At 29.7% G+C, this 48,818-nt stretch carries 51 protein-coding genes, 1 other RNA gene and 1 pseudogene (1 of these 53 only partly in view); 21 read left to right on the top strand and 32 right to left on the bottom strand.

The genetic code is table 11. The features are described from left to right. The first annotated feature begins 106 nt into the window (after positions 1-106). Positions 107-1,183: a flagellar biosynthesis protein FlhB gene (gene flhB, locus CAMP5118_RS04955; protein ID WP_263727667.1), complete on the top strand. Its 1,077-nt coding sequence runs from the start codon at positions 107-109 to the stop codon at positions 1,181-1,183. Here the strand turns inward: flhB and CAMP5118_RS04950 are convergent. Continuing rightward, on the bottom strand, positions 1,175-1,954 hold the full coding sequence (locus tag CAMP5118_RS04950) for a sulfite exporter TauE/SafE family protein (RefSeq protein ID WP_337216759.1): 780 nt from the start codon (positions 1,952-1,954) through the stop codon (positions 1,175-1,177). The two genes, flhB and CAMP5118_RS04950, sit on opposite strands and share 9 nt — an antisense overlap. Positions 1,955-2,064: 110 nt before the next feature. Between CAMP5118_RS04950 and pseA the strand changes: the two genes are divergently transcribed. The 3 genes from pseA to CAMP5118_RS04935 are packed head-to-tail and all read left to right on the top strand — an operon-like array spanning position 2,065 to position 4,548. Continuing rightward, on the top strand, positions 2,065-3,201 hold the full coding sequence (pseA, locus tag CAMP5118_RS04945) for a pseudaminic acid biosynthesis protein PseA (RefSeq protein ID WP_337216758.1): 1,137 nt from the start codon (positions 2,065-2,067) through the stop codon (positions 3,199-3,201). Next, positions 3,198-3,809 (top strand): imidazole glycerol phosphate synthase subunit HisH, encoded by a 612-nt coding sequence (gene hisH, locus CAMP5118_RS04940; RefSeq protein ID WP_337216757.1) that lies wholly within the window; start codon positions 3,198-3,200, stop codon positions 3,807-3,809. The genes pseA and hisH overlap by 4 nt, the downstream gene beginning before the upstream one ends. 1 nt (position 3,810) lies before the next feature. Continuing rightward, positions 3,811-4,548, top strand: a complete 738-nt coding sequence (locus CAMP5118_RS04935) for a HisA/HisF-related TIM barrel protein (RefSeq protein WP_337216756.1) — start codon at positions 3,811-3,813, stop codon at positions 4,546-4,548. On the opposite strand, the gene pseH is transcribed toward CAMP5118_RS04935, so the two are convergent. Genes pseH through pseF form a run of 6 tightly spaced genes read right to left on the bottom strand, consistent with a single transcriptional unit; the run spans position 4,516 to position 8,562 of the window. Beyond that, on the bottom strand, positions 4,516-4,980 hold the full coding sequence (gene pseH / locus CAMP5118_RS04930) for a UDP-4-amino-4,6-dideoxy-N-acetyl-beta-L-altrosamine N-acetyltransferase (protein WP_263679056.1): 465 nt from the start codon (positions 4,978-4,980) through the stop codon (positions 4,516-4,518). The genes CAMP5118_RS04935 and pseH overlap by 33 nt on opposite strands. Continuing rightward, positions 4,977-5,801 carry a UDP-2,4-diacetamido-2,4,6-trideoxy-beta-L-altropyranose hydrolase gene (gene pseG / locus CAMP5118_RS04925; RefSeq protein ID WP_337216755.1) on the bottom strand — a complete coding sequence of 275 codons (825 nt, stop codon included), beginning with the start codon at positions 5,799-5,801 and terminating at the stop codon, positions 4,977-4,979. The genes pseH and pseG overlap by 4 nt, the downstream gene beginning before the upstream one ends. After that, positions 5,785-6,510 carry a WbqC family protein gene (locus CAMP5118_RS04920; protein WP_263679058.1) on the bottom strand — a complete coding sequence of 242 codons (726 nt, stop codon included), beginning with the start codon at positions 6,508-6,510 and terminating at the stop codon, positions 5,785-5,787. Before CAMP5118_RS04920 ends, pseG begins: the two co-directional genes overlap by 17 nt. Continuing rightward, positions 6,507-7,181: a class I SAM-dependent methyltransferase gene (locus CAMP5118_RS04915; protein ID WP_263679059.1), complete on the bottom strand. Its 675-nt coding sequence runs from the start codon at positions 7,179-7,181 to the stop codon at positions 6,507-6,509. The genes CAMP5118_RS04920 and CAMP5118_RS04915 overlap by 4 nt, the downstream gene beginning before the upstream one ends. Before the next feature lie 2 nt (positions 7,182-7,183). Continuing rightward, positions 7,184-7,870, bottom strand: coding sequence for a class I SAM-dependent methyltransferase (locus tag CAMP5118_RS04910; protein WP_263679060.1), 687 nt, complete (start codon positions 7,868-7,870; stop codon positions 7,184-7,186). Continuing rightward, positions 7,861-8,562: a pseudaminic acid cytidylyltransferase gene (gene pseF / locus CAMP5118_RS04905; RefSeq protein ID WP_263679061.1), complete on the bottom strand. Its 702-nt coding sequence runs from the start codon at positions 8,560-8,562 to the stop codon at positions 7,861-7,863. Before pseF ends, CAMP5118_RS04910 begins: the two co-directional genes overlap by 10 nt. 61 nt (positions 8,563-8,623) lie before the next feature. Between pseF and CAMP5118_RS04900 the strand changes: the two are divergent. Next, positions 8,624-9,863, top strand: a pseudogene (locus CAMP5118_RS04900) (DUF2920 family protein). Positions 9,864-9,876: 13 nt separating this feature from the next. Here CAMP5118_RS04900 and CAMP5118_RS04895 read toward each other — a convergent pair. Genes CAMP5118_RS04895 through CAMP5118_RS04875 form a run of 5 tightly spaced genes read right to left on the bottom strand, consistent with a single transcriptional unit; the run spans position 9,877 to position 13,785 of the window. Continuing rightward, on the bottom strand, positions 9,877-10,095 hold the full coding sequence (locus tag CAMP5118_RS04895) for an acyl carrier protein (protein ID WP_173787023.1): 219 nt from the start codon (positions 10,093-10,095) through the stop codon (positions 9,877-9,879). Further along, complete coding sequence (locus CAMP5118_RS04890; protein WP_337215152.1) at positions 10,088-11,155, bottom strand: beta-ketoacyl-ACP synthase III; 1,068 nt, start codon at positions 11,153-11,155, stop codon at positions 10,088-10,090. The genes CAMP5118_RS04895 and CAMP5118_RS04890 overlap by 8 nt, the downstream gene beginning before the upstream one ends. Next, a complete protein-coding gene (locus CAMP5118_RS04885) occupies positions 11,145-12,668 on the bottom strand; it encodes an HAD-IIIC family phosphatase (protein ID WP_337216754.1) in 1,524 nt (507 codons plus the stop codon). The genes CAMP5118_RS04890 and CAMP5118_RS04885 overlap by 11 nt, the downstream gene beginning before the upstream one ends. Then, positions 12,665-13,567, bottom strand: a complete 903-nt coding sequence (locus CAMP5118_RS04880) for a class I SAM-dependent methyltransferase (RefSeq protein WP_173787020.1) — start codon at positions 13,565-13,567, stop codon at positions 12,665-12,667. Before CAMP5118_RS04880 ends, CAMP5118_RS04885 begins: the two co-directional genes overlap by 4 nt. After that, on the bottom strand, positions 13,561-13,785 hold the full coding sequence (locus CAMP5118_RS04875; protein WP_039664483.1) for an acyl carrier protein: 225 nt from the start codon (positions 13,783-13,785) through the stop codon (positions 13,561-13,563). Before CAMP5118_RS04875 ends, CAMP5118_RS04880 begins: the two co-directional genes overlap by 7 nt. A gap of 83 nt (positions 13,786-13,868) precedes the next feature. Here CAMP5118_RS04875 and CAMP5118_RS04870 point away from each other — a divergent pair, with 83 nt between their 5' ends. Beyond that, complete coding sequence (locus CAMP5118_RS04870) at positions 13,869-14,090, top strand: acyl carrier protein (RefSeq protein WP_337216753.1); 222 nt, start codon at positions 13,869-13,871, stop codon at positions 14,088-14,090. Further along, positions 14,090-15,136, top strand: coding sequence for a ketoacyl-ACP synthase III (locus tag CAMP5118_RS04865; protein ID WP_337216752.1), 1,047 nt, complete (start codon positions 14,090-14,092; stop codon positions 15,134-15,136). Before CAMP5118_RS04870 ends, CAMP5118_RS04865 begins: the two co-directional genes overlap by 1 nt. 7 nt (positions 15,137-15,143) lie before the next feature. Here the strand turns inward: CAMP5118_RS04865 and CAMP5118_RS04860 are convergent, their stop codons facing one another. Genes CAMP5118_RS04860 through dcd form a run of 5 tightly spaced genes read right to left on the bottom strand, consistent with a single transcriptional unit; the run spans position 15,144 to position 19,920 of the window. Continuing rightward, positions 15,144-15,911, bottom strand: a complete 768-nt coding sequence (locus CAMP5118_RS04860) for an AAC(3) family N-acetyltransferase (RefSeq protein WP_337216751.1) — start codon at positions 15,909-15,911, stop codon at positions 15,144-15,146. Beyond that, the gene (locus CAMP5118_RS04855; protein WP_337216761.1) at positions 15,908-17,170 is read right to left on the bottom strand and encodes a DUF4910 domain-containing protein; all 1,263 of its coding nucleotides are present in this window, start codon (positions 17,168-17,170) and stop codon (positions 15,908-15,910) included. The genes CAMP5118_RS04860 and CAMP5118_RS04855 overlap by 4 nt, the downstream gene beginning before the upstream one ends. A 4-nt stretch (positions 17,171-17,174) precedes the next feature. Continuing rightward, positions 17,175-18,305, bottom strand: a complete 1,131-nt coding sequence (gene pseC, locus CAMP5118_RS04850; RefSeq protein WP_337216750.1) for a UDP-4-amino-4,6-dideoxy-N-acetyl-beta-L-altrosamine transaminase — start codon at positions 18,303-18,305, stop codon at positions 17,175-17,177. Continuing rightward, entirely contained in the window at positions 18,302-19,309 is a 1,008-nt protein-coding gene (gene pseB, locus CAMP5118_RS04845; protein WP_337216749.1) for a UDP-N-acetylglucosamine 4,6-dehydratase (inverting), read from the bottom strand. Before pseB ends, pseC begins: the two co-directional genes overlap by 4 nt. Before the next feature lie 50 nt (positions 19,310-19,359). Continuing rightward, positions 19,360-19,920 (bottom strand): dCTP deaminase, encoded by a 561-nt coding sequence (gene dcd, locus CAMP5118_RS04840; RefSeq protein ID WP_012661997.1) that lies wholly within the window; start codon positions 19,918-19,920, stop codon positions 19,360-19,362. 131 nt (positions 19,921-20,051) lie between these two features. Between dcd and accB the strand changes: the two genes are divergently transcribed. Together accB and CAMP5118_RS04830 are read left to right on the top strand one after the other, a co-directional pair. After that, positions 20,052-20,501, top strand: coding sequence for an acetyl-CoA carboxylase biotin carboxyl carrier protein (accB, locus tag CAMP5118_RS04835; RefSeq protein WP_173787016.1), 450 nt, complete (start codon positions 20,052-20,054; stop codon positions 20,499-20,501). Position 20,502: 1 nt separating this feature from the next. Next, positions 20,503-21,834: an acetyl-CoA carboxylase biotin carboxylase subunit gene (locus tag CAMP5118_RS04830; protein ID WP_087685488.1), complete on the top strand. Its 1,332-nt coding sequence runs from the start codon at positions 20,503-20,505 to the stop codon at positions 21,832-21,834. A gap of 20 nt (positions 21,835-21,854) precedes the next feature. Here CAMP5118_RS04830 and CAMP5118_RS04825 read toward each other — a convergent pair whose 3' ends face one another. Further along, entirely contained in the window at positions 21,855-22,682 is an 828-nt protein-coding gene (locus CAMP5118_RS04825) for a peptidylprolyl isomerase (RefSeq protein WP_173787015.1), read from the bottom strand. A gap of 64 nt (positions 22,683-22,746) precedes the next feature. On the opposite strand from CAMP5118_RS04825, the gene gltX reads away from it, so the two are divergent. The 4 genes from gltX (at position 22,747) to gdhA (ending at position 27,667) form a co-directional block, all read left to right on the top strand. After that, positions 22,747-24,138 (top strand): glutamate--tRNA ligase, encoded by a 1,392-nt coding sequence (gene gltX, locus CAMP5118_RS04820; protein ID WP_337216748.1) that lies wholly within the window; start codon positions 22,747-22,749, stop codon positions 24,136-24,138. Then, positions 24,138-25,373 (top strand): malic enzyme-like NAD(P)-binding protein, encoded by a 1,236-nt coding sequence (locus CAMP5118_RS04815; RefSeq protein WP_337216747.1) that lies wholly within the window; start codon positions 24,138-24,140, stop codon positions 25,371-25,373. Before gltX ends, CAMP5118_RS04815 begins: the two co-directional genes overlap by 1 nt. Positions 25,374-25,621: 248 nt before the next feature. Further along, positions 25,622-26,287: an MqnA/MqnD/SBP family protein gene (locus tag CAMP5118_RS04810; protein WP_263663404.1), complete on the top strand. Its 666-nt coding sequence runs from the start codon at positions 25,622-25,624 to the stop codon at positions 26,285-26,287. A gap of 12 nt (positions 26,288-26,299) precedes the next feature. Continuing rightward, positions 26,300-27,667 (top strand): NADP-specific glutamate dehydrogenase, encoded by a 1,368-nt coding sequence (gene gdhA / locus CAMP5118_RS04805; protein ID WP_337216746.1) that lies wholly within the window; start codon positions 26,300-26,302, stop codon positions 27,665-27,667. 22 nt (positions 27,668-27,689) lie between these two features. Here the strand turns inward: gdhA and CAMP5118_RS04800 are convergent, their stop codons facing one another. The 4 genes from CAMP5118_RS04800 to selA are packed head-to-tail and all read right to left on the bottom strand — an operon-like array spanning position 27,690 to position 32,098. Beyond that, positions 27,690-28,217: a hypothetical protein gene (locus tag CAMP5118_RS04800; protein ID WP_263679074.1), complete on the bottom strand. Its 528-nt coding sequence runs from the start codon at positions 28,215-28,217 to the stop codon at positions 27,690-27,692. Then, on the bottom strand, positions 28,204-28,917 hold the full coding sequence (locus tag CAMP5118_RS04795) for a thioredoxin fold domain-containing protein (RefSeq protein WP_039642184.1): 714 nt from the start codon (positions 28,915-28,917) through the stop codon (positions 28,204-28,206). Before CAMP5118_RS04795 ends, CAMP5118_RS04800 begins: the two co-directional genes overlap by 14 nt. Positions 28,918-28,968: 51 nt before the next feature. Further along, positions 28,969-30,774, bottom strand: a complete 1,806-nt coding sequence (gene selB, locus CAMP5118_RS04790; RefSeq protein WP_337216745.1) for a selenocysteine-specific translation elongation factor — start codon at positions 30,772-30,774, stop codon at positions 28,969-28,971. Further along, on the bottom strand, positions 30,767-32,098 hold the full coding sequence (gene selA, locus CAMP5118_RS04785) for an L-seryl-tRNA(Sec) selenium transferase (protein WP_337216744.1): 1,332 nt from the start codon (positions 32,096-32,098) through the stop codon (positions 30,767-30,769). The genes selB and selA overlap by 8 nt, the downstream gene beginning before the upstream one ends. 89 nt (positions 32,099-32,187) lie before the next feature. On the opposite strand from selA, the gene CAMP5118_RS04780 reads away from it, so the two are divergent. Then, positions 32,188-33,840, top strand: coding sequence for a 4Fe-4S dicluster domain-containing protein (locus CAMP5118_RS04780; protein WP_337216743.1), 1,653 nt, complete (start codon positions 32,188-32,190; stop codon positions 33,838-33,840). A 10-nt stretch (positions 33,841-33,850) separates the two neighbouring features. Here the strand turns inward: CAMP5118_RS04780 and CAMP5118_RS04775 are convergent, their stop codons facing one another. The 4 genes from CAMP5118_RS04775 to modA all read right to left on the bottom strand — a co-directional run bounded on the left by CAMP5118_RS04775 (position 33,851) and on the right by modA (position 36,338). Continuing rightward, the gene (locus tag CAMP5118_RS04775; RefSeq protein WP_263663411.1) at positions 33,851-34,165 is read right to left on the bottom strand and encodes a DMT family transporter; all 315 of its coding nucleotides are present in this window, start codon (positions 34,163-34,165) and stop codon (positions 33,851-33,853) included. A 192-nt stretch (positions 34,166-34,357) separates the two neighbouring features. Beyond that, entirely contained in the window at positions 34,358-35,212 is an 855-nt protein-coding gene (locus CAMP5118_RS04770) for a sulfate/molybdate ABC transporter ATP-binding protein (RefSeq protein WP_263679078.1), read from the bottom strand. Then, a complete protein-coding gene (locus CAMP5118_RS04765; RefSeq protein WP_263679079.1) occupies positions 35,206-35,595 on the bottom strand; it encodes a hypothetical protein in 390 nt (129 codons plus the stop codon). Before CAMP5118_RS04765 ends, CAMP5118_RS04770 begins: the two co-directional genes overlap by 7 nt. Continuing rightward, positions 35,592-36,338: a molybdate ABC transporter substrate-binding protein gene (gene modA / locus CAMP5118_RS04760; protein ID WP_263679080.1), complete on the bottom strand. Its 747-nt coding sequence runs from the start codon at positions 36,336-36,338 to the stop codon at positions 35,592-35,594. The genes CAMP5118_RS04765 and modA overlap by 4 nt, the downstream gene beginning before the upstream one ends. 220 nt (positions 36,339-36,558) lie before the next feature. Between modA and CAMP5118_RS04755 the strand changes: the two genes are divergently transcribed. From CAMP5118_RS04755 to CAMP5118_RS04745, 3 genes are read left to right on the top strand one after another with little or no spacing between them, the layout of a single operon-like run. Continuing rightward, on the top strand, positions 36,559-37,245 hold the full coding sequence (locus CAMP5118_RS04755; RefSeq protein WP_263702254.1) for an MlaA family lipoprotein: 687 nt from the start codon (positions 36,559-36,561) through the stop codon (positions 37,243-37,245). Between the two features lie 9 nt (positions 37,246-37,254). Further along, on the top strand, positions 37,255-37,824 hold the full coding sequence (locus CAMP5118_RS04750) for a Tgt2/MlaC family protein (RefSeq protein ID WP_263679082.1): 570 nt from the start codon (positions 37,255-37,257) through the stop codon (positions 37,822-37,824). Beyond that, positions 37,824-40,289, top strand: coding sequence for an efflux RND transporter permease subunit (locus CAMP5118_RS04745; protein ID WP_337216742.1), 2,466 nt, complete (start codon positions 37,824-37,826; stop codon positions 40,287-40,289). Before CAMP5118_RS04750 ends, CAMP5118_RS04745 begins: the two co-directional genes overlap by 1 nt. A gap of 24 nt (positions 40,290-40,313) precedes the next feature. Here the strand turns inward: CAMP5118_RS04745 and rdgB are convergent, their stop codons facing one another. Next, positions 40,314-40,931 carry an RdgB/HAM1 family non-canonical purine NTP pyrophosphatase gene (gene rdgB, locus CAMP5118_RS04740; RefSeq protein ID WP_263669292.1) on the bottom strand — a complete coding sequence of 206 codons (618 nt, stop codon included), beginning with the start codon at positions 40,929-40,931 and terminating at the stop codon, positions 40,314-40,316. Between the two features lie 76 nt (positions 40,932-41,007). On the opposite strand from rdgB, the gene CAMP5118_RS04735 reads away from it, so the two are divergent. Next, entirely contained in the window at positions 41,008-42,309 is a 1,302-nt protein-coding gene (locus tag CAMP5118_RS04735; RefSeq protein WP_263679084.1) for an MFS transporter, read from the top strand. Positions 42,310-42,315: 6 nt separating this feature from the next. On the opposite strand, the gene CAMP5118_RS04730 is transcribed toward CAMP5118_RS04735, so the two are convergent. Both CAMP5118_RS04730 and ruvB read right to left on the bottom strand, forming a co-directional pair. Continuing rightward, the gene (locus CAMP5118_RS04730; RefSeq protein WP_263679085.1) at positions 42,316-43,359 is read right to left on the bottom strand and encodes an AI-2E family transporter; all 1,044 of its coding nucleotides are present in this window, start codon (positions 43,357-43,359) and stop codon (positions 42,316-42,318) included. Next, complete coding sequence (gene ruvB, locus CAMP5118_RS04725; protein WP_263679086.1) at positions 43,349-44,359, bottom strand: Holliday junction branch migration DNA helicase RuvB; 1,011 nt, start codon at positions 44,357-44,359, stop codon at positions 43,349-43,351. Before ruvB ends, CAMP5118_RS04730 begins: the two co-directional genes overlap by 11 nt. An 87-nt stretch (positions 44,360-44,446) precedes the next feature. Between ruvB and CAMP5118_RS04720 the strand changes: the two genes are divergently transcribed. Together CAMP5118_RS04720 and ssrA are read left to right on the top strand one after the other, a co-directional pair. After that, positions 44,447-44,857 carry a hypothetical protein gene (locus tag CAMP5118_RS04720; RefSeq protein ID WP_039619086.1) on the top strand — a complete coding sequence of 137 codons (411 nt, stop codon included), beginning with the start codon at positions 44,447-44,449 and terminating at the stop codon, positions 44,855-44,857. Between the two features lies 1 nt (position 44,858). Further along, positions 44,859-45,217, top strand: a transfer-messenger RNA (tmRNA) gene (ssrA, locus tag CAMP5118_RS04715). Between the two features lie 5 nt (positions 45,218-45,222). Here ssrA and CAMP5118_RS04710 read toward each other — a convergent pair. The 3 genes from CAMP5118_RS04710 to CAMP5118_RS04700 all read right to left on the bottom strand — a co-directional run bounded on the left by CAMP5118_RS04710 (position 45,223) and on the right by CAMP5118_RS04700 (position 46,963). Next, positions 45,223-45,444: a hypothetical protein gene (locus CAMP5118_RS04710; RefSeq protein ID WP_214135152.1), complete on the bottom strand. Its 222-nt coding sequence runs from the start codon at positions 45,442-45,444 to the stop codon at positions 45,223-45,225. Between the two features lie 120 nt (positions 45,445-45,564). Continuing rightward, the gene (locus tag CAMP5118_RS04705; RefSeq protein WP_039619082.1) at positions 45,565-46,494 is read right to left on the bottom strand and encodes a ribose-phosphate pyrophosphokinase; all 930 of its coding nucleotides are present in this window, start codon (positions 46,492-46,494) and stop codon (positions 45,565-45,567) included. A gap of 64 nt (positions 46,495-46,558) precedes the next feature. Continuing rightward, positions 46,559-46,963: an acyl-CoA thioesterase gene (locus CAMP5118_RS04700; protein ID WP_039619080.1), complete on the bottom strand. Its 405-nt coding sequence runs from the start codon at positions 46,961-46,963 to the stop codon at positions 46,559-46,561. A gap of 64 nt (positions 46,964-47,027) precedes the next feature. Between CAMP5118_RS04700 and ciaB the strand changes: the two genes are divergently transcribed. After that, positions 47,028-48,818, top strand: partial view of an invasion protein CiaB gene (gene ciaB, locus CAMP5118_RS04695; protein WP_263679087.1) — the 5' portion only. 45 nt of this gene lie beyond the right edge of the window; only the first 1,791 of its 1,836 coding nucleotides appear in the window; the start codon lies at positions 47,028-47,030; its stop codon lies beyond the right edge, outside the window.

Below are 48,818 nucleotides of genomic sequence, written 5' to 3'. Positions count from 1 at the left end.
GAAAGAAAAAGTTTTAGTGGCTGGGATAACCTAAATCCAAGTAGTCAAATTTGTTGATACTTGGATTAAATGCTATAATTTTGCTTTAAAAATTTAAAGGTTTTTTATGGCTGCTGATGATCAAGAAAAAACAGAAGAACCCACGTCCAAGAAAATAGAAGATGCTCGTAAAGAGGGCAATGTCCCAAAAAGCCAAGACGCATCTGCTGTGGCTGTGCTTGTTATAGCTGTGGTTGTGGTGTTGTTTATGTTGCCTTTTATAGGTGAGAGAATTAGTGGTTTATATAGGTTTTATCAAAGCTTTATAGGTATAGAACTTGATTTAAAAATCTTGCAAAAAATTATTATAAAAACCATGATAGAAATGTTTATTATGGTTTTACCTATTACTTTAACGATTATGGTTGCAGGTGTGCTTGGAAATTTAATGCAATTTGGTTTTATTTTTACCACCAAGCCCATCACTCCAAATTTTAACAAAATTAACCCTATTAATGGTCTTAAAAATCTTTTTTCTTTGAAAAAAATCATTGAAGCTTTAAAAATTACTCTTAAAGTTGGAGTGGTTTTTGGAATAGCTTTTATTTTTTTATTACAATTTATGAAAGAACTTCCTAGAGTAGAACTTTATACGATTTATCCACAACTTTTATGGCTTAGAGATAAAGCTATTATCCTTGCGGCTATTGTGATTATAGCTTTTTTGGTTATTGGACTTTTAGATGTGCTTTTGGTAAGGTATCAGTACTTTAAAAATTTGCGTATGAGCAAACAAGAAATCAAAGATGAATACAAACAAAGCGAAGGAGATCCTTTGGTAAAAGGAAGAATTCGTCGTTTGCAAATGGAAGCAGCAAGACGCAGAATGGTGCAAGATGTCGCTAGTGCTGATGTGGTGATTACTAACCCTACTCACTATGCGGTTGCTTTGCGTTATGATAGCTCTAAAGAAGCTGCACCAAAAGTTTTAGCTAAAGGAGTGGACTTTTTAGCTTTGCGTATAAAAGATATGGCATATGAATATAATGTGATGATTTATGAAAATCCTCCTTTAGCTAGAGAACTTTATAAAGCTTGCGAGGTAAATGATCTTATTCCACCAGAGCTTTTTAAAGCAGTGGCGGAAGTTTTAAGCTTTGTTTATACTTCCAATAGACAAAAATTTGCCGATAGATTAAAATAAATTTAGCTTTTTAATCAAGCTTATAATAGTCATAGTTATAGAAAGAGTGTAAATGCCCAAAAGCGCTATACAGTGAGATTTGAGGTTGATTTTTTCCATGATTTTAATTCCAAGATAAACCCCTAGCATAGAGCTAAGTCCTACTAAGCTTCCATTTTGTAAGACTTCTTTATCAATAATGTCATTATATATAAAGGAACTAATCCCTGAAATGGAGGCAAAAATCACAAAAAATAAGCTAAGCGGCACTACTTTTTTAGTATCATAGCCTAAAAAATAAGCCAAAATAGGGGTGATTAAAAGCCCACCGCCAATCCCTAAAGATATGGCAAAAATTCCTGTAAATACGCCACAAATTAGCAAAATAGAATTTTTCAAGATGTTAGAGTGGTTGATATTTCCAATGGTACTTTTTTGATTAAAAGCAAATTTTAAAAAGAATACAATACTCACGCATAGAAAAATACTTGTTAAGGTTATATCTGAAAAATATGAGAGCAAAAGCCCACTAAACATCGCACCTAAAAAGCCTCCAAAGCCTATGATGAGTCCATCTTTTAAGATTAAATTTTTATTTTTATAGTTTAAATAGGAGCCAAAAATAGAAGCAAAAATCATTTGCACAACAGAAATTGCAACAGCATGGTGAGAGCTAAGCCCTAAAGTAAGCATAAAAGGAACGATAATCATACCACCGCCTATGCCAAAAACCCCTGAAGCCATACCCGAAAAAATCCCTATAATCATATAAGGAAGTAAAGTTAAATCCATAATTTATAAACCTTTAAATAAAAATATTGTAACAAAATAAAATTTATTTAGCTTTAGAAAATATAATCATAGTCGATTTATGATGATTATAAATATTTTTTGGAGTTAATATGAAATTTTGTAAAAAATGCGTTATGCCAGATACTAAGCCTGATTTGCATTTTAATGATGAGGGAATTTGTGATGCGTGTTGCTCGCAAGAAGCGAAAAATTATCACATAAACTGGCAAGAGCGTGAAAAAGAATTTCTAGAGCTTGTGAAAAAATATAAAAAACACCCCGTGTATGATTGTGTCATAGGAGTAAGTGGTGGTAAGGATTCTACTTTTCAAGTTTTAAAGTGTCTTGAGCTTGGGCTTAATCCTTTGTGTGTTTGTTTTGAACCAAGTATCCCTACTAAAATAGGTAAAAAGAATTTAAAAAATTTAAATAATCTTGGTGTTGATTTGATCCATATCAAAAGAAATCCTTTGGTATATAAAAAATTATCCCGTGAAGCTTTTGTAAGAACGGGCGATAATGAATGGCAAAACCATTTGGGGATTTTTACATGTGTTCCAAAGGTAGCTGTTGCTTTTGACATTCCTTTGATTATTTGGGGGGAAAGTCCGCAGATTGAGTATGGTGGGCCAGCTAGTTCTAAAGAAAAAAACACTTTAGATAGAGAGTGGCTTGAAGAATTTGGTGGACTTTTGGGTAATAGAATTTCTGATATGATTTGTGTTGATGGTATTAGAGAGAAGGATTTATATTTTTACACTTATCCAAGTGACGAAGAACTTCAAAGAGTAGGAGTTACAGGGTTATTTTTGGGATATTATTTTAAATGGGATTATAAGTATAATTTAAAATTAGCCCAAGAAAATGGCTTTAAAACTAGCGCAAAACCAGTTGAAACTACTTATGAGAATTTTGAAAATTTAGATTGTTATTCAAATCATGTGCATGATTACTTAAAATACTGCAAATATGGTTTTGGAAGAGCTACGGATAATGCATGTTTGGATATAAGACTTGGCTATATTAGCCGTGAAGAGGGTGTGAGACTTGTAAATAAATATGATGGAAAGCCACCTAAAAAGGCTATTAAGAAGTATTTGAAATTTAGTGGTTTTAGTGAAAAAGAATTTGAAAAAATTGTAGATTCTTATACTAATAAAAAGATATTTAAACGCGATGAAAATGGTAAATTCTTAAGAGATAGTGATGGATCATTGATAAAAAAAGATGAGTTTATTTTGAAATGATTTGTATTGTTGATTATCGTCTTGGAAATTTTAAATCTGTTTTGAAAGCTTTTGAAAAAATTAATCAAGAAGTGATTATAAGTTCTAAAAAAGAAGATATAAAAAATGCTTCTAAATTAATTTTACCAGGTGTTGGATCTTTTAAACAAGGTATGGAAAATTTAAAAAAGCTTGCACTAGATGAACTTTTAAAAGAATGTGTTTTAAAAGATAAAAAACCCATTTTGGGAATTTGTCTTGGTATGCAACTTTTTGCTAGCAAGGGATATGAGGGTGGAGAGTGTGAAGGGCTTGATTTTATAAAAGCAAGGGTTTTGAAATTTGATTTAAGTAAAGAAAAATTATTGCACAGTGGCTGGGATGATTTACAATTTAGTGATAAAAAAAGCAAGCTTTTTGATGGAATTTTAGAAAAAAGTGATTTTTATTTTGTGCATTCTTATTATGTAGAGTGTTTAGAAAGTGTGGAAACTTCTTTTTGTGAGTATGAAAAACCTTTTTGTGCAAGTTTTGAAAAAGATAATATTTTTGCTGTGCAATTTCACCCTGAAAAAAGCCAAAATGTAGGTTTGAAACTTTTGGAAAATTTTGCAAATTTAAAGGCCTAATATGCTTAAAACAAGAATCATATCTTGCGTGTTATTAAAAGATCATCAGCTTGTAAAAAGTATCAATTTTTCTTCTTTTAGAACTATAGGACATGTGGTAAGCACAGCTAGGATATATAATGCTAGAAATGTTGATGAGCTTATAGTTTTGGATATTAATAAAAACGGTGTTATAGATTTTGAAAGCTTAGAAGATATAGCTAATGAGTGCTTTATGCCTTTAACTATTGGAGGTGGGATTAGAACTTTAGAAGATATTAGAAAAGTGTTAGATATAGGTGCTGATAAAATTAGTATTAATTCTATGGCTTTGCAAAACCCAGATTTTGTCAAAAATGTGGCAAATACTTTTGGAAGTTCTTGTATAGTATGCTCGGTTGATGTAAAAAAAGACAAAAATAAATTTAAAGTTTTTAATAACGAAATTTTAGATATTGATCCGCTAGAACTTGCATTAAAATACGAATCTTTGGGAGCAGGGGAGATACTTTTAACAAGTGTTGATAAAGAAGGAAGCTCTTTAGGGTATGATTGGGAATTACTAGAGTATTTCAAAGGTAAATTAAAAATTCCACTCATTATTAATGGAGGGCTTTCTAAGCCTCAAGATGGGGTAAAAGCTACACAACTTGGTGCGAATGCATTAGCAGGTGCTTTTATATTTCATTTTAGTCAATATACTCCAAATGATGTTAAAAATGAGCTTTTAAAAAATAATATCCCTGTGAGGATTGTTTAAATTTACAAAATAAAAATTATTATCTTCTTTAATAATTTTAAAACCATGTTTTAAATATAAATTTAAAGCTTTTGTGTTTTCTTTGAAAACACAAGCGTTTAAAGTTTGAACTTTTAAAATATTAAAAGCATAGTTTTTAACTTCTTGCATTAAAAGCTCGCCTATACCTTTTTTTATACCATAAAGCCCAAATTCGCATGAATTGTTAGTTATATTGATAAAATCAATCACGCCTATAGCTTGTTTGCTATCATAAACTAAAAAGTATTTTTTAGTTGTATCTGTTTTTAGGCTAGATAAAAAGTTTAAATGCTCTTTTAAAGCGATATTTTGTGTTTTCATAAATTTAGCAATGCTTTCATTATTTCGCCATTTTAAAACGAGCTTGATTTCTTCTTGGTTTAAGTGGATAAAATCTTTTAAAACTATCATATAAAATTCTCCACTTCATAGCCTTTTTTAGCAAGCCAAGTTGCAATTTTTTCTTGATTTTTAGCATAAGCTATGGCTTTAAAATTTGCTTTTAAAATCAAAGCTTCATTGACTAATGAGCTTGCGCTAATGATGAGTTTTTTACTTTCATTCATTAATCTAGCAAGGCTAGGATGGTCAATGAGAATTTGTATATTAGAGTTTTTTTGGCTTAATTTTTGAAGCAAATTTAGATGAGAATTTGCTTTTGTGGTAGCTATGATGATGATTTTATTTTTGTTTAGTTTATTTGCTATATTAAAGGAAATGTTTTTTGGATCACTTCCCCCTATACAGATAAAATAATCATAAATTTTCTCTCTTTTTATCTTGCTTTCTTGGTAAAACTCATCGCGTATTAGAGCATAGGGAAAGCCACATCTTAATTCACAATACTTTGGCACTAAATTTTCATAATTGCTTTCTTTGGCATAAGCATTGACATTAAGTAAAATATCGCAAAAATGTTCTTTTATCTCATCATCAAAGCTAAGAATTTTAATTCCTGTTTCTAATTTAATGAGTTTTTCATCATCTGCAGTGATCTCATAATGATCAATGATTAAAAGATCAAAATTTTCCTTTTTGATGAGATTGATGAGTTCATATATACTAGCACTTGTTAGCTCATATACAGGATAAGGAATTTCATCTATTAAAGAGCCTTTTAGTGGTAAACAAGCAAAAGATACATCTTGGTATTGTTTAGCTAACAAAAGATCTCTTTTGATATGTCCGTGTCCTATAGCGCTAGAACTATCGCTTCTAAAAAGAACTCTCATTATTACACTCGTTTATTTTGACACATTCTTGAAATTTGATACAAGGCTCTTTTTCGTTAAATAAAAAATCTAAAATTCCCAAATAAGCTATAAAATTTACACCCAATTGAGTATAGGTTGGATGGATAAAATCAAAATATTCAATTTTTATATTTGCATTTTTAAAAATTTCTTTTGCCGCTTCTTTTTCAAGGTAATTTTTTGAGCCTTCTGGAGAGAGGTAATGATCAGCTTTTAATGTTTGACAAATTTCAAGTAGTAATTTTTCTTTTTTTTCATTTTTTAAATTTAAAGAAGAAGCTTGTAAAATAGGAGTTTTAATGTTTAAGTGTTCACAATATATTTTGATTAACTCCATGTTAAATTGTGCTAAATGTGTATGTTTAAATAAAGCTTTTTCTAAGATATTGTAGTATTTATTAAAATTAATACTTTTAGAGTAAGCATGATGAATAGTCTTTAAAAATTTAATTTTCCATTTATCATCTTTTTCAAATAATATATCTTGAAGTGATGTTTTTTGTGGTGCTTTTTGTAAATTTAGTCCTAGTAAAAAAGTTTTATCTTGTAATTTAATTTTGTTTCTATTTTGCCATGATCTGCGTTCAAATTGAACATTATCCAAAAAGACAAAAGTATCAACACTTTGTATCATATACATGTAGCCAAGCCATGGATTAAAGGTTGGCTGCATGATGGCTATTTTCACTTAATTTTTCCATAAATTACAATATCACTATCATTAACTAATCTTTCATCTTCTCCCATGATATTGGTATTTTCATAAGTAAGTACTTTAAAATCATATAAATTTAAATATTCTTTTAAAATTTCTACAAGTTCATATTCTTGGTAGAGAGTGTTTATACATCCAAGCTCTCCTGTGGTGTTATCGTTTGTGATTTTAAAACAATTATGAGCTATTTTTTCTCCATAGCCATATCTATAATCTTTTATGCTTCTTGTTCTTAAAAAAAACAAAGCATTTTCTTTATACATAGAATTTTCTTTGGAAATTTTTAATAATTTTAAAAAATCTTCTTTCAAAAGATAGTTAATCACATTAGGAATCATAAAAATATCTGCGTTAATATTTGGATTTTTTAAGGGAAATTCTAAGATATCATCATGAAAAAACTGATAGTTTTTGCATTGAATTACTTCTTTGAAATTGTAATTAGCATTGTTAATATTTTCTTGATTTAAATCAACTCCGATACATTCATAATCATAATTTGCAAATAAAGAAAGATTATTACCATTAGAACAGGCAAATTCCAAAACTTTTTGGTTGCTTTTTTGATGTAGTCCTTGTTTAAAAAAGAATTTAATTACAGCTAAATCTGGAAATTTTAAACCTTTTAAATCTCTTAAGTACATTTTTACTCCTTAGTGATTTTACCATAGATGATTATATCGCTATCTTTGATATAAATTTTATTTTTTATATTGATATTTTCACTTGTGATAACTTCAAAATCATATAAATTTAAATATTCTTTTAAAATTTCTACAAGTTCGTGTTCTTGATAAGCTGTGCAAAGACAATTTTTCTCACCACTAAATTCATCATAGTTTAAAATAAAACTATCGTTTTTTAATTTTTCTCCAAGTCCGTAGCGATGATCTTTAACACTTCTTGCTCTTAAGAAAAAATGAGCATATCCTAATTTATTTGTTTGATATAGGTTGTTTTGTTTTGTATCTTGCAGTAAAATTTTAAATTCATCTTTGCTAATGTAATTAATTACATTAGGTATTAAAAACACATCTGCATTTATATTTTGATGATTTTTAGCAAAATCAAGCATATTTTCATTAAAAAAACTTGCCTTTTGATAATGCATAATTTCTTTAAAATTATAAATAGCGTTTTCATGATTTTGTTTACTAAGTTCTACGCCGATACATTCATAATCATAATTCGCAAATAAAGAAAGATTATTGCCATTATGAGAGGCAAATTCTAAAACTTTTGCATTTTTCAAAGTGTCGAGCTTATTTTTAAAAAACCATCTTACAAGCTCCATATCAGGGTATTTAAAACCTTTGATTTTATTTATAAACATTTATTACCTTTGTGAAACTGATATAGTATTTTAGCAAATTCTAAGTCTTCAAAGGTGTCAATATCGCAAATTTTATTCCTTGGAAGTAAAAAGGCTTTAGAATAAGGTTTAAACATAAAATCTTCTTCTAGCCATGCTTCTTTTTTGCCAAAGTAAAATGCACCACCATCGTGATAAGCTTTAGTAAGATCTTGTGAGCGTTTGTGATAATTTGACTCATCAAACATATAAACTTTGTTTTGTTCATCAAGGTAAAAACCTCTTTGTATAGGGTATTCAAATTCACAAGCTGAAAATAAAAATTTACATTCATTTTGGCTAAATTGCTCAAAAGCTTTTTGCAAGATAAACTCATCTATAAGCGGAGCTGTTGCGTATAAGCAACACACATTTTCATAGATTTTACCTTGTTTTTCTAGAGTGATGATGGCATTTTGGATTACAGCGGTTGAGCTTGCATAATCATCACTTAATTCTTTTTTGCGCACAAAAGGAGCTTTTGCACCATATTTTAAAGCTACTTCGATGATTTCTTCATCATCGCTTGAGATAATCACATCATCAAAAATACTCGAATTTAAAGCACTTTCTATGCTATAAGCAATCAAGGGTTTTCCTAAAAAATCAATGATATTTTTTCTAGGAATACGTTTAGAACCACCACGCGCAGGGATAATACAAAGATTTTTCATAAACTCTCTTTAATTTTATAAAAAATAAGTATAATTAAATTTTAATTTTAAAAGGCTTAACATGCTCATAAATCAAACCTATTTCATAGACTCTTGTGACGATGTAGAATTAAATATAAAAAGAGAAAGTAAATTAGAATTTAAATTAACTTATGATGATAGTAAAGAAATAGAGGCTATTGTTTGTATTATAAGTGGCATTGGTGGGGATATAAAAAGATGATTTATATTTAAGTGATTATTGTGCTAGAAATTATAATGTAGCAGTTTTAAACGTAAATTATCATTGCATAGGAAATCGTCCTCAAACTGGGGCTAAGATTTATCTTGATGATATTGATAGACTTATATTTGATACAAGTTTAAAGGCTATTGGTATAGAAATTCCTTATGATATATCAAAACTTAATTCTTTTGAAGAATTTCATCCTGCTATGGATTATCTTGATAAAGAAATTCAAAAAAATAAAAATAATTGGGAGATTGATAGGAATTATTATTTAGATTTAAGTGCAAGTTTACAGCCTACAAAGAATGAATATCAAAATTTTGGTATCATGCAAGCAACAGATATACTAAATGCTCTTTTATATATTAGAAAAAATTTCGCTTTTAAAGCTATGGGGGGGGGTATAAAGCATATTTTAGTTGGAGCATCTCATGGAGGATATTTGGCAAATTTATGTGCAAAATTAGCTCCTTGGCTTGTTGATGTTGTGGTGGATAATTCTTCCCATGTTAGCCTTACTGATTTATGGAGGGTTATAGGTTTTGGCAAAGAAGTTGATTTTACCGAGTATTATTCAGTTGCGACTTTTAATTTCTTTCAAAATATAAGATTATGCTGTTGTGATAAAACATTTTGGACTACAAATAAACAATTACCTTATTATTTTTCATTTGCTAGAAAATTAATTAGAGAAACATTAAATAAAGATCATCTAAATATACAAGCAAAATATCCAAATCCAAAATACATTGCTTATCATTCTAAATTTGATGAATGGGTGTCTTTAGAAGAAAAAGAAGAATACGTTGATACTTTAAAAAAACATGGATTTGATGTTGAATTTATAAAAGTTATAGATGAAAAACAAATAGATGGTAAGTTTATTAAAAATCTAACTCATGGTATGGGTATACCTATGAAATTACTTATTAAAAAACACTTACCACAAATTTTACAAGAACCTTTAAAAGATAAAACTTGTAAAAAAGAAATCTCATACAAGTGTGATGATTTAATATATACTTTTAAAGAGAAAAATGAGCAGATTGTTTTAAGTGTGGAAAGGGTTTAAACAAATATTTTGTTTAAACACCAGCTAAAGCTAAAAGATCACTTACTTTTTCACATTTTTTAAGATCATCACCGTTAATTTGCTTACCAAGTGAGTTTTTAAATAATACCATGATAGATACAAAAGCTAAGCTATCCCATTCATCAATATCATCTAAAATCATATTTTCTTTCAGTGTTTCATCCATATGCATAGCTTCGCTAATAGCTTCTAGTAATTCTTCTTTAGTCATTTTTTTCTCCTTTATAAATTGAAATTGTATCAGTTTTAAAGTTTTTATCAAAATTTATATAAGCACTTCCCCAGGCATATCCAGCGCCAAAAGCACTTAAAATGGCATTAAAATCATTTTTTTGTATTTCACAAAGTAAAGCAGGTAAAGAGCAAGCACTCAAATTAGCATATTTTGACATCAAAAAATTTGGTGCTTTAGAGCTATCAATACCCAAATCATTTATAATAGAATCAACTAAAAATTGATTGGATTGATGCAATAAAAAATAATCCACTTCATCTTTATTTTTTTCACAGAAATCAAGCATTGCTTTTATACTTTGACTTTCAAGATTAAGCGCTTGGTTAAAAATTTCAGCCCCATCCATGTAAAGATTATCTAAGCCCCTATGTTTATTGGTTTGAAATATTTCTTTATTGGAGCTTTTACTCTCATCAAGTTTAGCAAAAGCTCTATTAGGTATGATGAGTTTATCAAAACCTTCTCCATTAGAATAAAGCTTAAAAAACGATTTTTCATTTGCACAACTTATGAGTGTTGCGCTTACTCCATCACCAAAGATTGGAGCTAAATTTGCATTCAAAGGGTTTATGGTTTTGCTTAAAGTATCACCACAAATTAATAAAATATTTTTTGCATTTTGATTTTCTAAAAAAGAAAAAGCTATAAATAAGCCATATAAATACCCCGAACACGCTTGATTTACATCAAAAGCTATAGTTTGAGGCTTTAAATTTAATCGTTTGTGAAGATAGTTTGCACATGATGGCATAAAAAAATCAGGAGTTTGTGTAACAAAAATCACCATATCAAGCTCATTTTTATCAAAATCAAGTATTTTAAATAAATTTATACTTGCTTCATAGGCTAAATCTGTTGTGCTAATATTTTCATCAGCGATAAATCTTTTTTGTATGCCTGAAATTTTTTTCATTCTTTTTAGCATTTTGACATCATTTTGAAAAACATCTTCTAAGCAATCATCTATATTTATGCATTTATTAGGCACACAAATGCTTATGCCCGCTATTTTGGCTTTATTAAAACTAGCTTTCAATTATAAGTCCTTCGTAATTTATCATTTTTTTTTGGATTAGAGCAAAATTTTCTTTTATATTTGCATTTAAACTATATAAAAATTCCAAAAATGGCATATTTCTTTCGCCTTTTTGAAAGTATAAAATACATTCTTTTGTATTAAAATACAGGTGTAATAACTCTATAGCCTTATATAGCATAATTTTTTCAAGCCTTCTTCCTAAGGCTCTACAACTTATGCAAAGATCTTTTATGATTAAATTTGTTTCATCTTCATAAGCTACAAAAATTGCTATAATACCACTATCGCTTAATTTATCACTCATACTTATAGTCAAAATAGCATGTTTTTGCATAAATTCTTTGCACTCTTTTAAGCTTAATCTTGAGTAGTTTGATATAAATTGATTAGTTTTATTAAGTAGTTGCGAAATTCTTTCAAGTTCATCTGCGTGGTTGATATGAAATTTCAAACAAATTTGTAATTTTTCAAAATACTCTTTAGGGTTAAGCTTGCTAAGCTCTTGTCTTTGTAAATTTGCTTTAATATCAGCACTTCTTAACTCATCTTCCTTGCTAAAGCTTGTTTTTAAAAGTCTAGGATAGAGCTTTAAACTATAAGCACTATTTTCATCAGCTAGTAAGGTGTTAATATGAAGGTGTGATACATTTTCAATTTCGGCTATATTATCATCAATAAACAGCACGCTATCAAAAGCTATATTAAAAAAATTTATAATTTCTTTAATATTTTCGTCTTTACTTTTCCAATTAGCCCTGATTATACTAAAATCATCAAGTTGTAATAAAAAGTCTTTTCTTTGTGTAAAAAGTTTTTTCACATCTTCTTCTTCGTTTTTTGAAGCAATGGCAAGTAAAAAACCTTGATTTTTTAAATTTAAAAGCTCACTTTGCAAGGCTTTATGATTGCTAGATAAAGCAAGATTTTCAATGCCATCTTCACCTAAAATTCCTTGGTATAAGGTATTATCAAGATCTATGATGATTGCTTTTAAAGTCGGTTGTAAAAAGCTAGGTAGGATTTTTAGTCCTAGAATTTGGGCTAATTTTACACAAGCTTTATTGCTAAGTCTGCTTGCATTTATTTCAAAATTACTATCATCTATGATGAGATTTTCATCTAAAAAGGGCTTTAGTATTTCACAAATACTATATTCTTTTAAGCTTGTATCGCCAAGTAAAAGTGTGATGATAGGAGCGTTGCTAATGCTTGATAGTTCTTGTATTTTTTCTTTGATAAAATCATCTGCATTTTTTTTATAATCGTTTAAGTCTATAAAAATGATGTTTAAATCTGCTTTTTGAAAATTATCATAACTTAAACTATCATCATAAGAGCTTATGTTAAATTCAGCCTTTAATTTACTAAAGGCTAAAAATGCGTTTAGTATGCTTGAAATCACTTCAAAAGAATGATTTCTAAAGACATTGATAGTAATTTTTTTATGATGATTTTCTTTGCTAAATTTTATGAGATCATTTCTTTTTAAATTCGGTGAAAAAAGATTCATTCTTTTACCAAAACTACTGCCATTACAATAGCATTCTTTGTTTTTAGTGCTTTTTCTAAAGAATAATTATTTGCCATAAAATATTCACATTCTTTGATTTTCAATCCTGCTTTATTAAGTAATTCTTTGACTTCATCAGGATGAGAAAATAAATAAATATGATCAATAGCAGGAGCGTTGATAGGTATAGTCGCAAAGATTTCTCCATTATCATTTAATAAGGCTTTTACATCTTTCATAAATTGTAAAGGTTGTTCAACATGTTCTAAAACTTCTCCCATTACTACCAAATCAGCTTTGTTGTTAAACTCACATTTGGTAAAATCTTTACATATAAATTCGCATTTAGTATTTATTTTACCAAACTGATTTTCTACCATATCCTTGCTCATTTGACAACTTATAGGAGATATATCAATACCAAAATATTCTTTAAATTTTTGACTTCTTAGGGCTTTAACAAAAAACTCACCATGCCCTGGCCCTATTTCAAGATAGGTATTTTCTTGATTTTGTTTTTCATCTATATACTTAGCAAAATATCTTCTAACCTCAATATGAGCATTCCATATAAAAGAAGATATGGCAAGACCCACCATGTATTGCTTCATATAGTTTTCATTAAAATACACCATATTTTCTACTTCTGCTAAGGTGCTATATCTATATTTTCCAAATTCTATAAAATATCTAGTTTCTTCTAAAGTATCATTTAATACAACTATATAGCTTTGAGCTTGTTCTTCTAAAGTAATATTTAGTGTATCTTTGTAATAAACAATAAGCTTTTCTAAATCTTCATATTCTTCTTTAGAGAGTTGTAATCCATCTAAACATTTTTTGTGTAGTGGATTTTTTTCTTCTATTAGCTTAAATAATTCTTTTGTATTTTCTAGCATAATTTCTCCTTAATAGCTTGCAAAAGTTCATTTTGTGATTTTAGCTGACTTAATTCATCTTTGCTAAATTTGATTTCAAATTCTTCTTCTAAACTCATGATTATATCAATATGGTTTAAAGAAGTCCAATTTTTACAATTTTGCATGCTTAAATTTGAATTCTCATTGACTTTTACTTCGAGTATATTTTCTAAAATTTCATAAAATTTATTTTCCATAATTCTTATAAGCCTTTTTTGATGTTATTTGTGTATAATCGTCAAGTGTATAGTTTTTTTAATCTTTTAAAGAAAGAAATTTTATGAAAAAAGATGATTTTTTAAATTCAATTGAAGAAATTCTAAGTATTCCAAAGAATAGTTTATTGGAAGATGATATTCTTGAATACTTTCAAGATTGGGATAGTATTGCTTTTTTTGAATTGAGTGTTTTAATTGATAAAGAATTTAATCTTAAGGTTAAACCTGAAGATATTAAAAAATTTATTAGTGTCAGAGATATTTTAAAATCTGTAGGTTTTTAATGGTAATTACTAATGCAAAAATATCTTATATATGCGGTATACTGCCTTCGCATAAAATAAACAATTATGATAATGAATTGTTTAGTGATAGAGTAAAAAGTAGAATTATCAAGTCTTCCGGGGTTGAAAATAGATATATTTTAAACCGAGAAAATGGTGAATCAATATTGGATTTATTTATAAAAGCGGGCCAACATGTAATAGATGTATTATCTTGGGATAGAAACTCTATCAAAGGTATTATAGTTGTCTCACAAACTCATGAATATAGATTTCCGGTTACAGCAGCACTTTTGCAAAATAAATTAGGTATTCATAATAATTGTTTTGCTTATGATATTGTAATGGGGTGTTCTGGGTATACTTATGGCTTATTTAGTGCAATGAGTCATATTAATTCAACGCATGATAGAGTTTTATTATTTGTAGGTGATGCAATAAATGATTTTGTTTATCCTAAGAATAAGTCAGTTGCTTTTTTATTTAGTGATGGTGCTAGTTGTACAGCTTTAGAGTACTCAGAGGATAAAAATTATAAAAATACATTTGCATTTGAAACATTTGGTGATAAAAGCCAGTTAATTATAGCACAAGATGGAGGTAATAAAAATCCCATAAGTCTTTCTTCGTTTGAAGAATTTGTTGATGATGATGGAAATATTAATATTGCAGCTTGTATGGAAATGAAAGGAATAGAGCTTTTTGATTTTATGTGTAATACTGTTCCTGATAGTATTTTAAATTTTATGAAAAATAATAATTTTAATATTACAGACACTGAAAAGTTTTTTTTACATCAGGCAAATGTTTTTGCATTAAAAGAAATTGCTCGAAAACTTAATATTACAGATAAAATGGAAGAATTGATGCCTATAAATATTCATAAATACGGAAATACTAGTTGTGCTTCAATTCCTATTTTGATATCAGAACAAGGAGAAATAAAATCTGAAAATGTTTTATTATCAGGGTTTGGAGTTGGAATTTCAATATGCTCTTTATATATTGCAAAATTAGAATGTTCTACTAAATTGTTGTTTTATTAATAAAATATCATAAATATATATATTGATTATTTTTAAAAGATTTCAATGTTGAAGCAAAAATTTGTTTTACATCAGATATAAAAATACTATCCCCTCCAAAAGAAATGTTTTTATAATTTTGTGTTGAAATTAGAAAGTTTTTTATTTTAGTTGCATCTGGATATAAATTTTCTTTCCTAACATAAAAATTTATAGATTTTTTATGTGTTTGTTTATTCTCATCTATTATTAATCCTTCAAATATTTTATTATATCTATAATAAATTCCGAAATATTCTTCAGGGTAGTGAAAATAAGTAAAAGATAAAGTATCTCCAAAGTTTATCAATTTCCCATTTTCTTGTGTTAAAATATCATACACACAATTTTCTCCAAAGCAACTTGTAGTGTCTTTTAAAAATAATTCTTCTTTGGCTCCTTTTATAGCAAAAGAAAATATAGGATCATTGGTGCGTTTTACTCCTACTTGTTTGCGAAAATATTCATTTAAAGCACCCATTTTTGTAGGAGAATTTAATTTATCATAAACTTCATTTTTGCAAAAACTATAGGTAAATGTAGGCATGATTAAAGTACCTTCTTTACCTATAACTTCAAAAAAACAATCTAATATAGTTTGTAAAAATTCATTTCTAGGAAGCAAGGGTGTGCCAAAATTAAAAAGTTCAGTATGCACACACAAAATATCACCTTTTTTGATGCCAAGTTTTTTAAAAGCTTCTATTAAGTCAATATTAGAGTATTTTTTGTCATTATGTTCTAAGAAATATTTCATTTTATTAATCCGTGAAATTTTAATTTTTCTATTAAATCTTTTAATTTATAAGCTTGTATATTTAGTTTTGAGGCTATATCTAAAACATCATTCTTTCCATCACAATATGCTAAAAAATTACATGATATTGGTATATCATTGGTTGAAGAAGTATTGATAGTATGATATAAATCTCTTTTGCCTAAATTGGGTTCACAAAATACGGTATTTTGATAAATTTCATTCACTTCTAAATTCATGATGATTTCTTGCATGGCTTTTAAGCCACCTTGCAATCCTTCTTCACTGATGAAATTTAAATCATCCTTGCTAGTATGATATTCTTTATATTCTAGATACTTACTTCTACAAATTCCGACTACGGGTAAATTTACCAAAGGAGAGCAGTATTGTCTTTCATCGCTTCCTCTATCTAAAAAGCTAAATTCTTTAAAATTGTTTTTTTCTTTTAAAGTATGCAAAGCTACTTTATCTGCTAGGGTATTTTCACTTGGAGTGCGAATGAGTGAGTAAGCATTATCATCACCTATGCAAGAGAGTACAAAACCTGCTTTGGTATGTTTTTGCAAATGCTTTAAATGTTTACTAAGATAAACTATACTTCCTATGGTTTCAGGAATAAAAACAAAACGATAATTGTATTTTCTCTCTTTTAGTCCTAAAAGCCATTTAGCTAAAAACACAGCTACCACAGGGCCACTTAGCTCGTTATTTGCCATAGATGGATGACAAAGATAAGTGGAGATTAAAATTTCATCTTTTATTTTTTGCGTGCTAGGTATGAGTAAGTCAGCATAGTTTAAAACCCCATTTTCATGGTGTTTTGCATCGATGAAAACTTTATATTTTCCTTCTTTTAGTTTAATTCTATCTTCATGTTTTATGCAAAAACCCCAACGCCTTTTATAATAGCTTGTCACATAAGGTATAGCATCAGGCATATCCTCTATAGAGTAAAGGTGTTCTTGTAAGCTTGCTAGATTAAGCTCTGTGTCTATGCCTGTGCTATAGTTTAATACATGAAGATTATTTCGCTTAAAATCACAAATTTTTTCTCCATTTGGAGTGATGATATAAGCATCGTTTATCTCCCATTCAGCAGGTACTTCCCAGTCAAACACTTTACTCCCGCTTGCTATAGAGTGAATTTTTAATATACCCCCCCCCATAGCCTCATCAAGTATTTTTAAGCTTTGTCTAAAGCCTTTCCCGGTAATACTTCTGCATATAGGAAAAAGCTCACAAGCTAGCTCATACATACTTTTACTCACAACAAGCCTTTTTAGTTTCTTCTAAAATCTTAAATAAACTATCTTTAATAAATTGTGCTTCTTTTAAACTCATTTCTTGATGAGCAGGTATACTAAGTTCAGCTTTATAAAAATTATTCGCATTTTCTAAAAATAAATTTCCATATAAATTTTTATAAAAACTAAACTCATAAGTAGGTTTATAATGTACTTGCACGCCTATGCCTAAATTCAATAATTTTTCAAAAATAATCTCTTTTTGACAATAAAACTCAGGGAAAAGCAAAATAGGATATAAATGTCTTGAGCTTTTTTTATAATCTTTGATTTTTATAGTGCTAAAATAAGGATTTTTTTCAAATTCTTTATCGTAAAAACTTGTGATGATTTCTCTTTTTTCTAGCATATTATCAAGTTTTTTAAGTTGATTTATACCCAAAGTACAAGCTACATCACTTAAGCGATAATTATAGCCTAGTTCAATCATATCACTATCCCAAAGTCTTTTTTTGACTATGCCATGACTTCTTAAAAGCTTGATTTTTGAGATTAATTCCTCATCATTGCTAACAACCGCACCACCTTCAAAGGTTGTGATAGGTTTAACAGGATGAAAAGAAAATATACTCAAGTCTGCCATAGAACCTACTTTTTGATCTTTATAAATAGCACCTAGAGCATGACTTGCATCATCAATTAGTGGGATATTGTATTGTTTAGCTAAGGCTAAGATTTCATCCATTTCTACGCTATTTCCCGCAAAATCAACAACACAAATTGCCCCTATATTAGAGCTATCTTGGCTTAATCTTAAAGCAAGTTTTTTCTCATCAATATTTCCATCACTTTTTACATCTATAAACTCAACCCTAGCACCTGCCATTAAAGCTGCATTTGCAGTTGCAGTAAAGGTGATGGGAGTTGTTAAAACAATTTTATCTTTTACATTTAAAGACAAATATGCAAGATGTAAAGCAGAAGTGGCTGAATTTAGCACGCAAGCATATTTTACACCCACATATTCACAAAGGGCTTGTTCAAATTCTTCAACCTTTCTTCCACCGGTTAAAAAATCATCTTTTAAAGCCTCGCAAACTACTTGTATGTCTTGTTCGTCAATATTTTGATGAGAATAAGTTATCATTTTTCAAGCTCTGTATGATTTATTATATTTAAAAGCTCTTCTTGGCTAATCCATGATGGATTATTATCTGAGCTATAAGAAAAGCCATTAGAAACTTTTTTGCCCTTTTGCCCTTTTGCATTTATGCTAAAATTAATTTCCATATTAGTAAATTTAATACTTGGACTAATAGCATAATAATTTTCAAATTCATAAGTTAAGTGACTATCATCACTTGAAATCATAATTTCATGTAGTTTTTCACCTGCTCTTATACCTATGATTTTATGAGCTAAATTAGGAGCCATAGTTTTAGCTAAATCTACAATTTTCATAGAAGGAATTTTTGGTACGAAAATTTCCCCTCCATGCATATAGGCAAAATTATTCAGCACAAAATTAACCCCATCTTCTAAAGATATCCAAAATCTTGTCATTCTCTCATCTGTGATAGGAAGTTCTTTAACACCTTCATTGATGAGTTTTTTAAAAAATGGTATAACAGAGCCTCTTGAGCCCACTACATTGCCATATCTTGTAACGCTAAATTTAGTGTGAGAATTTCCTGCTATGTTATTTGCTGCTACAAAAAGCTTATCGCTTGCAAGCTTTGTAGCTCCATATAAATTAATAGGATTACATGCTTTATCAGTTGAAAGTGCGATACATTTTTCTACATTATTTTCCAAACACGCATCGATTACATTTTGTGCTCCGTGGATATTAGTTTTTATACATTCCATTGGATTATATTCTGCAATTGGCACATGTTTCATAGCAGCTGCATGGATGACAAAATCTACATCCTTCATCGCTATATTTAATCTTTCTTTATCTCTTACATCACCTATAAAATAACGCATGCAATTATTATTAAATTCTCTTGCCATTTCAAATTGCTTGAGTTCATCGCGTGAATAAATTATGATTTTTTTGGGGTTGTATTTTTGAAGTAAAGTTTTAGTGTAAGTTTTTCCAAAACTTCCTGTACCACCGGTGATTAAAATGCTTTTTCCATTAAACATATATATTTTCCTATTACTTGGCTAAGTTTTTATATCGGTTGAAAATAAAATTATTTTAAAATTCTTGGTAAAGTTATACCTGTTTGGGCTTGGTATTTGCCTTTTTTATCAGCATATGTTACATCACAAGGCTCATCTCCTTGTAAAAATAAAACTTGAGCTATACCTTCATTAGCATAAATTTTAGCAGGTAGTGGGGTTGTGTTTGAAATTTCTATAGTGATATGTCCTTCAAAACCTGGCTCAAAAGGAGTTACATTCACTATAATACCACACCTTGCATAAGTACTTTTGCCAAGGCAAATTGCTAAAACATCATTTGGCATTTTAAAATACTCAACCGTTCTTGCAAGTGCAAAAGAATTTGCAGGTACTATACATACATCACCTACAAAATCTACTACATTTTCTTCTACAAAATTTTTAGGATCTACAACAGTGGAATTTACATTAGTAAAAATTTTAAATTCTCTTCCAACTCTTATATCATATCCATAGCTTGAAAGCCCATAACTAACTATACCTTTACCTATATTTGCTTCGCAAAATGGCTCTATCATATTGTGTTCTAATGCCATTTTTTTGATCCAATTATCTGCTTTTAAGCCCATTTTTGTCCTTTATAATTAAAGTGAATTTTTAAATTATATCTTAAAATAAAAGTAAAAAATAAATAATTGAAGTTATTTTTAGTATTTTTATATATAATTATAAATTAAGTCTTATAAATTAAGGAGAATATATGACAAAAGAAGAAATCAAAGAACTAATGCAACTTTTTGCAGAAGCAAGTATAAGCAAGATTAAAATAAAAGAACAAGATGGATTTGAAATAGAACTAGAAAAAGATTTATGTTGTGAATTACCAGCTCCAGCTCCTGTTGCTCCAGCTCCACAGCCAATTAATGTAAATGTAGTTAATGAGACCAAAGCAAGCTCAAACTCTTCTAATAAACCAACTATCAACAGCCCTATGGTAGGTACTTTTTATCAAGCTCCAAGCCCAGGTGCAGCACCTTTTGCTAAAGCAGGACAAACTATTAAAAAAGGAAGTACTATAGCAATTATTGAAGCGATGAAAATCATGAATGAAATCGAAGCTGAATATGACTGTAGAATAGTAGAAGTATTAGTTGCAGATGGTCAACCTGTAGAATTTGGCATGCCTTTATTTGTGGTGGAGAAATTATAAAATGGAAATTAAAAAAGTTTTAATAGCAAATCGTGGAGAAATTGCATTAAGAGCTTTAAGAACTGTAAAAGAAATGGGAAAAAAAGCAATTTGTGTGTATTCTACTGCAGATAAAGATGCTTTGTATTTAAAATACGCTGATGCGAGTATTTGTATAGGAAATGCTAGAAGTTCAGAAAGTTATTTAAATATCCCAGCTATTATTAGTGCGGCTGAAATTAGCGAAGCGGATGCGATTTTTCCAGGGTATGGATTTTTAAGTGAAAATCAAAATTTTGTTGAAATTTGTGCAAAACACAACATCAAATTCATAGGCCCTTCAGTAGCTGCTATGGCACTAATGAGTGATAAAAGCAAAGCTAAACAAGTAATGCAAAGAGCAGGTGTGCCTGTAATCCCAGGAAGCGATGGAGCTTTAGGTGGGGTTGAAGCAGCTAAAAAGCTTGCCAAAGAAATCGGCTATCCTGTGATTTTAAAAGCAGCAGCAGGCGGTGGTGGCCGTGGTATGCGTGTAGTTGAAGATGAAAAAGATTTGGAAAAAGCTTATTGGTCAGCAGAAAGTGAAGCTATGAGTGCTTTTGGTGATGGAACTATGTATATGGAAAAATATATCCAAAACCCACGTCATATAGAAGTACAAATCATAGGAGATAGCTTTGGTAATGTGATACATTTGGGTGAGAGAGATTGCTCTATGCAAAGACGCCATCAAAAACTTATAGAAGAATCTCCTGCAATTTTACTAGATGAAAAAACAAGAGCAAGACTTCATGAAACAGCAGTAAAAGCTGCTAAGGCTATTGATTATGAAGGTGCAGGAACTTTTGAGTTTTTAGTAGATAAAAATTTAGATTTTTATTTTATCGAAATGAATACGCGTTTGCAGGTTGAGCATTGTGTAAGTGAGATGGTAAGTGGGGTAGATATTATCGAGCTTATGATTAAAGTAGCAGAAGGGTATCCTTTACCAAAGCAAGAAGAAATTAAACTTAAAGGCCATTCTATAGAATGTAGAATCACTGCTGAAGATTCCAAAACTTTCTTACCTTGCCCAGGTAAAATCACAAAATACGTAGCTCCAGCAGGACGCAATGTAAGAATGGAAAGTCATTGTTATCAAGATTATAGCGTGCCTCCTTATTATGATTCTATGATTGGAAAATTAGTTGTTTGGGGAGAAGATAGGAACACAGCTATTTCTAAAATGAAAATAGCCTTGCAAGAGCTTATTGTAGGTGGGATTAAAACAACTAAAGATTTTCATTTAGCGATGATGGATAATGCAGATTTTATCAATAATAATTATGATACAAATTATCTTTCAAGACATTAATTTAAGATAGGTTTTTTAACCTATCTTAATTCTTCTATATGAGCATTTGCTCTTATTTTATCAAGATGATTTTTTAAGGCTTGTTCTTTTTGAGTTAGGGTATAGACATTGCTAACTTGATCTTTGATTAAGTCAAATTCGATAGGATTTTTACCATATTTTTCTTTTACAAAATATACTATATAAGCATTTTCACCATTTAATACCGGAGTAAATTCTCCTATTTTTGTATTGTTTAATAAAGCAAGTAATCTTGGATCTAAACTAGCTGCGTTTAAACTAATGGCTTTTGATTTAATTTGAGAATTTTTATACATAGGATTTTGTGCAAGCTGTTGTAAAAGTTCTGGATTAGTAGAATTATAAACAACTAAGTCTATATTTGAAAAAGTGCTAAATTTATCAAGATTGCTTTCGTAAAAATGTTTTAGTGTTTCATCATCGATATTGATTTTTGCATTTTGCATTATGCTTCTATAAAGCTTTTCTCTTTCAAGATCTTTTCTAACCTTATTTTTAAAAACTTCAAAACTTAAACCATCTTTTTCTATCTTTGATTGCAAACCATTAATGTCGGTTTTATTGCCTTTTGCTATTTGGGCTAATTTTTCATTAAGTTCAAAAGTACTTACATAAATTCCTAACTTTTTAGCTTCACTTTGTTGAACTTTATCATCTACTAAAAATGCTATAGCTTTTTGTTTATCGTCAGTTTTTAATTCTTTCATGGTTTGTTCTATATCATAAAGAGTAATAGGTTGATTTTCTACTACCATTGCTACGCCACCAAGGGTTTGAGCATATAAAATATTTGCAGCAAAACAACAAGATATTAAAAATTTTCTCATATAAAACCTTTATTTAAGTGTAAATATAGCATTATAACAATAAAAATTTAAAAAAGGTAAAAATATGCAAGAAATCACAACGCGTTTTGCTCCTTCTCCAACAGGATATTTGCACATAGGAGGGCTTAGAACGGCTTTATATAATTATCTTTATGCGAGAAAAAATAAGGGTAAATTTTTATTGCGTATTGAAGATACGGATTTAAAAAGAAATTCACAAGAAGCTACACAAGCTATTATAGAAGCATTTAAATGGTGTGGGCTTGATTATGATGGGACGATTGAGTATCAATCTCAAAGATTTGATATTTACAAAAAATACATTCAAAAATTACTAGATGAGGGTAAGGCTTATTATTGTTATATGAGCAAAGAAGAGCTTGATGAGTTAAGAGCTAAGCAAGAAGCAGCCAAAGAGCGCCCAAAATACGATGGTAGATATAGAGATTTTAAAGGAACTCCCCCAAGTGGTATTGAGCCTGTGGTGCGTATAAAAGCACCACAAAGTGGAGAGATTAAATTTATAGATGGTATTAAAGGCGAGGTTAGTTTTAAGGCTGAAGATATTTTAGATGATTTTGTAATTGCAAGAAGCGATGGTAGCCCAATTTATAATCTAACTGTTGTAATTGATGATGCACTAATGGGTGTGAGTGATGTTATAAGAGGGGATGATCATTTATCAAATACCCCAAAACAAATCGTTCTTTATGAGGCACTAGGCTTTAAAATTCCTAAATTTTATCATGTGGCTATGATACATGGTGAAGATGGTAAAAAACTTTCTAAGCGTCATGGAGCAACTGATGTGATGGAGTATAAAAATATGGGGATTTTACCTCAAGCCCTGCTAAATTTCTTAGTGCGTCTTGGTTGGAGTCATGGCGATGATGAGATTTTTTCTTTAGAAAGCATGCAAGAGCTTTTTGACCCAAATCATATTAATAAAAGTGCTTCTTGCTATAATTTTAAAAAGCTAGAATGGCTTAATGCTCATTATATTAAAACTTTACCTTTTGAAGAAATCAATAGACAATTAAAAGATTTAGGTTTTGATTTAAGTCAGTATGAAAAAGCGGGATTTTTACTGGATATGTTAAGAGAGAGAGCTAAAACCTTGCATGATATTATTAGCGGGGCTAAAGTGTTACTAAATGACCCAAAAGAATACGATCAAAAGGCTGTAGATAAATTTCTTAATGTAACAAAATTAACTTATTTGGAAAAATACGCTATGGTTTTAAATGAGCAAAAAAATGCTTGCGAATTTGAAGAATTAACTAATCAATTCTTAGAAGAAAATAATCTTAAGTTAAAAGATCTAGCTCAAGCCATACGCATTGCACTCACTGGAAGCTCGGTAAGTCCTAGTATATTTGAAGTATTAGAATTTTTAGGAGTGCAAAAAGCTAAGCTTAGAATAGAAAATTTACTAACTTACATGAAGGGGAAATAATGAATTTAAAAGAAGAGGCTTTAGAATACCACTTAGGCGGTAAAGTAGATATTGTTGCTAGAAAGCCTATGGATAGTGCGCATGATTTATCTTTAGCTTATTCTCCGGGGGTTGCTGAACCTTGTATTGAGATAGCAAAAGATGAAACCTTAGCTTATAAATACACCAATAAAGCTAATTTAGTTGCCATAGTAAGTGATGGTAGTGCGGTTTTGGGACTTGGTAATATAGGAGCAAGCGCAAGTAAGCCCGTGATGGAAGGAAAGGCTTGTTTATTTAAAAAATTTGCTAATGTTAATGCTTATGATTTAGAAATTAATGCTCACAGTGTAGATGAGATTGTTACCTTTTGTAAAGCTATAGCGCCTACTTTTGGAGGAATTAATTTAGAAGATATTTCAGCACCAAAATGCTTTGAAATAGAAGCTGCATTGCAAGATCTTGGAATTCCAGTAATGCATGATGATCAACATGGTACCGCGATCATTTCTACAGCAGGATTAATGAATGCTATGGAAATTAGTGGTAAAAAATTTGAAGATATTAAAGTAGTAGTAAGTGGTGCGGGTGCAGCGGGTATTGCAAGTGCTAGAATGTATAGAAATTTAGGGGTTAAAAATATCGTTTTGGTAGATAGCAAAGGTGTGATTAATACTCAAAGAGATGATTTAAATAAATACAAACTAGAATTTGTAAGTGATACCAAAGATAGTACTTTAAGAGAGGCTTTAAAAGGTGCTGATGTGTTTTTGGGTTTAAGTGCACCTAAGATTTTAGATGATGAGATGATTTTAAGTATGGCTAAAGATCCTGTGATTTTTGCACTAGCTAATCCTGTGCCTGAAGTAATGCCTGAAGAGGTTAAAAGGGTTAGAAATGATGCTATAGTTGGAACAGGTAGAAGTGATTATCCAAATCAAATTAACAATGTTTTAGGTTTTCCTTTTATTTTTAGAGGAGCCTTAGATGTAAAAGCGACTAAAATCACTGAAAATATGAAATTAGCTGCTGCTAAAGCTTTAGCTGATTTAGCTAAGCTTGAAGTAACTGATGAGGTAAAACAAGCTTATGGAGTAGAAGAGCTTAGCTTTGGTAGAGACTATGTTATACCAAAACCATTTGATAGTAGAGTAAAAGCTGTAGTTAGTGCTGCTGTGGCAAAAGCTGCGGTTGAAGATGGGGTAGCTTTAGTAAAAGAATTTGACTATCAAAAATATCTAGCAAGCTTACAATAGTTTTTATAGATTAAGTTTTATTTAAAATATTTTTTTGAATAAAACTTAATTTTTATTTTCAATCTTTCAATTTGACTTTTCTATTATTTTAATTTTTTACTTAATAATCTAAGATTACAAAATAATTTTTTACAATAAATGTTAAATTTTGATATAAATTTTAGTATTGATTATATTTTTAATTAAATTAATTTATATTTAAGATATTTTTTTATAGGATACTAATACTTAATAATAGAAAGGCTAAGATGGTTTTTGGAAAGATAGATTATCTTAATTTACTCCCTTTGCATATCTATCTTAAAAAAGCAGCTTTTCCTAGCTATGTTAAGCAAACTACAGAATACAAAAAAGGGGTTCCTAGTAAGCTAAATCGCCATTTGTATTTTAGACGCATTGATGCAGCGATTATTTCAAGTATTGAAAGTCGTAGAAAAAAATACAAAACCTTAAATGTGGGAATTTGCGCAAGCAAAAAGGTAAAAAGCGTTTTAGTAAAAAAACATTCTCAAAGCAAAGAAGATGCGAGTTCTGCAACTTCCAATGCTCTTGCAAAAGTTTTAAAGCAAAAAGGGGAGGTTATCATCGGTGATAAGGCTTTAAAACTTTATTTGCAAAATCCAAAAGATTATATTGATTTGTGTGAATTATGGTATGAAAAGACAAAACTTCCTTTTGTTTTTGCACGTTTTTCTTGTGTTAAAAATTTTTCTATTTATAAAAAAATGATGAAAAATTTCACAAAAAGTAAAATTTTCATCCCACAATATATTTTGCTAGATTATTCTAAATCAAGAAATCTTTCTCAAAAGGAAATTAGCGCATACTTAAAGCTAATTTATTACAAAATAGGAACAAAGGAGCAAATGGCGCTAAAAAAATTTTTAGCTAAAACAAACAGCAAGATACTATAAAAAGGACAATTTATGAGTATGGCTAAACAATATATCAACGAAACTTTAGAAAAAATTCAAACAATTTCCCCAAGACAACCTATCTTTTTTCAAGCAGCAACTGAGGTATTAAATTCTTTAGAACCTTTACTTGAATCTAACAAAACTTATCAAGATCATGCAATTTTAGAGCGTATTGTAATGCCTGAAAAAACAACTATATTTAGAGTTGTATATATCAATGATGCAGGTAAAGCTCAAACACATTTTGGCTATAGAGTGCAGTTTAATTCTAGTTTAGGTCCTTATAAAGGTGGACTTAGATTTCATCCTAGTGTAAATTTGGATGTTTTAAAATTTTTAGGTTTTGAGCAAATTTTTAAAAATTCTTTAACAGGGTTGATGATAGGCGGTGCTAAAGGTGGAGCAAATTTTGACCCTAAGGGTAAAAGTGAAGCAGAAATTATGCGTTTTTGTCAAGCTTTTATGGCTGAACTTTCAAAAATCATAGGTGCAAGCACTGATGTTCCAGCTGGTGATATAGGGGTTGGTGCTAGGGAAATTGGATATATGTTTGGAGCTTATAAGAAAATTAGCTCTAATTTTGATGGAACCTTAACGGGAAAGAAAATTCCATGGGGTGGAAGTTTAGCAAGAACAGAAGCAACAGGATATGGCTGCGTGTATTTTACTCAAGAAATGCTAGCAAAATATAGCAATGCATTAGAAGGAAAAGAATGTGCAGTCTCAGGTAGTGGAAATGTGGCAATTTATACCATAGAAAAATTACACCAACTTGGTGCAAAAGCAATCACAATAAGTGATAGCGATGGATTTGTTTATGATAAAGATGGAATAGATTTAGATTTATTAAAAGAAATTAAAGAAGTAAAAAGAGCTAGGGTGAGTGATTATGCAGCGCTTAAAAAAGGTGCTATTTTTACTCCAAAAAGTGCATATAAACAAGGTTGTAATGGAGTATGGAGTATACCTTGTGATATAGCTTTTCCAAGTGCTACGCAAAATGAGTTAAATTTAGAAGATATTAAAACCTTATATCATAATGGTTGTCGTATGGTAGCAGAGGGAGCTAATATGCCAAGCACACTTGAAGCGATTGATTTTATGTTAAATCAAAAAGACTTTTTATTTGCACCAGCTAAGGCTGCAAATGCAGGCGGTGTAGCGACTTCTCAACTTGAAATGCAACAAAATGCAAGTATGTGTCAATGGAGCTTTGAGGAAGTTGATGCAAAATTGCATAAGATTATGAAAAATATTTTTGAAAATTCATACGAGTGTGCAAAAGCTTACAATCATGAAGGAAATTTAGTAGTAGGCTCAAACATAGCAGGCTTTAAAAAAGTAGCTGATGCGATGATTGATCATGGTTATATTTAAAAAGATGGCTTAAATGCCATCTTTAATGCATATAAAAAAAGCTTGCTATCTGGTTAGCAATTTTTTCTTCTAAAGATTCTTTGGCTCTATCTATATTGCTAAGATAAGCAGTTCTTGCTAAAAGCGAGGTGCTTTGAGTAAAGTTTTTGTAGCTAATTTGTAAATTAACTTGCAAAAGATAGTAATTTTCTACTTCCATTTCAAAAACATTATCTATTTTATCAAAGTCATTATAAAAAAATCTCGCATTAGAAGCAATTAGTCTTTGTGCGTAAGAAAATTTCTTAAAATCTACTATATTGATATAAATTTTATAATCACTTTGAGTATTATCTAAAACCAATCCCAAATTTTGTAATTTTTGAGCGAGTTTGGCCTCTAAATTTGTGTTTAATTTTGAAGGATTATTGATGTGTAAAGAAAAACTTTGATTTTTATTAGCATGTAGGAAAATACCCTCATTATTTGTTTGGATAAAAGTTTGCATAGGGCCTGTGCAAGCACTTAAAAATAGTGCAAGCGCAAGCAAGAAAAGATTATTTTTGAGCATCGATTATGGTTGGTACGGCGCGAAGACCAAGTTTAGAGTATTTTGCAAAAGTTTCTCTTACTGCTTTAACTTCAGCTTCACTAGGTTTTTTATAATCTTTTAAATTTTTATCATAGTATTTTTTCATGATAGCAATTTTTTGTGCATCGTCTTTAGCATTTTTACTTTCTTTATAGATTAATGCAGATTTTTCAAATGCGCTTGTATCATGGATAGGAGTTAAGATAAATTTAACTTGATGAGTTTTTAGTGTTTCTTCTATTTTATCTAAATGCATTCTACAATATGGACATTCAGGATCGCTAAAAACATAAAGCAAAGGTTTGTTTTTATCGCCTAAAGAAACAAACATTTTTTCTTTTTTAAGTTCCACTAGAGCTTTTTTTGAAAATTCAGCTTGTTGTTTTTCCATGAGTTTTGCTTGATAAACTTGAGAATAAAACTCACCTTTTTTTACATCAATTACTTCAGTTGTGATGATATTATCTTGAGTGAAAACGATTTCTTGGAAATTTTTACCACTAATTTCAAAATTAACTATCACGGCTTCAAAGTTAGTATCAGGAATTTTTTCTCTACTAGAAACACTAATATTTGCATTTGATAAATTTGGATTTTTCTTAAAAAAATTAATAATTTCTTCATTACTTGCAGCAAATAAAGAGCTAGCAAGAGTTAAAAGAGCTAGAGATTTTTTCATTTTTTTCCTTTAATTTAAATTTTTATCATTATAAAATGTAAATTTTAACACTTAGACTTTTAGCATTCTTTTTTCCTCGATTTTTATCACTTGAGGATAGTTTTTATCAAGGTATTCTAAGTAAGCTATGGCGTATTTTCTTGAAATTTGAAAATGATTTTTTACAAAAGCGACATCTAAATGATGATTTTGCAAAAGCTTTAAAAACTCTTGCATGAGATTTTCAAGGGCATTTTTTTCTATAAAAAGATTATGCGCTAATCTTTTGACTTTGTTTTCTTTGGTGAGTTTTTTTAAGATAAGATCTCCATTTTTCCTATCAAGCTCTAAATATTCATAAAGATTGTAAGGTGCGGTAGGTTTTATACCTTCTTTTTTTAAAATTTCATAAAGCTCACAATGAGCCTTTTCTTGTAATTTTTCAAAATTTTGTCCTTTTAAAAACCATATGCCGTCTTTGAAATCTAATTTTTCTTGCATTTGCTTGAGTACATAAGCACAAAAATTTTCACTTGCCCAGCTAAGCCTTAAGGCGATAGAGTGAGGCGAGATTAAAGCATAAGGATTTTTAGAGAAAATAAAATCAATAAATTCTTTCAAAGTTTGCATAGCATTTAAATCATATACATTTAAAGCTTGCTCATCGACAAAAACATGATCTAAGCTTTTTGCTAAGTTTAAAGCTTGTTCATGAGTGAGTTTAAAGCGTTGATAGCTTGAAAGTAAGCCAAAACCAAGTTTGTGAGTTTGTTTTAAAAACTCAAATACTTTTTTAAAATCTTTTTGTTCTAAAAGTGCTAAATACTTAGCTTTTATATCTTTTTTTAAAGGCTCGCTTACCGCATTTAACACCACGCCACCACTTTTAATACGCCCATTTTCAAGCAAGATAAATTTATCATCAAAACACAAAGGTAGGCTTTTATCAAACTCTAAGCTAATATAAGTTTTATCTTCAAATTCTTTGATTACACTAATTTTTGCATTAAGCTTTTTTGAGCCACTGCAAAATTCTAAAATGCTTCCGTGTTTAATCTCTGTATTAAAAACAACCCCATCGATACTTTTAAAGCTTTTAAAAACACCTTTTTTGCTTAATACATAGCCTTTTTTTAACTCATGATAATCACAATTTAAACTCAAAGCAACTCTATTATAAGCTTTTGCTTCTAAAACATTTTCTTCATGAATTTGTATATTTTTTACAATGATATCTTTTTGATTTTCAAGGCAAAATATTTTTTCATTTTTGCTGATCTTTCCTTCATTTAAGCTTCCTGTTGCTACCGTTCCTATACCTTTTAGAGAAAAAATTCTATCAATGTAGTATCTAAAAATCAAATTTTCATCATTTTCTTTAGGCTTTAAACTAAGTAGATAGTTTTTTAAATTTAATATACTTTGCTCATCATAAATGCTTGTTGGAAAAACTTTTAAGATATTGATTTTAAAGGCTTTTAATTCTTTTAAAAGCTCTGCTTGCTTTTGTACTAAATCCTTGCATAAATCAACCTTACTCAAAATAAGCACTACATCTTTTACGCCTAAAAATTCCAAAACCCTTAAATGCTCTATACTTTGAGCCTTTAAACCCTCGTTTATATCTATGACAAACATACACACTCTAAAGCCAAAAGCACCACTTATCATAGTTTTAATTAAACTTTCATGTCCAGGTACATCGATAAAAGCAATATTTAAATTTTCACTTTTTAAATTTGAAAAGCTAAGATTAATCGTAATGCCTTTTTCTTGCTCTTCTTTTAAATCATCGCCTTCAAAACCATTTAAAGCTTTAATAAGTGAGGTTTTACCATGATCAATATGTCCAGCAGTGCCTATGATAATACTATGCATGAAATACCTCTTTGATAGCGTGGATTAAACGGTTTAAATCTTTTTCTAAAATACTTCTAAAATCTAGTATAAAATGTCCATTTTCAACACGGCCAATCACACCTTTTTTTCTAAATTTTTCTTGTAAAAGCAAAGCTTTTTCATCAAAACTTAACACAAAAGTGTCTAAGCTTTTATCAGGCATAGAGCCACCGCCTACTAAACTTTTAGAAGCTTTTAACTCACATTTTGTAGGAATTTTTTCTTTGACAAAGAGAGCCTTTTTTTCTATGGTTTTTAAATCATCATTTAAAAGTTTTAGTGTAGGAATTTTTTCATATTCTTTTTCTAAGTATGCTTTGGTAGTTTCATTTAAAAAAGCTAGAGTGATTTTATCAACCCTTAGCATTCTTAGAAGTTGATTTTTCTTTAGTTGTTGAATGTATTTTTTCTTTCCAAGTATAATGCCTGCTTGAGTAGAGCCAAAAAGCTTATCACCACTAAAACTTAAAATATCACAATGTTTTAAAAGCTCTTTCACGCTTGGCTCGTTTTTGCTAAGTTGTTTATTAATTTTTTCACACCAGCCAGCACCTAAATCATAATAAGATATGAGTTTTTTCTTTTTTGTCAAAGCATGAATTTCATCTAAACTTACTTCTTCAAAAAATCCTTTAAAAGCAAAATTAGAACGATGAGTTTTTAAAATCATCTTAGTATTTTCATTGATAGCTTTTTCATAATCATATAAATGAGTTTTATTAGTCGTGCCTATTTCTTTTAGCTTAACACCAGCTGCTAGCATAACTTCAGGAATTCTAAAATTTCCTCCAATCTCAACCAGCTCACTTCTTGAAGTAATAACTTCCTCGTTTTTTGCTAAGGTATTTAAGATCAAAAATACAGCCGAAGCGTTATTATTAACAACCAAGCAATCTTCACAATCAAATAATATTTTTAAATTCGCACTAAGTGCGTCATACCTTGAGCCTCTTTTGCCACTTTGCATGTTAAACTCTAAATTTGAATAAGAGCAGATGATTTCTTTAGTTCTTTCAAAAATACTCTCATCAATAATGCTACGACCAAGATTAGTATGTATGATAACTCCAGTAGCATTGATCAAACTTTGACTTTGCATATTTAAAAACTTATCAATGCTTTGAGTAATTTTACTTAGCAAATCTTGCAAGCTAAAATTTAAATTTTCATTTTTACTTAGTTCTTTTTTACAATTTGAAACAACTATTTTTGCAAAATGAGATCTTAAATACAAAGGGTAATTAGCCAAGTTTTCATCGTTTATAAGCGTGTTTATGGGTGGAAAATTTCTAAATTTGTTCATCTTAAACCTTAAGAATAAATTAGTAAAATTATAACTTTTTTATAATGAAATTTATATAATTAAGATTAAAAAATTTAAAAGAGAGTGTTATGAGAGATTTTGTATTTTTAGAAAATGAAGATTTAATTCCTCTAAGTGATGATATTAGCATAGTTCAAAAAGCCTGTGATGAAGAAGTTTTTATAGGAAATTCAAAGCTTTTAAACCCTGAAGTTTATGCACCTGAGATTAATTTTTACCTTAAAAACTCACAAGATGATGTACTTAAAAAAGCTAAAACTATTGAGTCTTTATATAAGATTAGATCTAAAGTTTATGATTTAGGGCTTGATTTAGAATACACCAAAGAAGTGGGTAAAAATGTAATTATTGTAAGCAATGAGGATCAAAATGAGCTTATTGAAAGCTTAAAAAAACAAGAATACAAGGTTTTAAAACTAAGCAATGAGCAATGTTTGGGTGTTTTAGGTTGCGTGGGCGAGCTTTGTGTGATAGCTTTAAAAGATAATGAGCAAGTAGAGATTGATTGTGATTTTTTCTTATATGATGTAAAAAAAGAAAGTTTTGATCAACAAAGTGGTTGCTATGATTTAACTACCTTAAGTCAAGAAGAACTTATAAAACTTTTAAATTCTAATTCTCCAAAATATAAATTTAGAAATTATATTAGTTATGATGATAGTATTTGTCAATACCATGAAAGAAGAAGTGTGCATTGTGGAAAATGTGCCGAAATTTGTCCTAGTGTGGCTATTTTAAAAGATGATGAACAAAGAAAATTAGAATTTTCTCATGTGGATTGTTTAAGCTGTGGTGATTGTGTAGGGATTTGTCCTAGTGGGGCGCTTGATTATGCACCTATGCCACGCAATAGCTTTTATGAAATTTTAAAATTTTATGAAGATAAAATCATTTTAATAATCCCTGAGAAAATGTCTATAGAAAATTTAAATATCGCTTTAAAAGAAGATGTAATGCCTTTTATGATTAAAGGCGAAAACTATCTTGATCAAGCACATTTTTTAGCTATGCTTCAAACAAGTGGTGCGAGTGTGGTTTTTTATAGTGATGGCTTATCACAAGGTGCTTTAGAAGTGATAGCTTTGATGAATGAGATATTTCAAAGAAAATTCAAACAAAATGCAATTTTTCTAGCTAAAGATGAAAAAGAACTTTTAGAGGCTATTAATCAAGCACATTTTATAGAAAATCTTAAATTTATATCTTATAATCCTGCGCTTTTAAAAAGAGAAGATTTTGCTATAAGATTAAGAGAGCTTATAAAAGAAGAAAATTTAGGCAATATCCCAAGCAAAGAATGGATACGCTATGGAAAAATCACTATCAATGCAGATACCTGTACTTTGTGTCTTTCTTGTGTGGGAGCTTGTAATGTGGGAGCTTTAGTAGCTGATGCTAAGGATAATTCTTTGAAATTTAATGCAAGCTTATGTACTACCTGTGGATATTGTGAGGCAAGTTGTGCTGAAAAAGATACTTTAATGCTTCAAAGAAGTGGGATAGATTTAGAAAAAGAGTATTTTTCTTTTATGGTTTTAGCTCAAGATGAACTTTTTGCCTGTGTAGAGTGTGGGAAAGAATTTGCTACTAAAAAGGCCATTGAAAAAATAGCTAGCATTATGAAGCCAAGATTTATGGGCGATGAAGCTAAGATAAAAACACTATATTGCTGTGCTGAATGTAAAGCAAAAGTAATGATACAAAGTATGAATGTGCTTTAAGCCAAAAGGCTTAAGCACTAAGTTTTAATCCCACCACTCCAGTGATGATTAAAATAATAAAAATGATTTTATTAATGGTTATTGCTTCTTTAAAGATTAAAAATCCCACCACGCTAACAAGTGCCAAACCACAACCTGCCCAAGTTGCATAAGCTATGCTTAAATCAATTTTTTTCAAAGCATAAAATAAACCTGCTAAAGAAAATGAAAAAAACACCGCAAAAACGATTAAATAAAGATTATTTTTACTTATGCTTGCATACTTCATCGAGCTTGTTGCAATCACTTCAAAAACTATACTAATTGCTAATACTAACCAATGCATTTTTTATCCTTTTAAATTAATTTAAAAATGAAACTACAAAAGGATAAAAGGTGGGGCTATGGCGTAGAAAAAATAACCATATGCAGTTTTTATCTTCCATTTTGTCCATAAGCTTGTATAAAATTTTAAGATAAAAAATCCATAAGTCATTTATAACCTTGTAATAATTTATCTTATTTTAACATTGTTTTTTTATATCTTAGTTAAATTTAGCGCAAAAGCTTTTTGGCTCAAAAGTACTTCATCATTTTCTTTAAAATCTTTAGCTTCTAAAGGGCTTAGTGCTACTTGACTGATTTGATTACCTATGGCAAGTATGGCTATAAATATGCTATCTTGCTTTTGTAGTTTTAAAATGCGTGCTTTTATAGCAAATTTTTGTGAGCCTTGTGTTTTTAAAAAAACCTCATTAGGTGAACCTTCTTTGATGATGGCTCCATTTTCTAAAACAATGACTTTATTAGCCAGTTTATAAACTTCACTTACATCATGGCTGATTAAAATAGTAGTGATTTTATAAATTTTATGTATATTTAAAAGATAATCATGTAAGTGTAGTTTTATCTCATTATCTAAGGCGCTAAATGGCTCATCTAAAAGTAAAAGTTTAGGTTTTTGCATAATGGCTCTTGCTAAAGCTACGCGTTGTTTTTGTCCCCCGCTTAGTTCTAAAATATGACTTTTTTTGTGTTTGTTTAAATCTAAAAGCTCTAAAAGTTCATTGGCAAATTTTAGATCTTTTTTGGCAAAAAGTAAGTTTTGCTCTACATTCATATTTTCAAATAAAGCATAATCTTGAAAAACAAAGCCAAGTTTTCTTTTTTGTGGACTTAGAAAGTTTTTATCATCAAAAAATATAGTATCATTAAAAGTGCAAATCCCTTGTGCTTTTTCAAAACCTGCTAAAATTCTTAAAAGCGTAGTTTTACCGCTGCCACTTTTTCCAAAAATAGCACAAAATTCTCCTTCTTTGACTTCAAATTTAACCTTAAGTTTAAATTCTTTTTCTTTATTTTTAAAGATTTTTTCAAAGTCAAGTTTTAACATAAATACTCTTTGATAAATAAAGCGCTAGGATGTACATAAGCAAATATAAAATCATTTTTTTGATAGTCTTGTTCTAAAAACTCATGGGTGCTAATTTGAGCTTCGAAAGTGCAAATTTCATTTTCTAATCTTATGATAGTGATGATTTGTCCTTGAAAAATATCAATGATTTTTGCATAAAAGGTATTTAAAAATGAGTTTTCTAAATTTTTTTTACTAAGTAAGCATTCGCTACTTTTAAAAGCAAGTAAAACTTCTTGATCAATGCTTGCTTTTTCATCAAGTTCTAAAGCAAGCATATATAATTTATGTTTTTTTATAAGAAATTCTACCCAGTTTATATTTTCATGATTTTTTATAGTATTTATTTTAGCTTTAATCATGGGATATTATAGCCATAAGCTTTAAAAATTTCCTTAGCCTTTTTGCTTAAAATAAAATCATAAAATTTCTTAGCTTTGGCATTATCTTTACCATAAGAAGTGATAACAATGCCTTGATTGATTGGCTCATAAAGCTTTGGATCGATTAAAATATAATTTTTTCCTTCTTGGAGTTTATAAGATTTTAGTGTATCTTCATATAAAGCACTTGCTGCTATAAAACCCACATCGGCTGCTTTTAGTGTTTGAGTAAGTGCTTCTCCTATGGATTTTGCTTCGATGATTTTAGCTTTTGTTTGCTCATAAATTTTAGCATTTTGTAAAGTTTCTATACTAGCTTGACCATAAGGAGCAGCTTTGGGATTAGCTATGGTGATGATTTTGACTTTTTCTTCTTTAAGTGTGTCTAAGCCTTTGCTTAAATCCATTCTAACACTGAGTAAAGCTAAAGCTCCTTGAGCATAAATAACAGGTTTTGTGCTAGCAAAATTATCATCATACAAGCTTTGTGCAAATTTCATATTTGCAGCCATAAATATATCAAATGGCGCTCCATTTTTGATTTGTGAGACTAAATTTCCACTAGCGCCTAAGCTTACATTGATACTAATATCAGGGTTTTCTTTTTGAAATTCTTTTTGCAAGGCTTTAAAAGCATAAGCTACATTTGCAGCTGCAGCGATATTTACATCAGCGCCATAGCCGAAAATACACAAAAAAAGCAGGGTGAAAATTTTTTTCATTTTTTGTCCTTTTAGTAGTAAATTTTGAAAAAATTATAGCTTATTTTTAAAAGCAAAAATAAATTTGTATTTTTTGCATATTTTCTAAGACTTATTTCATAAGCAAATAAAAATTTTTAATTTTTTTAAAGAATATTTTAAAAGCATTTTAATGTAAAAATTTATTTTAATTTTTGTATAATTTAAGATTTTAATTTATGAAATTTTAAAAGGAAAAAGCTTGTTAAAATACATACTAAGTTTGTGTTTATTTTTTAATACTTTGATTTTGGCAAATGACTTTGAAGATTTTGAACAAGAATATCAAAAAAAAGAAGTCAAAGATAGCTTTTATACCTATAATAAAGCTATGAGTAAATTTAATTATGATCTTTATACTTATTTTTTAAGACCGGCTGCACTTTCTTATAAAAGTATTACTCCAAGTTTTATAAGAACAGGAGTAAAAAATGCTTTTGATACCACAAGATCGCCTTTTAGATTTATCAATCACCTTTTAAGTTTAGAATTTAGAAAAGCTGGCGAGGAATTTGGAAGATTTTGTGTGAATGTGATTTTTGGATTTGGTTTGTTAGATAGTGCGAGCAAAACTCCTTTAAAAAGTTATGAGGCTGATTTTGGAACGACTTTGGGCAAATGGGGAGTAGGTAGTGGACCACACCTAGTGCTTCCACTTTTAGGTCCTTATAATGTAAGAGATGCTTTAGCTTTGCCTGTAAATTGGTTTATGGTGCCTGAGGGATATATTGAGAATCTTTGGGTTGGAGCAGGCGTAAATGCTGCATTAAAATTAAATGAATTAAGTTTTGAGTATGAAAAAATAGATGATATTTACCAAAATAGTGTAGATTATTATACTTTTATACGTGATGCGTATGAACAAAGACGCCAAGAACTCATCAAATAAGGAGATAAAATGAAAAAAATCATAGTTTTGCTTTTTAGTGTAGCATTTGCTTTTGCTTTAAATTTGCAAGATATTTCTAAAACTATGCAAGAAAAAATTGATGAGAGCTTAAAGATATTAGATCAAAATAAAAATGATAAAGTTAAAGCGGCGGAAAAAATCTTTGTTTTATTTGATGGTGTTTTTGATTATGAGCTTATGGCTAAGCTTAGTCTTTCTACAAGATATGAAAAATTAAGTGAAAATGAAAAAAATGAATTTAACAAAGCTTTTGAAAAAAACCTTAAAAAAAGTTTCACAGATAAGCTTGCTTTGTATGATTCTCAAAAATTAAAAGTGATTAATTTAGAAGAAAAAAACAAAAGAGCTTTTTTGAAAACTTCTATGATAGTAGATGGCAAAGAAAATTTTGTAATTTTTAAATTTTATGATAAAAATAATGATTGGCAAATTTATGATGTAGATATTTTTGGCATAAGTATCATACAAACTTATCGCTCACAATTTAAAGATGTCTTGCAAAATGGCGATTTTAAAACCTTGCTTGAAAAGCTTTCTAGTGTTGATTTTTCTAAATAATGCTAAGTAAAATTTTAAAAATCTTTCTTAATTTCCCAAAGCTAACTTTGGGGATTACTTTAATCTTTTGTGTATTTTTTAGTTTTTTTGCTAAAAATTTAAGTGTTGATGCAAGTGCTGAAAGCTTGCTTTTAGAGCATGATGAGGGTTTGAAACTATATAGAGAAGTTTCAGCACGCTATGGTAATGATAATTTTTTAATGCTTGCTTTTGCTCCTAAAGATAAAGATATTTTTACTAAAGAAAATTTAGAAACTATTAAAAACTTAACTCTTGATTTAGAAAAAATCAATGGTGTGCAAAAGGTATTTTCTATCACTAATGCGCCTTTACTTGCAAGTTCTAAAGGTAAAGAATTAAAAGAGCTTATCCAAAATATACCTAATATTTTTAGTCAAGATGTGGATATTAATCTAGCTAAAAAAGAAATTTTAAACCAACCCTTTTATAAAAATAATATCATCTCAAAAGATGGAAAAACAACAGGAATTTTGATTTATCTAGCGCCTGATCTTGTTTATAATGACTTGATTAATTCAAGAGATAATGCACAAAATGAAAATGAAAAAGAGCATTTTAGAACTTTGATTAAAAAACACCAAGAAAACTCAAGAGAATTTAGTGCAAAAAGATTAGAAGAAATTACTAAAATAGTATCTAAGTATAGTCAAAATGGAGACTTTTTGCACCTTGGCGGTGTAGAAATGATCGCTAATGATATGATTAATTATGTAAAAAGTGATTTAAAAATTTATGGTTTTAGTTTAATAGGACTTTTATTTATAGCACTTTGGCGGTTTTTTGGCTCTTTGCGTTTGGTGTTTTTGGCTTTGGGAATTTGTGTGATTTCGCTTTTTACTTCAAGTGGGATTTTCGCACTTTTGGGCTTTGATATTACCGTAGTGTCTTCAAACTATGTAGCTTTAGTGCTTATTATCACCGTTTCTGTTGTGATACATTTGATCGTGCATTTTATAGAAAATTTAAACAAACATCCAAAGGCTAGTGTTTATAAGCTTTTACTCTCAACCTTACTTGATAAAGCAAGTCCTAGTTTTTATGCTATTTTAACCACGGTTGTTGGGTTTTTAAGTTTTGTCTTTTCAGATATTGAGCCTATTATCAAACTTGGCATTATGATGAGTCTTGGTATTAGCGTGAGTTTGATTTTAGCTTATATTTATTTTGCAAGTATTTTGGTACTAATGCCGCGTCTAAATTTTAAAGAGCTTAATCAAAATTCGTTAAAATTTTTAAGTTTTTGTGCAAATGTAAGTTTAAAACATAGAAAAATTATCTATAGCATAAGTTTATTTTGTGTTGCTTTTGCTTTGTATGGAATTTTACAAATTAAAGTAGAAAATAGCTTTGTGAGTTATTTTAAAGATAGTTCTAGGATTAAACAAGGTTTGTTGATTATAGATAAAGAGCTAGGCGGAACTATGCCTTTAGATGTGATTGTCAAGTTCAAGCAAGATCCAAAACAAAATGAAAGTTTAGATGAGTTTGAGCAAGAATTTGATGATTTAGCTAAAGATGATAGGTATTTTTTTAGTAGTGAAAAAACAAGAATAGCTGCTAAGGTTCATGAGTTTTTAAGTAAGCAAAAATATGTAGGTTCTGTGCTTAGCTTGCAAAGTTTGCTAGAGCTTGGAAAAAGTATTAATGATGGTAAGGCTTTAGATGATTTTGCTTTAGCGTTTTTATATGAAAATTTAGATGAGAATTTTAAAAAGCAAGTTTTAACCCCTTTTGTAAGTGTAGAAAATAATGAGTTGCGATTTAGCGTGCGTATGCTAGATAGTGATCCAAATTTAAGACGCGATGCTTTTTTAAAACAGCTTGAAAAAGACTTAAAAGAACTTTTACAAAAAGATAACGTAGAGGTTAAAATCAGTGGTATTATGCCTTTGTATAATAATATGCTTCAAAGTCTTTTTTCATCACAATTTGACACTTTAGCCTTTGTGGTGCTTGTGATTTTTGCTTTATTTGTGGTGATTTTTAGAAGTTTTGTTTATGCTTTTGTAGCGATTTTGGCCAATCTTATACCTTTGGCTTTGGTGTTTGGTTTAATGGGTGTTTTCAATATACCACTTGATATTATGAGCATTACCATAGCTGCTATTTGTATAGGAATAGGGGTTGATGATATGATTCATTATATTCATCGTTTTAAAGAAGAATTAAAACATAAAAGCTTAGAAGAGGCTATAAAAGCTTCACATATAGGTATAGGAAGTGCGATTTATTATACTAGTGTTACGATTATTCTAGGCTTTTTGGTAATGATTAGTAGTAATTTTATCCCAACGATTTATTTTGGCTTGCTTACGGTTTTGGCTATGAGTTTGCTTTTATTTGGTTCGCTTTTTTTATTACCAAGTTTTATTTTAAGCTATCATTATCTTAAGCAAAATTATAATAAAGCAACATCCAAATCACATAAAGCCCAAAAGCAATAAGCATATATTTTATAAATTGTTTCATTAATACTCCATTTTTTCTAATGCTCTTAAGATGTAAGTAGCAAACATTAGTGCTTGTGAGCGGTGTGAAATTTTTAATTTTACTTGCTCATCTAATTCGCCCAAGGTTTTATCAAAACCTTTTGGGATAAATAAAGGATCATATCCAAAGCCATTATTACCCCTTGGAGTATCAATAGCAAGGCCATGCATATATCCATGCGTGCTAAAATGTCCATATTTTGAACTTATAGCTATGGCTGCAGTGTAAAAGGCTTTGCTTTGATGTAAGTTTTTTTCATGTAAGGCTTGGATGAGTTTGTTTCTATTGGCCTCATCAGTGCCTTCTTGAGAGTATCTTGCAGAAAAAATCCCCGGTGCATTGTCTAAAGCCTCTACGCTTATACCGCTATCATCACTTAAGGTGATAAATTCATCTTGTTTTTTGCCTAAAGCATTAAAAATAGCTTTAGATTTTATCAAAGCATTTTCTTTAAAACTCGTGCCATCTTCGATGATTTCAAAAGGGGTGATGATTTCATTTAAGGCATAAATTTCATAAGTAGTTAAAAATTTTTTGATTTCTTCTACTTTGTGTGCGTTAGAAGTTGCTAGAATGATTTTTAATTTTTTCTTCATAAATTACTCTTTTTGTTTTGACTTTAAAAAAAGTTTATCAAAATCATAGTAAAATTATCCTTTATAAGGAGAAAAGATGTTAAAAACTGTTTTACCTTTGTCTTTTATTGTAGGAACTAGATTTTTTGGATTGTTTATAGTTTTGCCGGTTTTAAGTTTATATGCTTTAAATTTAAAAGGAGCCAATGAGTTTTTAGTAGGACTTTTAGTAGGTGTGTATGCTCTAACTCAAATGGCATTGCAAGTTCCTTTTGGAATCATTTCAGATAAAATAGGGCGTAAAAAAACTATGCTAATAGGACTTGTGGTGTTTATCATAGGTTCTTTGGTATGTTCATATGCTGATGATATTTATACGATGATGTTTGGAAGGCTTTTGCAAGGTGCAGGAGCCATAGGAGCAGTAGCTACTGCTATGATAAGTGATTTTATCAATGAAGAAAATCGCGGTAAGGCTATGGCTATTATGGGTTCATTTATAGGACTTTCTTTTGCAGCTTCTTTGGTGCTTTCTCCTTTAATGAGTGCTAAATTTGGACTTTCAAGTTTGTTTGATTTAAGTGCGATTTTGAGTTTAATTTGTATCGTGCTTTTATTTAGCGTTGTGCCAAAAGAGCATACAATAGTACATGAAAATACTAAAACCCCATTAAAAAAACTTTTAAAAGAAAAAAACTTAGCTTTGATGAATCTTACTAATTGTATGCAAAAAATGCTTATGAGTATTGCGTTTTTAAGTATTCCTTTGGTTTTGGTGCATGAGTTTAATTACCCAAGTGAGAATTTATGGCATGTTTATGTTAGTTCTATGGTGCTTGGGTTTTTAGCTATGGGTTTATCGGGTTCTTTGGGAGAAAAAAGAGGCTTAAGTAAAGAGATATTGCTTTTAGGTGTGGCGTTTTTTATTATTGCTTATATTATATTTGCTTTTTCGCATAATGCTTTAGTATTTATGGTAGGCGTTGTAGTGTTTTTTATAGGATTTAATTTACATGAGCCTATTATGCAAAGCTGTGCGAGTAAATTTGCCAAAGTAAATGAAAAAGGCGCAGCTTTGGGTGTGTTTAATGCTTTTGGCTATTTTGGAAGCTTTTTAGGTGGTGTCGTTGGAGGGTATTTTTTACACCATTTTAGTTTAGTTGCTCTTGCTTTTATTTTGATAGCTTTGTCTGTAATTTGGTTTGTGTTGCTTTTGTTTTTACAAAGTCCGGCAGATTTTAAAAATGTCTATTTATCTTTAGAAGCAAAACATGATTTAAATATGATTAAAGGCATAAATGGAGTTTTAGATGTGTATAAAAACTCTAAATTTTTAGTGATTAAATACAATAAAAAACTCACAAGTGAAGAAATAATTTTAGCGATTATTGAAAAATAATCGCTTTTATACAAAATGCTTTTCTTTTAAAATCACATATAATTTTAAAGTAGAAATAAAGAAAGTTAAAATAGCAGGTCCAAGGATAATACCCCAAAAGCCAAAACTTGAAATTCCTGCTATCATCGCAAAGAAAATTAAAAGTTCGTTAATTTGCGTTGGAATTTGAACAAGTTTTTCATTAATCCATTTAATGATATAAGGTTTTACTAAAGTATCTGCGATAAAAGATATCATTACCACGCTATAAATGAAAATCACTAAAGCGCCGCTTAGATTGTTATTTGCAAATTCATATAAAGAAACAGGCACATAAACTAAGGCCCCACCTACCACAGGGATTAAAGAGCTAAAGCAAAATAATATTCCCATTAAAATCGCATCATAACCATAAAATTTAGTAATGATAGCAAAAAGAACCCCTTGTAAAATGGCATTTAGCACCATAGAATAAAACACAACAGACATTACATTGCTCACTTCGCTTAAAATGCCTTGAGTTTCTTCTTTTTTCATAGGTACTATGGTTTTGATATAGCCAATGAGTTGGGCTCCATAAAGATTAGCAAAGAAATAAAACACACAAATTAACACCATATCAGTTAGAAATTTAGTCCCAAATTTAGTTGCACTTGAAAGATAGGTTAAAACATTTTTAGAGATGGAATTTAAATCAATACTTGCTAGCACTTCTTTGATTTTTGGCTCTATAAAGCTTAGAGATTCAGGTAGGTGCAAAGAATAATTTTTAAAATATTCTATGGTATTATGAATATAACTTATATTAAAACCGCTAGCTGCTTTTGCAAGTTCTATAATAGCATATACAAAAGGTATAAAAAATAAAGCTAACATAAAAGCAGTGGTAGCTGCTGCTGCTATGACTTTTTTACCTTTGAATATATTTAAGAATTTAACATTAACATTAGAAGTAGAAACAGCCATTAAACTTGCTATGGCTATATTCATCAAAAAAGGTTTAAATAAAAAAAGCACCCAAAATAAAATAAATAAAATAAAACTAATTAAGAAAAAATTACTACTTTTCATCAAATAAACCCTTGTTGTATTTTAATTTTAAAACATCAAAACTTTTTAAGCTCGCAATACGACCTTTGGCTGTTCTTTCTATATAGCCATTTGCTAGTAAATATGGCTCTATTACATCTTCTATGGTATTTTCATCCTCACTTAATGCTGCAGCTATACTAGAAAGTCCTATGGGCTTTCTTTTGGCTTCAGTTAAAAGCTCTAAATACCGCAAATCCATCGCATCAAAACCAAGTTCATTTACCCCTAAAGAATCAAGCGCTTCTTTAGCTCTTTTTTCACTAATGATTTCTTCATCATTTACATCAGCAAAGTCTCTTACACGCTTAAGCAATCTTAAAGCAATCCTTGGGGTTGAGCGACTGCGTTTGGCTATTTCTAAAGAAGCTTTTTTTTCACAAGTTTTATTAAGCTTTAGAGCTGCTTTTTCTAAAATGATAGCAAGCTCTTCATTTTTATAAAACTCCAAGCGAAATTGCATACCAAAGCGATCGCGCAAAGGATTGCTTAGCATACCTGCTCTTGTAGTAGCACCTATTAAAGTAAATTTGGGTAAATCGATTTTGATTGTTTGTGCAGCAGGACCACTACCTATGATAATATCAAGACGAAAATCTTCCATAGCAGGGTAAAGCACTTCTTCTATGGCAGGGCTTAAGCGATGAATTTCATCGATAAATAAAATATCTCCTTCGCTAAGGTTAGTTAAAATCGCAGCTAAATCCCCGCTTTTTTCTATCATGGGTGCAGCGGTAGTTTTGATATTTGCATTCATTTCATATGAGATAATGTTTGCTAAAGTTGTCTTACCAAGTCCTGCAGGTCCACTAAAAAGGATATGATCTAGACATTCATTTCTTTTTTTAGCAGCTTTGATGAAAACTTCTAAATTTTTTTTAATGTTTTCTTGTCCTATGTAGCCGTCAAAATTTGAAGGTCTAAGGCTTGTTTCATAAGTTTCATCAGGGGAGAATTTTTCAATCTCTACGATTCTATCCATATTTTTTCCATTTTATTTTGTAAGAAATTTTAATTTTATCTAAAATTTGCTAAAATAAACATTTAAACTTAGATTATAGAAGTTTTTATGGGAATTTTAGAGCAATTAGAGTTAGATTACGAGCTTGAAGAAATCGAGCGCTTTTTGTATTTTTTTAGAAGTCTTTGCGATGTTTTAGAGCCTTTGATAGTAAAGCTAAGCAGTGATAGCTCAAAATACAAAGAAGCTTTAAAAGACTTAGAGCAAAATATCCACAACGTGGTTTGGGCTGCTAAAAGATTAAATTTAGATGAGATTGCAAATTTTTGCACATTTTGTGAGGAAATTATGCAAGAAGCAGCTAAATTTGATGGGCCTGCTAGCGATGAATTTGTGGATTGGATGTTTTTAGTGGGTGAGCAGCTTGATAGATATTGCAGTGATTATGAAAAAAATGCTTCTTTTTTAAGCGTATTTAACCCTCAAATTGCAAATGTTCCAGATAAAATTTCTAAATAATGGGGACGACTTGGCTTCGACAGGAGTAGAGTGGCCTTGGTGGCATGTCGCTTTGAGCAAAGCGTATAAAGCTCAAATTAAAATTAAACGCAAACAACGTTAAATTTGCTCCTGCTTACGCTAAAGCTGCGTAAGTTCAGTTGAGCCTGAATTTTAAGTGATACTATCTAGCTTAGAATTTGGTCATTTTTGATAGTGTAGATTGAAATTTGACAAGTTTTGATTGAAGTTAAAGTCTTAGTCTAGCTTGAAATTTTGGAAGGTGAGTTTGGCTAGATGAAATTTTCACCTTTGCTAAGCATGTAGATGCCGTGGTTGTTTTATTTTTGGACAGGGGTTCAATTCCCCTCGTCTCCACCAGTAATTTAGTTTTTATTAACTAGTGCATCTCTTATATCTATGACAAGATAAATTACAAAAAAGCTTAAAAATATCGCAACCAAAGATCCAATAAGTGTTACTAGACCTACTATAAATCCTAGAGTAAACATCAGCGCAATAGAATAAATAATCGCTATAATAAAGCTTAATGCAGCCGCTATATCAAGTATAGTTCTACCAAAATTTAAGATTAAATTTTTAATCATAATAACTCCTTAATTAATAATAATTTATTAATTATAGCAAAATATAGTTTTAATTAATATAAAATTGTAGAATTATTTGAAGTTTAGATTTTCTTTGCAAGGATGGTCCTTGCAAAGAATTTATACAAATAAAGAATTCACACTTTCATTGTGATAAACTCTGCGTATTACCTCGCCAAAAATAGGTGCTACGCTTAGGACTTTGATTTTATCCATTTGTTGTTTTAAAGGTATAGTGTCAGTTACTACTAGCTCATCTAATGCATCTTTGGCTATTCTTTCATAAGCTACACCACTAAGTACAGGGTGAGTACAGCAAGCTATAACTGACTTTGCACCTTTGCTTTTAAATACTTCAGCAGCTTTTACTATGGTTCCTGCTGTATCGATGATATCATCTACTAAAATCACTTCTTTATCTTTTACATCACCGATGACATTCATCACTTCGCTTTCATTAGCTTTTTCACGTCTTTTATCTACTATAACTATATCAAGTCCTAAAGCTTTTGCCACACTTCTAGCTCTTGCTATACCGCCTATATCAGGACTTGCGATGATAGGATTTTTGTAGTTTTTATTTTTAATATAATCATTAAAAATAATACTTCCATAAAGATTATCCACAGGTATATCAAAAAAGCCTTGAATTTGTCCAGCATGTAAGTCTATGGTAGCTACTCTATCCACGCCAGCTGATTCTATAAGATTTGCTACTAATTTTGCAGTAATAGGCACCCTAGGGCTTGCTTTTCTATCTTGTCTAGCATAACCAAAATAAGGGATAATAGCTGTGATAGAGCTTGCACTTGAGCGACGCAGAGCATCTGTCATGATTAAAAGCTCCATTAGATTATCATTTGTTGGAGCACAAGTGCTTTGAATGATAAACACATCTTTACCACGCACGCTTTCATCTATTTGAATGCTAATTTCACCATCGCTAAAACGCTTTACACCCGCATTGCTTAGAGGCAATGAAAGGTATTTTGAGATTTTTTTAGCAAATTCTTCATTTGCCGAACCAGAAAATATTTTATATCCACGCATATATAAGCCTTAGAAAGTTTTTTGTGATGATATAAAAAGTTTTTTAAAAATACAATAAAACATATTAAAAGCCGTGCAATCTTTTTAAATCCGCATCAATAGGAAATTTATTTCCATCTTTATCTACGCTCACATAAGTTACTACAGCTGAAGTTACATGCATACAATACACACGGCCATATTCATTAGCTCTTTGAGTAACTACTTCTACTTCTACGGTGATGGATGTATTACCTGCTTTGATGATTTTTGCATAGCAAGATACCAAATCACCTACGAAAATTGGCTCTTTAAAAATGATTTTATCTACTGCGACCGTGACAACTCTTTGTGGGGAGAGTTCTCTTGCGGCAATGGCTCCAGCTAGATCAATTTGTGACATGATCCAACCACCAAAGATATTACCAGCGGGGTTTGTATTGCTTGGCATAGCTATAACTCTTAGCTTAGGTTCTCCCATATCTTTCATACATTCTCCTTGTGTTTTAAAAAAAACATTATAATTAAGTTTTAAAAATAAAGAAAGGTAAAAAATGAATGATTTTAAGCAAATAGCAAAAATTGTGAAAAATAGGAAACAAAATATCAATAGTCTTTATAATATACTTCAAACTAATCAAAGTCATCCTTTGATAGATAGAGCTTTAGAACTAGCTAATCTTGAAAACGAAAAAAGCAATGTTTTAGCAATGTTACGTCGTTTGGTGGATTTAAAAGAGGAAAATTTAGTCCAAGAGCTTGAGAAAAAAGGTTTAAATGAAGAAGAAATTTCTCAAATAAAATATAAAGTTTTTTCTTTAGTAAGAGCTTTTTATGAAGTAGAACATCAAGATTTAATCGATGAGATTAAGAGTAAAAATTTACTTGATGAGTTTTATTTGGCTTTAGTTCAAGGTGTGCATAATATAGGTGTAGTTATGAATTCTTTTGAGCTTGTTTGGAGTAAGCAAATTTTAGATACAAATAATAAAATCTTAAAAGAACAATTTCCAAATTTAAGCGATGCTTTGGAGTTTTTAAAGCAAAATGAGCTTTATCAGCTTAATCAAGATGGTGAAATTTGTGAAAGAAGCTATGGAGCTTTAGTTAAAATAGGAACACTTTGGAGATTTTTACCTTATGCAAAGGCTTTTGAAAATGAGGTTTTAAAGCTTGAATATGAGTTTGATAAACTTTTAGAAAAACTAAGAAATTGTGCGTTAGATGATGAAAAAAATGCTTATATTGACTATATAGAAAGATTAAAATTTGCATTTTGTGAAAAAGATAATAACGAAGTAGTTAAAAAATGGCAAGAAGCAGAGCTTGCGTGGATGGAAGTAAAATGCCCATTGCAAATTGGCCATCCTTTAGAATACTATGAAGACTCTTACACACATGCAGTAGCACTTGAGTGGGATATACGCTTAGAAGATGTGAGTGATTTTAATGGGAGTGAGTTTAAAGATAAAATCAAAGAAAGCTTTGCAATGGTGTATGCAAATTTAGATGAAGAAGATGAAGCTTTGTTTGATGAGGTAAATTTTAATCTTGAAAAAACTCAGCTTTATATTTGTATGCCTATGATTTTTTATGGAGCAGAGCTTAAGGGGCTTTTTTCTGCTCAAGTAGTGCCAAATGATGAGTATGTAAGCAATATAGCAGGAAAAAAGATCTTTGCTTTTTTAAATTATGTTTATGAAAATGCTAAAACCAAGCCTTTTATGAAGCTTTCTTCTATGGTATTTGAAAAAGAATTTTTAGATTATGGTAGAGAAATTTTATTTTACAATGAAAAATTATGGAAAAGAATTTATGAAGTTTCTACCATAGGTCATGAGTTTGGGCATATTTTCTTTGTGGCAAATGATAGCGAAAAGAAAATGAATGAAAGTGGTGTGTTTAAAAATATAGAAGAGTTTAAAGCTACTGCGGGTGGGCTTGTGAATTTCTTTTTACATGAAGAAGATGATTTAAAGCTTCCTGTATTTTATGAGCTTATTAAAAGGGCTATAGGATTGATTGCTTGGCAAAGAGTAGAGGAGGTTAAGCCTTATTATACAGAAGGTTTGATTCATTTATCATTGTTGTTTAAATCAGGGGTGTTATCTTTTGCAAATGAGAAATTAAATATTAAATTTGATGAAGAAGCTTATGAGAGTTTTAAGGCTGTGTTTATGCAAAATTACTATAAATTAGCAAGACATTATATGTTAAAAGAAGATGCTAAAAATTATTTAGATGAGTTTTGTGTTTTAGAAGATGAGGTGTTTTTACCACTTGATGAAGAGTGTAAGGAATTTGTAAAATACTACTATGAATTACACAAACTTTATGGCAATGAA

This window comes from Campylobacter sp. LMG 7929, from assembly GCF_024723595.1.
Taxonomy (GTDB): Bacteria; Campylobacterota; Campylobacteria; order Campylobacterales; family Campylobacteraceae; genus Campylobacter_D.
This window is presented reverse-complemented; position numbering and strand designations above follow the sequence as displayed.

Coding starts and splice junctions, on each gene's coding strand:
- flhB (WP_263727667.1), top strand. CDS start 107: ATGGCTGCTGATGATCAAGAAAAAACAGAAGAACCCACGTCCAAGAAA.
- CAMP5118_RS04950 (WP_337216759.1), bottom strand. CDS start 1,954: ATGGATTTAACTTTACTTCCTTATATGATTATAGGGATTTTTTCGGGT.
- pseA (WP_337216758.1), top strand. CDS start 2,065: ATGAAATTTTGTAAAAAATGCGTTATGCCAGATACTAAGCCTGATTTG.
- hisH (WP_337216757.1), top strand. CDS start 3,198: ATGATTTGTATTGTTGATTATCGTCTTGGAAATTTTAAATCTGTTTTG.
- CAMP5118_RS04935 (WP_337216756.1), top strand. CDS start 3,811: ATGCTTAAAACAAGAATCATATCTTGCGTGTTATTAAAAGATCATCAG.
- pseH (WP_263679056.1), bottom strand. CDS start 4,980: ATGATAGTTTTAAAAGATTTTATCCACTTAAACCAAGAAGAAATCAAG.
- pseG (WP_337216755.1), bottom strand. CDS start 5,801: ATGAGAGTTCTTTTTAGAAGCGATAGTTCTAGCGCTATAGGACACGGA.
- CAMP5118_RS04915 (WP_263679059.1), bottom strand. CDS start 7,181: ATGTACTTAAGAGATTTAAAAGGTTTAAAATTTCCAGATTTAGCTGTA.
- CAMP5118_RS04910 (WP_263679060.1), bottom strand. CDS start 7,870: ATGTTTATAAATAAAATCAAAGGTTTTAAATACCCTGATATGGAGCTT.
- pseF (WP_263679061.1), bottom strand. CDS start 8,562: ATGAAAAATCTTTGTATTATCCCTGCGCGTGGTGGTTCTAAACGTATT.
- CAMP5118_RS04895 (WP_173787023.1), bottom strand. CDS start 10,095: ATGACTAAAGAAGAATTACTAGAAGCTATTAGCGAAGCTATGCATATG.
- CAMP5118_RS04885 (WP_337216754.1), bottom strand. CDS start 12,668: ATGAATCTTTTTTCACCGAATTTAAAAAGAAATGATCTCATAAAATTT.
- CAMP5118_RS04880 (WP_173787020.1), bottom strand. CDS start 13,567: ATGCTAGAAAATACAAAAGAATTATTTAAGCTAATAGAAGAAAAAAAT.
- CAMP5118_RS04875 (WP_039664483.1), bottom strand. CDS start 13,785: ATGGAAAATAAATTTTATGAAATTTTAGAAAATATACTCGAAGTAAAA.
- CAMP5118_RS04870 (WP_337216753.1), top strand. CDS start 13,869: ATGAAAAAAGATGATTTTTTAAATTCAATTGAAGAAATTCTAAGTATT.
- CAMP5118_RS04865 (WP_337216752.1), top strand. CDS start 14,090: ATGGTAATTACTAATGCAAAAATATCTTATATATGCGGTATACTGCCT.
- CAMP5118_RS04860 (WP_337216751.1), bottom strand. CDS start 15,911: ATGAAATATTTCTTAGAACATAATGACAAAAAATACTCTAATATTGAC.
- CAMP5118_RS04855 (WP_337216761.1), bottom strand. CDS start 17,170: ATGTATGAGCTAGCTTGTGAGCTTTTTCCTATATGCAGAAGTATTACC.
- pseC (WP_337216750.1), bottom strand. CDS start 18,305: ATGATAACTTATTCTCATCAAAATATTGACGAACAAGACATACAAGTA.
- pseB (WP_337216749.1), bottom strand. CDS start 19,309: ATGTTTAATGGAAAAAGCATTTTAATCACCGGTGGTACAGGAAGTTTT.
- dcd (WP_012661997.1), bottom strand. CDS start 19,920: ATGGGCTTAAAAGCAGATAATTGGATCAAAAAAATGGCATTAGAACAC.
- accB (WP_173787016.1), top strand. CDS start 20,052: ATGACAAAAGAAGAAATCAAAGAACTAATGCAACTTTTTGCAGAAGCA.
- CAMP5118_RS04830 (WP_087685488.1), top strand. CDS start 20,503: ATGGAAATTAAAAAAGTTTTAATAGCAAATCGTGGAGAAATTGCATTA.
- CAMP5118_RS04825 (WP_173787015.1), bottom strand. CDS start 22,682: ATGAGAAAATTTTTAATATCTTGTTGTTTTGCTGCAAATATTTTATAT.
- gltX (WP_337216748.1), top strand. CDS start 22,747: ATGCAAGAAATCACAACGCGTTTTGCTCCTTCTCCAACAGGATATTTG.
- CAMP5118_RS04815 (WP_337216747.1), top strand. CDS start 24,138: ATGAATTTAAAAGAAGAGGCTTTAGAATACCACTTAGGCGGTAAAGTA.
- CAMP5118_RS04810 (WP_263663404.1), top strand. CDS start 25,622: ATGGTTTTTGGAAAGATAGATTATCTTAATTTACTCCCTTTGCATATC.
- gdhA (WP_337216746.1), top strand. CDS start 26,300: ATGAGTATGGCTAAACAATATATCAACGAAACTTTAGAAAAAATTCAA.
- CAMP5118_RS04800 (WP_263679074.1), bottom strand. CDS start 28,217: ATGCTCAAAAATAATCTTTTCTTGCTTGCGCTTGCACTATTTTTAAGT.
- CAMP5118_RS04795 (WP_039642184.1), bottom strand. CDS start 28,917: ATGAAAAAATCTCTAGCTCTTTTAACTCTTGCTAGCTCTTTATTTGCT.
- selB (WP_337216745.1), bottom strand. CDS start 30,774: ATGCATAGTATTATCATAGGCACTGCTGGACATATTGATCATGGTAAA.
- selA (WP_337216744.1), bottom strand. CDS start 32,098: ATGAACAAATTTAGAAATTTTCCACCCATAAACACGCTTATAAACGAT.
- CAMP5118_RS04780 (WP_337216743.1), top strand. CDS start 32,188: ATGAGAGATTTTGTATTTTTAGAAAATGAAGATTTAATTCCTCTAAGT.
- CAMP5118_RS04775 (WP_263663411.1), bottom strand. CDS start 34,165: ATGCATTGGTTAGTATTAGCAATTAGTATAGTTTTTGAAGTGATTGCA.
- CAMP5118_RS04770 (WP_263679078.1), bottom strand. CDS start 35,212: ATGTTAAAACTTGACTTTGAAAAAATCTTTAAAAATAAAGAAAAAGAA.
- CAMP5118_RS04765 (WP_263679079.1), bottom strand. CDS start 35,595: ATGATTAAAGCTAAAATAAATACTATAAAAAATCATGAAAATATAAAC.
- modA (WP_263679080.1), bottom strand. CDS start 36,338: ATGAAAAAAATTTTCACCCTGCTTTTTTTGTGTATTTTCGGCTATGGC.
- CAMP5118_RS04750 (WP_263679082.1), top strand. CDS start 37,255: ATGAAAAAAATCATAGTTTTGCTTTTTAGTGTAGCATTTGCTTTTGCT.
- CAMP5118_RS04745 (WP_337216742.1), top strand. CDS start 37,824: ATGCTAAGTAAAATTTTAAAAATCTTTCTTAATTTCCCAAAGCTAACT.
- rdgB (WP_263669292.1), bottom strand. CDS start 40,931: ATGAAGAAAAAATTAAAAATCATTCTAGCAACTTCTAACGCACACAAA.
- CAMP5118_RS04735 (WP_263679084.1), top strand. CDS start 41,008: ATGTTAAAAACTGTTTTACCTTTGTCTTTTATTGTAGGAACTAGATTT.
- CAMP5118_RS04730 (WP_263679085.1), bottom strand. CDS start 43,359: ATGAAAAGTAGTAATTTTTTCTTAATTAGTTTTATTTTATTTATTTTA.
- ruvB (WP_263679086.1), bottom strand. CDS start 44,359: ATGGATAGAATCGTAGAGATTGAAAAATTCTCCCCTGATGAAACTTAT.
- CAMP5118_RS04720 (WP_039619086.1), top strand. CDS start 44,447: ATGGGAATTTTAGAGCAATTAGAGTTAGATTACGAGCTTGAAGAAATC.
- CAMP5118_RS04710 (WP_214135152.1), bottom strand. CDS start 45,444: ATGATTAAAAATTTAATCTTAAATTTTGGTAGAACTATACTTGATATA.
- CAMP5118_RS04705 (WP_039619082.1), bottom strand. CDS start 46,494: ATGCGTGGATATAAAATATTTTCTGGTTCGGCAAATGAAGAATTTGCT.
- CAMP5118_RS04700 (WP_039619080.1), bottom strand. CDS start 46,963: ATGAAAGATATGGGAGAACCTAAGCTAAGAGTTATAGCTATGCCAAGC.